The organism is Micromonospora sp. MH33, assembly GCF_003013775.1.
In the GTDB taxonomy this organism is placed as follows: domain Bacteria; phylum Actinomycetota; class Actinomycetes; order Mycobacteriales; family Micromonosporaceae; genus Micromonospora; species Micromonospora fulviviridis.
Genome location: NZ_MUYZ01000029.1, coordinates 1 through 40,903 on the forward strand (window position 1 = coordinate 1; position 40,903 = coordinate 40,903).

The 40,903-nt window shown below is 72.5% G+C and carries 38 protein-coding genes, 3 tRNA genes and 1 pseudogene; 21 read left to right on the forward strand and 21 right to left on the reverse strand.

Annotated features, from left to right (window positions below; all coding sequences use genetic code 11):
• Together B0E53_RS07565 and B0E53_RS07570 are read right to left on the reverse strand one after the other, a co-directional pair.
• A pseudogene (locus B0E53_RS07565) lies at positions 1–390 on the reverse strand (hypothetical protein); the annotation flags it as partial.
• Positions 387–1,745 carry a 3-oxoacyl-ACP reductase gene (locus tag B0E53_RS07570; RefSeq protein ID WP_107075351.1) on the reverse strand — a complete coding sequence of 453 codons (1,359 nt, stop codon included), beginning with the start codon at positions 1,743–1,745 and terminating at the stop codon, positions 387–389. The gene B0E53_RS07570 and the pseudogene B0E53_RS07565, both read right to left, overlap by 4 nt.
• A 54-nt stretch (positions 1,746–1,799) precedes the next feature.
• Between B0E53_RS07570 and B0E53_RS07575 the strand changes: the two genes are divergently transcribed.
• Positions 1,800–3,092: an acetyl-CoA C-acetyltransferase gene (locus B0E53_RS07575; RefSeq protein WP_107075352.1), complete on the forward strand. Its 1,293-nt coding sequence runs from the start codon at positions 1,800–1,802 to the stop codon at positions 3,090–3,092.
• Between the two features lie 51 nt (positions 3,093–3,143).
• Here the strand turns inward: B0E53_RS07575 and B0E53_RS07580 are convergent, their stop codons facing one another.
• Both B0E53_RS07580 and B0E53_RS07585 read right to left on the reverse strand, forming a co-directional pair.
• Positions 3,144–5,480 carry a right-handed parallel beta-helix repeat-containing protein gene (locus B0E53_RS07580; RefSeq protein ID WP_107075353.1) on the reverse strand — a complete coding sequence of 779 codons (2,337 nt, stop codon included), beginning with the start codon at positions 5,478–5,480 and terminating at the stop codon, positions 3,144–3,146.
• A 206-nt stretch (positions 5,481–5,686) separates the two neighbouring features.
• The gene (locus B0E53_RS07585) at positions 5,687–8,008 is read right to left on the reverse strand and encodes a right-handed parallel beta-helix repeat-containing protein (protein ID WP_107075354.1); all 2,322 of its coding nucleotides are present in this window, start codon (positions 8,006–8,008) and stop codon (positions 5,687–5,689) included.
• Positions 8,009–8,215: 207 nt separating this feature from the next.
• Between B0E53_RS07585 and B0E53_RS07590 the strand changes: the two genes are divergently transcribed.
• Entirely contained in the window at positions 8,216–8,467 is a 252-nt protein-coding gene (locus tag B0E53_RS07590) for a hypothetical protein (protein WP_107075355.1), read from the forward strand.
• A 58-nt stretch (positions 8,468–8,525) separates the two neighbouring features.
• The gene (purB, locus tag B0E53_RS07595; RefSeq protein WP_107075356.1) at positions 8,526–9,947 is read left to right on the forward strand and encodes an adenylosuccinate lyase; all 1,422 of its coding nucleotides are present in this window, start codon (positions 8,526–8,528) and stop codon (positions 9,945–9,947) included.
• A 5-nt stretch (positions 9,948–9,952) separates the two neighbouring features.
• On the opposite strand, the gene B0E53_RS07600 is transcribed toward purB, so the two are convergent.
• Both B0E53_RS07600 and B0E53_RS07605 read right to left on the reverse strand, forming a co-directional pair.
• Positions 9,953–10,414, reverse strand: coding sequence for a YbjQ family protein (locus B0E53_RS07600; RefSeq protein WP_210405981.1), 462 nt, complete (start codon positions 10,412–10,414; stop codon positions 9,953–9,955).
• Positions 10,415–10,543: 129 nt separating this feature from the next.
• A complete protein-coding gene (locus B0E53_RS07605; RefSeq protein WP_107075357.1) occupies positions 10,544–11,227 on the reverse strand; it encodes a DUF1986 domain-containing protein in 684 nt (227 codons plus the stop codon).
• A gap of 471 nt (positions 11,228–11,698) precedes the next feature.
• Here B0E53_RS07605 and purS point away from each other — a divergent pair, with 471 nt between their 5' ends.
• From purS to B0E53_RS07625, 4 genes are all read left to right on the forward strand, one after another.
• Positions 11,699–11,962 (forward strand): phosphoribosylformylglycinamidine synthase subunit PurS, encoded by a 264-nt coding sequence (gene purS / locus B0E53_RS07610; RefSeq protein ID WP_091315782.1) that lies wholly within the window; start codon positions 11,699–11,701, stop codon positions 11,960–11,962.
• Positions 11,959–12,642 carry a phosphoribosylformylglycinamidine synthase subunit PurQ gene (gene purQ, locus B0E53_RS07615; RefSeq protein WP_107075358.1) on the forward strand — a complete coding sequence of 228 codons (684 nt, stop codon included), beginning with the start codon at positions 11,959–11,961 and terminating at the stop codon, positions 12,640–12,642. The genes purS and purQ overlap by 4 nt, the downstream gene beginning before the upstream one ends.
• A 127-nt stretch (positions 12,643–12,769) precedes the next feature.
• Positions 12,770–15,505, forward strand: a complete 2,736-nt coding sequence (gene purL, locus B0E53_RS07620; RefSeq protein WP_107075359.1) for a phosphoribosylformylglycinamidine synthase subunit PurL — start codon at positions 12,770–12,772, stop codon at positions 15,503–15,505.
• A 10-nt stretch (positions 15,506–15,515) separates the two neighbouring features.
• Positions 15,516–16,265 carry a 2-phosphosulfolactate phosphatase gene (locus tag B0E53_RS07625; protein ID WP_107075382.1) on the forward strand — a complete coding sequence of 250 codons (750 nt, stop codon included), beginning with the start codon at positions 15,516–15,518 and terminating at the stop codon, positions 16,263–16,265.
• A 190-nt stretch (positions 16,266–16,455) separates the two neighbouring features.
• On the opposite strand, the gene B0E53_RS07630 is transcribed toward B0E53_RS07625, so the two are convergent.
• Positions 16,456–18,495, reverse strand: coding sequence for a carboxypeptidase regulatory-like domain-containing protein (locus tag B0E53_RS07630; protein ID WP_107075383.1), 2,040 nt, complete (start codon positions 18,493–18,495; stop codon positions 16,456–16,458).
• A 159-nt stretch (positions 18,496–18,654) separates the two neighbouring features.
• On the opposite strand from B0E53_RS07630, the gene B0E53_RS07635 reads away from it, so the two are divergent.
• The 5 genes from B0E53_RS07635 to amcA all read left to right on the forward strand — a co-directional run bounded on the left by B0E53_RS07635 (position 18,655) and on the right by amcA (position 23,358).
• Complete coding sequence (locus tag B0E53_RS07635) at positions 18,655–19,008, forward strand: sterol carrier family protein (RefSeq protein ID WP_107075360.1); 354 nt, start codon at positions 18,655–18,657, stop codon at positions 19,006–19,008.
• A 171-nt stretch (positions 19,009–19,179) separates the two neighbouring features.
• Positions 19,180–20,709 carry an amidophosphoribosyltransferase gene (gene purF / locus B0E53_RS07640; RefSeq protein WP_107075361.1) on the forward strand — a complete coding sequence of 510 codons (1,530 nt, stop codon included), beginning with the start codon at positions 19,180–19,182 and terminating at the stop codon, positions 20,707–20,709.
• Between the two features lie 61 nt (positions 20,710–20,770).
• Positions 20,771–21,925 carry a phosphoribosylformylglycinamidine cyclo-ligase gene (purM, locus tag B0E53_RS07645; protein ID WP_107075362.1) on the forward strand — a complete coding sequence of 385 codons (1,155 nt, stop codon included), beginning with the start codon at positions 20,771–20,773 and terminating at the stop codon, positions 21,923–21,925.
• A gap of 124 nt (positions 21,926–22,049) precedes the next feature.
• Entirely contained in the window at positions 22,050–23,153 is a 1,104-nt protein-coding gene (amcB, locus tag B0E53_RS07650; protein WP_210405983.1) for a cyclophane-forming radical SAM peptide maturase AmcB, read from the forward strand.
• The gene (gene amcA / locus B0E53_RS37420) at positions 23,122–23,358 is read left to right on the forward strand and encodes a multiple cyclophane-containing RiPP AmcA (RefSeq protein WP_168215263.1); all 237 of its coding nucleotides are present in this window, start codon (positions 23,122–23,124) and stop codon (positions 23,356–23,358) included. Before amcB ends, amcA begins: the two co-directional genes overlap by 32 nt.
• Before the next feature lie 144 nt (positions 23,359–23,502).
• Here amcA and B0E53_RS07655 read toward each other — a convergent pair whose 3' ends face one another.
• Together B0E53_RS07655 and B0E53_RS07660 are read right to left on the reverse strand one after the other, a co-directional pair.
• Positions 23,503–23,721 carry a DUF3073 domain-containing protein gene (locus tag B0E53_RS07655; protein WP_091668151.1) on the reverse strand — a complete coding sequence of 73 codons (219 nt, stop codon included), beginning with the start codon at positions 23,719–23,721 and terminating at the stop codon, positions 23,503–23,505.
• A gap of 300 nt (positions 23,722–24,021) precedes the next feature.
• Entirely contained in the window at positions 24,022–25,104 is a 1,083-nt protein-coding gene (locus tag B0E53_RS07660; protein WP_107075364.1) for a Glu/Leu/Phe/Val dehydrogenase, read from the reverse strand.
• A 175-nt stretch (positions 25,105–25,279) separates the two neighbouring features.
• Here B0E53_RS07660 and B0E53_RS07665 point away from each other — a divergent pair, with 175 nt between their 5' ends.
• Entirely contained in the window at positions 25,280–26,119 is an 840-nt protein-coding gene (locus B0E53_RS07665; protein WP_107075365.1) for a hypothetical protein, read from the forward strand.
• 258 nt (positions 26,120–26,377) lie between these two features.
• Entirely contained in the window at positions 26,378–26,587 is a 210-nt protein-coding gene (locus B0E53_RS07670; RefSeq protein WP_007073996.1) for a BldC family transcriptional regulator, read from the forward strand.
• Between the two features lie 93 nt (positions 26,588–26,680).
• Here the strand turns inward: B0E53_RS07670 and B0E53_RS07675 are convergent, their stop codons facing one another.
• Positions 26,681–27,058, reverse strand: a complete 378-nt coding sequence (locus B0E53_RS07675) for a PPOX class F420-dependent oxidoreductase (RefSeq protein WP_107075366.1) — start codon at positions 27,056–27,058, stop codon at positions 26,681–26,683.
• Positions 27,059–27,348: 290 nt separating this feature from the next.
• Here B0E53_RS07675 and B0E53_RS07680 point away from each other — a divergent pair, with 290 nt between their 5' ends.
• Positions 27,349–28,125 (forward strand): class I SAM-dependent methyltransferase, encoded by a 777-nt coding sequence (locus B0E53_RS07680; protein WP_107075367.1) that lies wholly within the window; start codon positions 27,349–27,351, stop codon positions 28,123–28,125.
• Positions 28,126–28,170: 45 nt separating this feature from the next.
• Here the strand turns inward: B0E53_RS07680 and B0E53_RS07685 are convergent, their stop codons facing one another.
• On the reverse strand, positions 28,171–28,458 hold the full coding sequence (locus B0E53_RS07685) for a hypothetical protein (protein WP_107075368.1): 288 nt from the start codon (positions 28,456–28,458) through the stop codon (positions 28,171–28,173).
• A 166-nt stretch (positions 28,459–28,624) separates the two neighbouring features.
• On the opposite strand from B0E53_RS07685, the gene B0E53_RS07690 reads away from it, so the two are divergent.
• Both B0E53_RS07690 and B0E53_RS07695 read left to right on the forward strand, forming a co-directional pair.
• A complete protein-coding gene (locus tag B0E53_RS07690; RefSeq protein ID WP_107075369.1) occupies positions 28,625–29,482 on the forward strand; it encodes a 3-hydroxyacyl-CoA dehydrogenase family protein in 858 nt (285 codons plus the stop codon).
• Positions 29,483–29,534: 52 nt separating this feature from the next.
• Positions 29,535–30,278: an enoyl-CoA hydratase/isomerase family protein gene (locus tag B0E53_RS07695; RefSeq protein ID WP_107075370.1), complete on the forward strand. Its 744-nt coding sequence runs from the start codon at positions 29,535–29,537 to the stop codon at positions 30,276–30,278.
• A 56-nt stretch (positions 30,279–30,334) separates the two neighbouring features.
• Here B0E53_RS07695 and B0E53_RS07700 read toward each other — a convergent pair whose 3' ends face one another.
• Positions 30,335–31,684 (reverse strand): ABC transporter substrate-binding protein, encoded by a 1,350-nt coding sequence (locus B0E53_RS07700; RefSeq protein WP_107075371.1) that lies wholly within the window; start codon positions 31,682–31,684, stop codon positions 30,335–30,337.
• Between the two features lie 166 nt (positions 31,685–31,850).
• Between B0E53_RS07700 and B0E53_RS07705 the strand changes: the two genes are divergently transcribed.
• Positions 31,851–32,240: a hypothetical protein gene (locus B0E53_RS07705; protein WP_107075372.1), complete on the forward strand. Its 390-nt coding sequence runs from the start codon at positions 31,851–31,853 to the stop codon at positions 32,238–32,240.
• Between the two features lie 55 nt (positions 32,241–32,295).
• Positions 32,296–33,003 carry a DUF2786 domain-containing protein gene (locus B0E53_RS07710; protein ID WP_107075373.1) on the forward strand — a complete coding sequence of 236 codons (708 nt, stop codon included), beginning with the start codon at positions 32,296–32,298 and terminating at the stop codon, positions 33,001–33,003.
• A gap of 34 nt (positions 33,004–33,037) precedes the next feature.
• On the opposite strand, the gene B0E53_RS07715 is transcribed toward B0E53_RS07710, so the two are convergent.
• Positions 33,038–33,553: an SRPBCC family protein gene (locus B0E53_RS07715; RefSeq protein ID WP_168215264.1), complete on the reverse strand. Its 516-nt coding sequence runs from the start codon at positions 33,551–33,553 to the stop codon at positions 33,038–33,040.
• A 217-nt stretch (positions 33,554–33,770) separates the two neighbouring features.
• Between B0E53_RS07715 and B0E53_RS40060 the strand changes: the two genes are divergently transcribed.
• Positions 33,771–34,679: a hypothetical protein gene (locus B0E53_RS40060; RefSeq protein ID WP_107075375.1), complete on the forward strand. Its 909-nt coding sequence runs from the start codon at positions 33,771–33,773 to the stop codon at positions 34,677–34,679.
• A gap of 124 nt (positions 34,680–34,803) precedes the next feature.
• Here the strand turns inward: B0E53_RS40060 and B0E53_RS07725 are convergent, their stop codons facing one another.
• On the reverse strand, positions 34,804–36,021 hold the full coding sequence (locus B0E53_RS07725) for a low temperature requirement protein A (RefSeq protein WP_210405982.1): 1,218 nt from the start codon (positions 36,019–36,021) through the stop codon (positions 34,804–34,806).
• Between the two features lie 191 nt (positions 36,022–36,212).
• Between B0E53_RS07725 and B0E53_RS07730 the strand changes: the two genes are divergently transcribed.
• Entirely contained in the window at positions 36,213–36,626 is a 414-nt protein-coding gene (locus B0E53_RS07730; protein WP_107075377.1) for a VOC family protein, read from the forward strand.
• 979 nt (positions 36,627–37,605) lie between these two features.
• Here B0E53_RS07730 and B0E53_RS07735 read toward each other — a convergent pair.
• The 7 genes from B0E53_RS07735 to B0E53_RS07760 all read right to left on the reverse strand — a co-directional run.
• Positions 37,606–38,154, reverse strand: a complete 549-nt coding sequence (locus B0E53_RS07735) for a tyrosine-type recombinase/integrase (protein WP_348639651.1) — start codon at positions 38,152–38,154, stop codon at positions 37,606–37,608.
• Positions 38,155–38,207: 53 nt separating this feature from the next.
• Complete coding sequence (locus B0E53_RS36945; protein WP_146167614.1) at positions 38,208–38,624, reverse strand: hypothetical protein; 417 nt, start codon at positions 38,622–38,624, stop codon at positions 38,208–38,210.
• 243 nt (positions 38,625–38,867) lie between these two features.
• Positions 38,868–38,941: transfer RNA gene (locus tag B0E53_RS07740), tRNA-Phe, on the reverse strand.
• Positions 38,942–39,016: 75 nt separating this feature from the next.
• Positions 39,017–39,090, reverse strand: a tRNA-Asp gene (locus B0E53_RS07745).
• A gap of 33 nt (positions 39,091–39,123) precedes the next feature.
• Positions 39,124–39,196 (reverse strand) — tRNA-Glu (locus B0E53_RS07750).
• Positions 39,197–39,351: 155 nt separating this feature from the next.
• Positions 39,352–40,146 (reverse strand): polysaccharide deacetylase family protein, encoded by a 795-nt coding sequence (locus B0E53_RS07755; protein WP_107075379.1) that lies wholly within the window; start codon positions 40,144–40,146, stop codon positions 39,352–39,354.
• 76 nt (positions 40,147–40,222) lie between these two features.
• Positions 40,223–40,903, reverse strand: a 681-nt coding sequence (locus B0E53_RS07760; protein ID WP_107075380.1) for a B12-binding domain-containing protein, incomplete at its 5' end; no start/stop codon positions are given.

The following is a 40,903-nucleotide window of genomic DNA, read 5'->3' on the forward strand; positions in this document are numbered from 1 at the left end:
CGCGGGCAGCCGGGGCAGGTCGATGCGCAGGCGACCGCCCGGCCCGGCGCGCTCCGGTGCGGTCAGGGTGGCCCCACCGCCCGCCGTGACCGCCGCGGCGGCGCCGGACAGGTCCCGGGTGCGGTCGTCGGCCGGCGCGTCCTGGGTGTGCTTCTCGGCCAGCGCGGACAGGTCCTGGGTGCGGTCGTGGGCCAGCGCGGACAGGTCCTGCGTGCGGTCCTCGGCCAGCGCGGACAGGTCCTGGGTAGCCTCGACCGACGGCTGCGGGGCGCCGCGCGCCGCGAGCGCCGCGCGGGCCGAGGTGAGGTCCTGGGTGGGGCCCTCGATCAGTTCGTGCACCGACAGCTCCTCGGCCGGCTCCTCCGGCCGCTGCTTCCGCCGCGCCATCACGCCCCCAGCAGGCTCTGGCCGCAGACCCGGACCACGTTGCCGCTGACCGCGCCGCTCGCCGGCCAGGACAGCCAGCCGATCGTCTCGGCCACGTCCACCGGCAGGCCGCCCTGGGCCAGGCTGTTCATCCGCCGGCCCGCCTCGCGGATCATCAGCGGGATCCGGGCGGTCAGCCGGGTCTCGATGAAGCCGGGCGCGACCGCGTTGAGGCTGATGCCCCGCTCGCGCAGCACCGGGGAGAGGGAGTCGACCAGGCCGATCACGCCGGCCTTGCTGGTCGCGTAGTTGGTCTGGCCCCGGTTGCCGGCGATGCCGGCGATCGAGGAGACCGAGACGATCCGGCCGCCGGCCGGGATGAGGTCGCGCTCCAGCAGCACGTCGTTGATCCGTTCCTGGCTGGAGAGGTTCACGTCGATCACCGAGTCCCAGCGGTCGGCGTCCATCCGGCCCAGCGTCTTGTCCCGGGTGATGCCGGCGTTGTGCACCACCACGTCGACCCGGCCGCGCCGGCTCGCCAGGTGCTCGGCCAGGCGGGCGGGGGCGTCCGGCGCGGTCAGGTCGAGCTGCACCGCGCTGCCGCCTACCTCGTTGGCGACCGCGGCCAGCTCGTCGCCGGCGGCCGGGATGTCCAGCGCGACGACGGTAGCGCCGTCCCGGGCGAGCACCCGGGCCAGCGCCGCGCCGATGCCCCGGGCCGCCCCGGTGACCAGGACGACCTGACCGTCCAGCGGCCGGTCCCAGTCGGCCGGCGCGGTGGCGGTTCCGGCGCCGACCCGGACGACCTGACCCGAGACGTACGCGGACCGGCCGCTGAGCAGGAAGCGCAGGGTGGACTCCAGGCTGACCAGGGTGCCGGCGTCGCCGTCCGTCGTGACGTACACGAGCTGGGCGGTCACGCCCCGGCCGAACTCCTTGCCGATGCTGCGGGTCAGCCCCTCCAGCGCACGCTGGGCGGTCGCCTCGCGGGGCGAGCCGCACTCGGCCGGCGGGCTGCCCAGCACGATCACCCGGCCGCTGGGCAGCAGCGCCCGGGCCTGCGGGTGGAAGAAGTCGTAGAGCTGGCGCAGCCCGGTGGAGTCGGTGATGCCGCTGGCGTCGTACACCAGGGCCGCGAAGCGGGAGGTCGGGTCGGTGGCGGCGGCCGGGTCGACCAGCTCGACCCCGGCGGCGGTCAGGACCTTGCCCACCGGCTCGGCGAGCCGACCGCCGGCCGACGAGCCGAGCAGGACCGGCCCGGGAACCAGCGGGTCGCCCGGCGTGTGCCGGCGCAGGCGGGGCGGGTCGGGCAGCCCGAGGCGCTTGACCAGCGTGCGGCCGGCCCCCGTTTGGACGAAGCTCGCGTACCTGTCGGTCATAGGCGTAGCCTACTGGCGAGTAGGGTTCGGGCAACAGCTTCGAGGAGGCCGATCGTGCAGAGTGTCCGGCGGGTCGCGGTGATCGGCGGCAACCGCATCCCCTTCGCCCGGTCCAACTCGCGCTACGCGCACGCGTCCAACGCGGACATGCTCGGTGCGGCGCTGGACGGGCTGGTCGCCCGGTTCGGGCTGGCCGGCCAGCGGGTCGGCGAGGTGGTGGCCGGCGCCGTGCTGAAGCACTCCCGGGACTTCAACCTCACCCGCGAGGTCGTGCTCGGCTCGCGCCTCGACCCGCACACCCCGGCGTACGACATCCAGCAGGCCTGCGGCACCGGGCTGGAGGCCGCCATCCTGGTGGCCAACAAGATCGCGCTCGGGCAGATCGAGGTCGGCATCGCCGGCGGCGTCGACACCACCTCCGACGCGCCGCTGGCCGTCAACGAGGACCTGCGCCGCACCCTGATCCAGCTCAACTCCGCCCGTACGCTCGGCGAGCGGCTGAAGATCGCCGCCAAGCTCCGCCCGCTCCAGCCGTTCAAGCCGGAGATCCCGCGCAACGCCGAACCGCGTACCGGGCTGTCGATGGGCGACCACGCCGCGAAGACCGCGCTGCGCTGGAACGTCGACCGGCAGGCCCAGGACGAGTTGGCGCTCCGCTCGCACCAGCGGCTCGCCGCCGCGTACGAGAAGGGGTTCTTCGACGACCTGATGACCCCCTACCTGGGGCTCACCCGCGACCAGAACCTCCGCCCGGACACCACCCTGGAGAAGCTCGGCTCGCTCAAGCCGGTCTTCGGCGCCAAGGGGCCGGACGCCGAACGGGCCACCATGACGGCCGGCAACTCCTCCCCGCTCACCGACGGCGCGTCGACCGTGCTGCTGGCGTCGGAGGAGTGGGCGCGCGAGCACCACCTGCCCGTGCTGGCGTGGTTCTCCTGGTCGGAGACGGCGGCGGTCGACTTCGTGCACGGCGACGAGGGGCTGCTCATGGCCCCCGCGTACGCGGTGCCCCGGATGCTGACCCGGGCCGGGCTGACCCTCCAGGACTTCGACTACTACGAGATCCACGAGGCGTTCGCCTCGCAGGTGCTGGCCACGCTGGCCGCCTGGGAGTCGCCGGAGTTCTGCAAGGAGCGGCTCGGCCTCGACGCGCCGCTCGGGTCGATCGACCGGGACAGGCTCAACGTGAACGGCTCGTCGCTGGCCGCCGGGCACCCGTTCGCGGCCACCGGCGGCCGGATCGTGGCCACCCTCGCCAAGCTGCTCGACCAGAAGGGGAGCGGGCGTGGGCTCATCTCCATCTGCGCGGCCGGCGGGCAGGGCGTGACCGCGATCCTGGAGCGCTGACGCCGACGCCCGCCCGGGTCGATGGATCCGGGCGGGCGTCCTGCATTGCGGTCAGCTGCCGAGGGTGAACTTCTCCCAGGGGCCGATGGCGGTGCGGTTGGCGATCAGGGGCTTGGCGCCGCCGCTGTCCGCGGTGACGTAGCGGCTGTTGACCGCCGCCTTGAGGCTGACCGTGCCGTCGGTGTTGCGGACCAGGGTGAACTTCTCCCAGGCGCCGGCGCTGAGCCGGTTGGCGATCAGCGGGTTGACGCCGCTGTTGTCCGCGCAGACGAAGCGGTTGTTCGCATGGGCGAACACGCCGATCTGCCCGTTGCCGAGGTCGACCAGGTCGAACCGCTCCCAGGGGCCGACCGCGGTCCGGGTCGCGATCAGCGGCTTGGCGCCGGCGTTCTCGGCGGTGACGTACTTGCCGTTCGCGCCGGCCTTGAACGAGCGGCCGGCATCGGTGACGTTGACCCGGTAGAACTTCTGCTCGATGCCGATGCTCTGACCGTTGGCGATCAGCGGGGTGCTCGCGTTCGGCGTTGCGGTCACGAATCTGCCGCTGGACTGCGATCTCAGGCTGATGGTGCCGTCGGCGTTGCGAGTCAGGGTGAACCGATGGTTGGTGAGGACAGCCTGGCCCTGGTAGCTCACCGCCGCCTCACCGGCAGCGTCCGCCGCGACGTACTGCCCGCTCGCGCGTGCGAACAACGCCACCTGCCCCCCACCGGCGTCGACGAGGTCGAACTGGCCGCCCGCGTCGAGCGTGGAGCGGTCCGCCCCGAGCGATGGCCAGGGCACGGCGGCCATGGGAGCCACGTACCGGAGCGCGGAAAGGGTGAGCAGGCCGATGGTGCCGGTCCGGGGGAGGACGCTCACCATCTGCCCGGTCGAGTTCATCCGTCCGTCGGTGCCGGCGACATCGACACTCACGGTGTAGTCGCCCCGGGTCGTGTAGCGATGCGTGATCACCGGGGTGTCCTGGGTGGCGGCCGTGCCGTCACCGAAGCTGAACCGGTAGGAGGCGATGGGCGCGACGCCCGGTTCCGACGTGGAGGCGTCGACCGTGACCGTGCCCGTGTCGAGATCCAGTTTGACGGTCATTCGAGCCTGCGGACTGCGGATGGTCTCCAGGGCGCCGCGATCCGCGTACGGCAGCGGACCGACGCCGGTGTTCGCCACCGCCGGGTCGTCGATCCGGGCGGTGCCGACCCGGTCGGTCATCGAGAACCCGGGAGCGGCGGAATTGGCCGAGTCATAACCTGCTCTCGGCCCGGGAGTGTCCAGGTCGTGGGTGGCCTGGCGGGAGGCGGCCTGGAAGGCGGCCAGGCTCATCCGGCTGCCGTTCCACGCGTAGATCGTCGAGGACCCGGGGTTGTAGTGGTTGGCGTTGTTGTAGTCGACAAGCGTGTCGGTGACGGCGCCGTCCTGCACGGCGATCTCCACGCCGGGGCCGCCAGGCGACGTGCAGTCGGTCTGCCCGAAGGGCCCATTCATGACGAGGAGGTTGTTCTGCACGGAGACCGCGGTGGAGTCGCCGTCGACCCTGATGCCGTCGAGGCAGCGGTCCCGCACCGTGTTGTTGGTGATCGCCGTGCCGCTGGCACCGTGGTTGTGAATGCCGTGACCGGCGCCTCCGTTGATCTCGTTGTTCACCACCGTCGTTCCGCTGGCACCGGGCTGAACGGCGATGGCAGCTCCGGTGAAGCCCCTGACGACGTTGTTGACGACCGTGTTGTCGGGGCCTTCGATCCGGATGCCGGCGCTCTGGTCGACCGGGGTCGCCGCGGGGGCGTCCGTGATCGACATTGACTCCAGCCGCACGCCTGACGTGGTGCCGTCCAGCAGCACTCCGGCGGCGAGCGGCCGGGCAGAGACGAAGGAGCGGGTGATGGAGGACCGGTGGACTCCGGAGAACCGCACGGCGGTGATCGCGGTGTTGTCCGCCATGCTGAAGCCGCCGCCTTCGACGGTGATGTCCGAGGCGTTGCGGACATCGAGGGCGGGGAGGTCCGTCGCTCCGATGACCTTGAGGTTCCGGATCGTGATGTCGTGCTGCCCGTCGATGGTGAATCCGGCGGTCGGACCGGTCAGGACGGCGATGGTGTTGGCGGAACTCCGGAACACGATCGGCGCCTCGGGCGTGCCAGAGGCGCCGATGGTGACGCGTTCACGGTACGTGCCACTCACGTCGACTGTTTGACCGGCGGAGGCGAGAGCCGCGGCGGCGCTGATTGAGCAGAACGGCTGTGCCGCGGTGCCAGGACCGGTGTCGGAGCAGGCGGTCGACGTCTGGCGGACGTAAAGGACCGTCGCGTCGGCGGCCCGGGCCGGGGTGGCGAAGGTCAGCAGGGAACCGCCGGTCAGCGCGAGTGCGGTGAGCCCGGCGACGGAGGAATTGCGCATGTGCGTCCTCGGTCGAGGAGGAAAGGGAACCCGGAGGGGCCGGGGGCTTGATCTTCACTCATCGGGATGTGTCCCCGCTGCCCCGGTCGGCGTTTCGGGCAGCGATTCTCAGTTGGGCGTGCCGGCGATCCCGGAGCGCTGATCTCGGCAGGAACGGCGACGCCCGCCCGGTTGTCGCAGCCGGGCGGGCGTCGGTCGTCGTGCGCTCAGCTGCCGAGGGTGAACTTCTCCCAGGGGCCGATGGCGGTGCGGTTGGCGATCAGGGGCTTGGCGCCGCCGCTGTCCGCGGTGACGTAGCGGCTGTTGACCGCCGCCTTGAGGCTGACCGTGCCGTCGGTGTTGCGGACCAGGGTGAACTTCTCCCAGGCTCCGGCGCTGGTGCGGTTGGCGATCAGCGGCTTGGCGCCGGCGCCGTCCGCGGAGACGATCAGCCGGTTGGCCCAGGCCAGGAGCGCCACCTTGCTGCCGCCGAGGTCGAGCACGTCGAAGCGCTGTGCGGTGCCGGCGCCGGTGCCGCTGGCGATCAGCGGCTTGACACTGCCGCTGTCGGCGGTGACGAAGCGGCCGTTGGCGCCCGCCTTCAGGGTGCGTCCCGCGTTGGCGACGTCAACCCGGTAGAACTTCTGGTCGGTGCCGACGGTCGTGCCGTTGGCGATCAGCGGCGTGGTCGCGTTCGCGGTCGCGGTCACGTACCTGCCGCTGGCGACCGACTTCAGGCTGACTGTGCCATCCGCGTTGCGGACCAGGGTGAACCGCTCGGTGTCACCGACCACCACGCTTTGGTAGGTCAGCGCCGCCCCGGCCGTGTCGGCGGTGACGTACCGGCCGGCCGAACGCAGGAACAGGGCCACCTTGCCGTCGCCGGCATCGACCAGGTCGAGCCGGGCGGTCGGGCCGAGATCCGGCCGGTCCGCGCCGAGCGCGGACCACGGCACGTTGGCCATCGGGGCGACGTACCGGAGGGCGGACGTGGTGAGCAGGCCCACGGTGCCGGTGCGGGGCAGCACGCTCACCGGGTGGGTGGTGTCGTCCTTGCGGCCGTCCGTGCCGGTGGCAAGGACGGAGACGCTGTACGTGTTCCGGGTGGCGTACCGGTGGGTGGCGACCGGCGTGGCCTGGGTGACGACCGTGCCGTCGCCGAAGTCGAACCGGTAGGTGGCGATGGGCGCGACCCCCGGCACGGTGGCGGAGGCGTCGACGGTGACCGAGCCGGTGTCGAGGTCCGGCGTGAGGGCGAACCGGCTGTCCGGGCCGCGGACGGTCTCGACCGCCCCCCGGTCGGCGTAGGGCAGCGGCCCGGCGCCGGTGTCGGGGACCGCCGGGTCGTCCACCCGGGCGGTGCCGTTGCGGTCGGTCGCCGGGAAGCCCGGAGCGGCCGAGTTCGCCGAGTCGTATCCGCCCGTCGGGCCCGGGGTGTCGAGGTCGTGGGCGGCCTGCCCGGAGGCGGTCCGGAAGGCCGCCAGGCCCATCCGGGTGCCGTTCCAGGAATAGATCGCCGAGGAGCCGGACAGGTAGAGGTCGGCGAGGTTGTAGTCGACCACCGTGTCGGCGGTGGCGCTGCCCTCGACGGCGATCTGCACGCCGTGCCCGGGCGGTGACGGGCAGCTGTGATCGCGACTCTTGACGAGCCGGTTGTTCTGCACCGAGACGCCGGTGGAGCCGCCGTCGACGCGGACGCCGCCGCGGCAGCGATCCGTGATGGTGTTGTTGGTGATCGCCGTGCCGGCGGCGCCCGCGTTGTGGACGCCGTAGCCGAGCCCTTCGCCGATCTCGTTGTTCACCACCGTCGTCCCGCGCGCACTCGGCGCGACACTGACGGCGGCTCCGGTGAAGCGCTGGAAGGAACCGCCGACGATCGTGTTGTCGGAGCCCTCGATCCGGATCCCGACGCTCTGCTCGACGGGGTCGTTCGGGTTGCCGATGACACCTACCGCCGACAGGCGTACGCCGGACGTGGTGTCGTCCAGCAACATGCCGGTGGTCAGCGAACTGCCGGAGACGAAGAAGTTGCTCAGGACCGAGTCGGTGACACCGGAGAGGCGCACGACCGTCCCGGTCACACCGCTCGTCAGGGAGTAGCCGCCGCCCTCGACCGTGACGCGGGTGGCGTTGCGGATGTCGAGTGCGGGACCGTCGGCCGCACCGGGGACCTGGATCCGTTCGATCCTGATGTCGTGCTGGCCGTCGATGGTGATTCCGCCCGCCGGGCCGATCAGCTGCGAGCTGGAGGAACTGCCCCGGAAGACGATGGGCGCATCCGGCGTGCCGGACCGGGTGACGGTGACGTGCTCCCGGTAGACGCCGCCGCTGAGCTCGACGGTCTGCCCGGCCGAGACGACGGACGCGGCGGCGCCGATCGAGCAGAACGGCTGCTCGTAGGTGCCGGGCCCGGTGTCGGAGCAGTAGGTGGCCGCCGGTCGGACGAAGAGGGTCGCCCTGTCCGCGGCCTGTGCCGCGCCGGCGAAGGCCAGGAGTGAGCCGCCGGTCAACGCGGCCGCGGTGAGCCCGGCGAAGAGAGGTTTGCGCATGTGGATCCTCGGTTCGAGGAGGGAGGGGGCCCAGGGAGAGCCGAGGATGATCTTTGCCCATCGGCAGGTGTCCCGCTGTCCCGGCCGGCATAACGGACGCCGGATTTCGAGGTCGCCGAGATGCCCCGATCAGGTGGCCGAAGGGACAAAGCCCGCATTCATGGTGAGAGCCCGTCCATCATCGGCTCCAACGGGCGGAAGGTGGGCATGGACCGGCATCAGGTACGCGGGGCCCTGCTGGCTGCGGGACTGTCGCCCGACACCTTCGAGCTGGAAGGCGTGCACGAGCACGTGCCGGTCCCTGCCGATTTCTGGTTCCTCCGCCACGCCCCGGGCGGTGGCTGGGAGATCGGCCTCTACGAGCGCGGGGTGCACGACGTCCGCCAGCGCTTCGACACCGAGGAGGACGCCTGCGCCGGGCTCTACCATGCCCTCACCGGCCGTCCCGCCCCGCCCTGATCACGGCCGGGCTCGGGGCGACCGGAGCGCTGGTCTGCGGGTACGAAAGAATGGCCCCGTGACGATCCCGAACGTGCTCGCCAACCGGTACGCCTCGCCCGAGCTGGTCGCCCTCTGGTCGCCGGAGGAGAAGGTACGCATGGAGCGGCGGCTCTGGCTCGCCGTGCTGAGGGCCCAGCGGGACCTCGGCGTGCCGGTGCCGGACGGGGTGGTCGAGGCGTACGAGCGGGTGGTCGACGACGTGGACCTGGCCTCGATCGCCGAGCGCGAGCGGGTCACCCGGCACGACGTGAAGGCCCGGATCGAGGAGTTCAGCGCGCTCGCCGGGCACGAGCACGTGCACAAGGGGATGACCTCCCGGGACCTCACCGAGAACGTCGAGCAGCTCCAGATCCGGGCCTCGTTGGAGCTGATCCGGGACCGGATGGTCGCCACCCTGGCCCGGCTGGCCTGGCACGCCCACGAATACTCGGGCCTGGTGATGACCGGCCGGTCGCACAACGTCGCCGCGCAGGCCACCACGCTGGGAAAGCGCTTCGCCTCCGCCGCCGAGGAACTGCTGATCGCGTACGAGCGGCTGACGGACCTGATCGACCGCTACCCGCTGCGCGGCGTCAAGGGGCCGGTGGGCACCGCCGCCGACCAGCTCGACCTCTTCGACGGCGACGCCGACAAGGTGGCCGAGTTGGAGCGCCGGGTCGCCGGGCACCTGGGCTTCGCGCGGGTGCTGGACAGCGTCGGCCAGGTCTACCCGCGTTCGCTGGACTTCGACGTGCTCTCCGCGCTGGCCCAGGTCGCCGCCGCGCCGTCGTCGCTGGCCACCACGATCCGGCTGATGGTCGGCCAGGAGTTGGTCACCGAGGGCTTCAAGCCGGGCCAGGTGGGCTCCAGCGCGATGCCGCACAAGATGAACACCCGCTCGTCGGAGCGGGTGAACGGCTTCGCGGTGATCATCCGGGGCTACCTGTCGATGGTCGGCGAGCTGGCCGGCGACCAGTGGAACGAGGGTGACGTCTCCTGCTCGGTGGTCCGCCGGGTGGCCCTGCCGGACGCCTTCTTCGCCGCCGACGGGCTGTTCCAGACGTTCCTCACCGTGCTCGACGAGTTCGGCCCGTACCCGGCGGTGATCAACCGGGAGCTGGAGCGCTTCCTGCCCTTCCTGGCCACCACCAAGATCCTGGTCGCGGCGGTCCGCCGGGGCGTCGGCCGGGAGGTCGCGCACGAGGTGATCAAGGAGCACGCGGTCGCCGTGGCGCTGGCCATGCGGGAGAAGGGCGCCGCCGAGAACGACCTCTTCGACCGCCTCGCCGCCGACGGCCGACTCGGCCTGACCCGGGCCGAGATCGACGCCCTGGTCGCCGACCGCAACGCCTTCGTGGGCGCCGCCGGAGCCCAGGTCGACCGGGTCACCGCCCGCATCACCAGGATCGTGGAAGCTCACCCCGAAGCCGCCGCCTACTCCCCGCCCCCCATCCTCTGACCGGCTCACGAGCCGGGGGTGGGTGTTTCGCCGGCGGTTCGGAGGTTGGGGGCGCTGGCCGGTTCGGCGATGCCGCCGGGGGCGGAGGCGATCTCCGCGTCGTGGGCGGTCTCGGCCGCGATCATCGGCTGGTCCGCCGGCATGACGTCGGGCGTCTTGGGTACGGCGATCACCGCCGTCCCGTACGCGCAGATCTCCATCCACATCTCGCCGCAGTCGCGGCTGTCGAAGCGCATGCCGATCACCGCGTTCGCGCCGAGCCGCAGGGCCTCCTCGCCGAGCCGGGCCACCGAGTCGGTACGCCAGCGGGTGAGGTTGTCCGGCGCCATCGGGTCGTAGGCGCCACCGCGCAGGTTCTTGACCCCCTCGCGGTACGGGTTGCGGGTCCGCGCCATCGAGGAGACCACTTCGCCGAGGATCTGGCGGATCTCGTAGCCAGGCAGTTGATCCGTCGTCACGACCAGCACGGTTCCGATGCTGTCAGCCGCCGGGCGGCCGGTTCGTGAGCCGTGTTCAACTGACCGGATGCTGCAAAACGGCGCGGCGCGGACGGTCGGGGTGCCACCGGCCCATCCGCGCCGCACCGGCGCTAACCGTCAGACACCGGCCACCGAGGTGATCCAGGACCGGTTGTACGCGACACTGCCGTAGTTCTGGATGCTGGAGCCGTCGGCGGTGGAGGCGACGCCGACCTGCCGGCCGTTGTAGAACTGCGGGCCGCCCGAGTCGCCCCGCCAGGCGTTGCCGTTGATCCGGGTGCTGCGGATCGCCTGGCCGCCGTAGGCGTCGGTGGCGCTGGTGCTGGTCACCTGCACGTTGGCGGTCTTGAGCTGGGGAGACGCGCCGCAGCCGCTGTAGCAGGTCATGCCCCAGCCGTAGATCGAGTTGGTGGAGCCGACCGGCGGGTTGCTGCTGGCCAGCGTCACGGCGGAGGTGCTGACCGCGCTGGAGAGGCGGAGCAGGGCCAGGTCGTAGCGGGTGTAGGAGGCGCTCACGGTGCGGGTGACCCCGCCGGAGGCGTAGTAGACGCTGCCGACCCGGACCGACATCGAGCCGCTGACGCAGTGCCGGGCGGTGAGCACCCACTGGGACGCGATGACGCTGCCGGAGCAGGTGAACGAGCCGTTGCTGAACACGGCGGCGGCCCACGGGGCGGACGAGACGGTGCTGCCACCGATGATCGGCTGCGGGCCGGCCGGTGCGGCGGCGGCGCCGGAGGCGGTGGCGAGCACGCCGGCGAGGGCGGTGGTCAGCACGGCGAGCAGGGGACGGAGGCGCATGTCGGGGACTCCTTCTGCGGGCGGACGCCCGGGGGTCGCCGGGCAGGGGGTGACCCGGCCGGGGCGGGGTGGACCCGGCGGGCCGGTCGATGAACTCATCGACGCTTGGCGATGAATGCTAAGGGTCGGCTGATGTTCGTCACAAGGGCTCGATTGAAATCGGCGGATCGGTCGGACGGCTGGGGCGGGACGGGCCGGCCGTCTGTCGGAAACCGGTCCCGCCGCCGGGGGCGTGCGGCGAAATGCCTGGTGAGGGGCCTGTCGCCGCGAGCCGGCAGCCGCGCCCGGCAACAAATTCGTATCGACGCCGCAACGAACGTGCATCGGCCTTCCGTCCGGGCGGCCGGTCACGCCGATCACTGCCTGACCCGGCCCCGGCCGGTTCGGGCGGGACGGTATCTGCCAGGTAGGCTGGCTGCGCTCGCCCGTTGTGGGCCGGCACCCAACTGCGTACACAGTCAGGAGTGCCCCGTGCCTCGCGTCGTCGTCGACGTCATGCTCAAGCCCGAGATCCTCGATCCTCAGGGCCAGGCCGTCGCAAACGCGCTGCCCCGGCTCGGCGTCAGCGACGTCGCCTCGGTCCGGATCGGCAGGCGGATCGAGATCGAGTTCACCGGTGAACCGGACCTGGACCGGGCCCGGGAGATCGCCGACAAGCTGCTCGCCAACCCGGTCATCGAGGACTTCACCGTCCACCTGGTCGAGGCCGACGAGACCGCGGACGCGCGCTCGTGACCGCCCGGGTCGGTGTGGTGACGTTCCCCGGCTCGCTCGACGACGGGGACGCGGCCCGGGCCGTCCGGATCGCCGGCGCCGAACCGGTCCGGCTCTGGCACGGCGACCCGGACCTGCACGGCGTGGACGCCGTCGTCCTGCCCGGCGGCTTCTCCTACGGCGACTACCTGCGCTGTGGCGCGATCGCCCGGTTCGCCCCGGTGATGGGGACGATCGTCGACGCCGCCCGCGGCGGACTGCCGGTGCTCGGCGTCTGCAACGGCTTCCAGATCCTCTGCGAAGCCCACCTGCTGCCCGGCGCGCTCACCCGCAACCAGCACCTGCACTTCCGCAACCGCGACCAGGTCCTCCGGATCGAGGCCGTCGACACCGCCTGGACCAACGCGTTCCAGCCCGGCCAGGAGGTGCTCATCCCGGTCAAGAACGGCGAGGGTTGCTACGTCGCCGACCCGTCGACGCTGGACCGGCTGGAGGCCGAGGGCCGCGTCGTCGCCCGGTACGTCGGCGGCAACCCCAACGGATCGCAGCGCGACATCGCCGCGATCACCAACGAGGCCGGCAACGTGGTCGGCATCATGCCGCACCCCGAGCACGCGGTGGAGGCGCTCACCGGCCCCTCCCTGGACGGCCTCGGCTTCTTCACCTCGGTGCTCAAGCACCTGGTGGGGGCCCCGGCGTGAGCGTGAGGAGCGAGCCGGGTCTGCGAGCCCCGCAGTCGCGAACGAAGATCGGCTCGGTGGCCGTACGCGGCGGGATCATCGGTCGGCTCACCCGCCGCCACGGCGGCGAGCGCAGCGAGGAGAGGTCATGACCACCCATCCGGACCCGGCCCTGCGGGAGACGCCGGGCGTGGTGCCCCAGGCCGGCCCGGCCGAGGACTGGGCCCTCGGCGTGGACACCGTGCCCCGGGCCGCCGGCACCCCCGAAGAGCTCCAGCCGTACGCCGAGCTGGGCCTCCGCGACGACGAGTACGACCGGATCCGGCACATCCTCGGCCGCCGGCCCACCCAGGCCGAGCTGGCCATGTACTCGATCATGTGGAGCGAGCACTGCTCCTACAAGTCGAGCAAGGTGCACCTGCGCCAGTTCGGTGAGAAGGCGCCGCCGAGCGACCGGCTGCTGGCCGGCATCGGCGAGAACGCCGGCGTGGTCCAGGTCTCCGACGAGCTGGCGGTGACCTTCAAGGTCGAGTCGCACAACCACCCGAGCTTCGTCGAGCCCTACCAGGGCGCGGCTACCGGCGTCGGCGGCATCGTCCGGGACATCCTGGCCATGGGTGCCCGCCCGGTCGCCGTGATGGACCCGCTGCGCTTCGGCGCGGCCGACCACCCGGACACCGCCCGCGTGCTGCCCGGCGTGGTGGCCGGGGTCGGCGGCTACGGCAACTGCCTCGGCCTGCCCAACATCGGCGGCGAGGTGGTCTTCGACCCCTGCTACCAGGGCAACCCGCTGGTCAACGCGCTCTGCCTCGGCGTGCTGCCGGTCGACCGGCTGCAGAAGAAGGAGGCCGCCGGCCCCGGCAACGTCGTGGTGCTGATGGGCGCCAAGACCGGCCGGGACGGCATCGGCGGCGTGTCGGTGCTGGCCAGCGCCACCTTCGACGAGGGCAGCGAGCAGCGCCGCCCGGCCGTGCAGGTGGGTGACCCGTTCACCGAGAAGCTGCTCATCGAGGCGTGCCTCGAGCTGTACGACGCCGAGCTGGTCGTCGGCATCCAGGACCTCGGCGGCGCCGGCCTGACCTGCGCGCTCACCGAGACGGCCGCCGCGGCCGGCACCGGGATGCGGGTCTGGCTGGAGCGGGTGCCGCTGCGGGAGCCCTCGATGGAGCCGCACGAGATCCTGGCCAGCGAGTCCCAGGAGCGGATGCTGCTGGTGGTCGCGCCGGACAAGCTGGAGGCGGTGCTCAAGACCGCCGAGAAGTGGGGCGTGCTCGCCACCGCGATCGGCGAGGTCACCCCGCCGTCGCCGGACGGCCAGCCGGGCCGGCTGCTGATCACCTGGCGCGACCAGATGGTCGTGGACGTGCCGCCGGGCTCGCTGGTCGACGACGGGCCGGTCTACGCCCGCCCGATGCGTGAGCCGGCCGACCTGATCCTGCTCCAGGCCGACCGGGCCGAGACGCTGCCCCGGCCGAGCGACCCGGAGGCGCTCCGGGAGACCCTGCTCCGCATGATCGCGTCGCCGAACCTGGCCGACAAGACCTGGGTCACCGAGCAGTACGACCGGTACGTGCTGGGCAACACCGTGCTCGCCCAGCCGGAGGACTCCGGCGTGATCCGGATCGACGAGCGGACCGGCCTCGGCGTGGCCCTCTCCGTCGACGGCAACGGCCGGTACGCGCGCCTCGACCCGTACCACGGGACGAAGCTCGCGCTGGCCGAGGCGTACCGGAACGTGGCGGTGACCGGCGCGAAGCCGATCGCCGTGACCAACTGCCTGAACTTCGGCTCGCCGGAGGACCCCGGCGTGATGTGGCAGTTCGCCGAGGCCGTCCGCGGCCTGGCGGACGGCTGCCTGGAGCTGGGCATCCCGGTGACCGGCGGCAACGTCAGCTTCTACAACCAGACCGGCGCGGCGGCCATCCACCCGACCCCGGTGGTCGGCGTGCTGGGCGTGCTGGACAACGTGGCGGACCGGGTGCCGATGGGCTTCGTGCCGCGGCCGGCCGGCGACCACGACCAGCTCTTCCTGCTCGGCGAGACGCACGTCGAGCTCTCCGGCTCGGAGTGGGCCTGGGTGACCCACGAGCACCTGGGCGGCATCCCGCCGCAGGTCGACCTGGCCCGCGAGCGGCAGCTCGCCGAACTGCTCGCCGACGCGGCCCGGGTCGGGCACCTCAGCTCCGCGCACGACCTCTCCGACGGTGGTCTCGCCCAGAGCCTGGTCGAGTCCAGCCTGCGGCGCGGGGTCGGCGCCCGGGTGGTGCTGCCGGAGCACTTCGCGGGCGGCTCGATGCCGTTCGTCTTCCTGTTCAGCGAGTCCGCCGGCCGCGTGCTGGTGTCGGTGCCGCGCGGGCACGAGAAGGCGTTCACCGCCCTCTGTGCCGAGCGCGGGGTGCCGTGGGAGTTCATCGGGGTCACCGACCCGGCCGGCGGCGCCCTGGAGGTGCACGGCCAGTTCCGGATCGGCCTCGACGAGCTGCGCGAGGCGCACACCGCCACCCTGCCGCGCCTCTTCGGCGGCGCGGAGGCGGCCCGGGTCGAGGTGGAGGCCACCCGTACCGGGACCACCACCGTCCTGCCGGCCACCGCCGAGCAGCCGGTCGGTGTCGACCCGGCCGAGGTCGACGCCGAGCCGATCGCGCGGGCGGGCTCCGCTCCGGCGGAGACCGAGGTCGAGGCGGCCGTCCCCGGGGAGGTCGCGGACGCTCCGGCGGCCGACGGCACCGCGACGGACCAGGCTCCGGGCGACGAGGCTCCGGCGGAGGTCGCCGACGCCACGTCCGACGCTGCCGGCGACGCTCCCGAGGCGGCGCCCGGCCCGGACGGCTCCGCGACGGCTACCGGTGACGCCGACGAGCACCCCGCGCCGGATCAGCGCTGAGGCTCTGGCCTTGGCCGTCTTCGCCCAACCTGGCGCCGGCGCCCGGTTCGACTGGGGGCTGAGCGGGGCGGCGGAGCTCGGTCGGGTCTGCGCCGCCCTGGTGGTGGTGGACGTGCTCTCGTTCACCACCGCCGTGGAGGTGGCGGTCAGCCGCGGCATGCGGGTGCACCCGTTCCCGTGGGGCGAGCAGGCCGCCGACTACGCCCGCCGGGTCGGCGCCGTCGCCGCGGTCGGCCGCCGGCAGACGACCCCGGAACACCCGTGGTCGCTCTCCCCGGCGGCGCTGCGGACCGCGCCGGTCGTCGCCGACCTGGTGCTGCCGTCGCCGAACGGTTCGGCGATCAGCGCCGCCGCGAGCGCCACCGGCGTGCCGGTGGTGGCGGCGTGCCTGCGCAACGCGCCCGCCGTCGGGCGCTGGCTCCGCGCTGAGGGGTACGGCTCGACGGACGCCCCGGTCGGTGTGGTGGCCGCCGGTGAGCGCTGGCCGGACGGCTCGCTGCGCCCCGGCGTGGAGGACCAGCTCGGGGCGGCCAGCGTGCTGGACGCCCTGTCCGGGGTTCCCGGCGGGCTCTCGGTGGAGGCGGCCATGGCCCTGGCCGCCCTGGCCAGTACGCCGGACGTGGCGGCGGCGGTCCGGGGCTGTGTCTCCGGCCGGGAACTCATCGAGGGTGGCTTCGCCCAGGACGTGGCCGTCGCCGTCGAGGTCGGCGTCTCCGACGTGGTGCCGGTGCTGCGCCAGGGCTACTTCGCCCCCGCCTGAGGCCGGCTCTCCTGGTCGACACCTGCGGCGGTGCCGTTCCGCGCCGGCTGCGAACCTGATGACCTGAGCGAGCCGGGGCACCCGGGGGAAAGCCAGCACCTCGCGAGCCCCGCTCTGCGCGAAGTGGCCGCCCGGCTCAGCCGGGCGGCCACTGTCGTCGTGCTGTGTCGGGGCGCTCGTGCCCCGGCGGTCAGTCGTCCAGCCAGTCCAGGCGGCGGCCGCCGCGGTCCTGCGGGGCGTCCGGTCGGCCCCGGCCGGCCTCGGCCGGGTCGGCGTAGCGGCCACCCTGGTCGTAGCCCGGGTTGTCGTAGCCACCGCCGCGCTGCTGCGGCGGCGGCTCCTGGCCGTAGCCGCCCGGCTGGCCGTAGCCACCCTGCTGGGGCTGGCCGTAACCCTCGCCGCCACCGTAGCCGCCGCGCTGGTCGTAACCGTCGTAGCCGCCCTGCTGGCCGCCGTCGTAGCCGGCCTGGCGACTGTCGTAGCCGCCGGTCTGGCCGCTGTCGTAGCCACCGGCCGGTGCGCTGTCGTAGCCACCGCCCGGGCCGCCGCCGTAGCCGCCCGCGGGACCGTTGTCGTAGCCGCCGGCCGGGGCGCCGTAGCCGGCACCGGAGGCGTAGCCGTTGCCGGCCTGCTCCGGGCCGCGGCCGTACTGGCCCTGGCCGGGCTGGTCGTAGCCCCGGCCCTGCTCCGGCTGGTAGGTGCTGGTCGGGTACGGATCGGCCGGCGGGGCGTACTGGGTGCTGTCGCCGGTGTAGCGGCCGGTGGGCTCGTCGTAGCGCTCGCTGCCGTAGCCGCCGCCCTGGGCGGGCGGGTAGCCGGCGGCGCCGGCGCCGTAGTCCCGGCTGCCGTAGCCGCCGCCGGAGGACGGGGCGGTGCCGTAACCGCCGCCCGAGGACGGGGCGGCGCCGTAGCCGTTGTCGCCGCCGTATCCGCCCTGGCCGGGAGCCTCGTCGCCGTAGCCGTTGCCGGCCCAGCCGGCCTGACCGGCACCGGTGCCGTAGGCCGGGCCGGGCGGCGCACCGTACGGGTCCGGCGGCACGTCGTCGACGACCGGGCGGTGCATCATGGTCGGCGCGTCGCTCAGCGAGGTGCCACCGACCATGGTCGGTGCCGCCCCGGCGCCCATGCCGTTGACAACCCGGGTCTGGTCGTCCGCGCCACGGTAGGCGCCCCGGGCACCCGGCACCGCGCCGGCCGCTCCGGCCGCTCCGGCCGGGCCACCGGGGCCGGTCGGCCCGTGCGGGCCGTCCCCGTCGCCGTCGCCGTCCTCGTTCTTGCGCCGAATGTAGAGCAGCACGATGGTGCCAACCCCGACGGCGACGAAGAGGCCGCCGAGCAGGATGAGCAGCCAGGAGCCGAAGCCGCCGGAGTCCTCGTTGGCGGCCGGCTGTTGGGCGGCCGGTGCCTCGGTGGCCGGCTCGTCGGTCGCCTCGTCGGTCGCCTCCTCGCTCGGCAGGGCTTCCTCGCTGGCGGACGGGGTGGCGCTCGGGCTGGCCTCGACCTTGACCGGCACGCTGATCCGCTGCCCGGTCACCGACTGGCCGGCCGCGGCGTTGAACGACTTGGTGCCGATCTTGCCGTCCTTGTTGGCGCCCAGGTCGATCCGGCCCGGTGCGATCGGGTCGGAGGTCGAGCCGCTGAACCGGAAGTTGCCGCTACTGTCCGTGCTGGTCTGGCGCTGCTTGCCCTGGCTGTCGCGAAGCATGACCACGGCACCCGCCACCGGGTCGCCGTTGGCCTCGGCGACCACCTTGCCGGAGATCGACTTCACAGTCTGCGTCTGCTGCTGAGTGGGCGGCGCGGCCTGACCTTGAACGGTCATGTCGCGAGCATCGCTGGCCTGGTCGCCGCCAGCCTTGGCGCTGACCCGAACCTGCCCGGACTTGGTGTCGCCCTGGGCGATGTTGTCCGCCACGAGCGTGACGGTGATCGACTCCGTCTGGCCGGGCTGGATCGGTCGAGCGGGCACGCTGCATTCGCCCTGGCAGCTGAGGCCGTTGAAGGTGCCGACGTTGACGCTGAAAACCGTCGGAACGTCGTTGTTGTTCTTGACGCTGAAGGTCATCCTGGTCTGCTGGCCGCTCTGCAACGTGCCGGTCGGCAGGTTGGTGATCTGAACGTCCGGGTTGGCAGCCAGGGCGGGTGTGGCGGGGACGGCGAGCAGCGCGCCGAAGACCAGCGCTACGACCACACCGGCCCGCTGCTTCCAGGCACGTCGGTGTGTTGACACGTCCACCGCCTTCCGGGTCTGATCTCCCCGCCAGCCGGTCCGGCCGGGGTGATCACTCACGGTACGAATACGCCGTCGGCAACTATGCCTTGTCTGACCGGATCATCTCTACCCAGGGCCAGCGTCGAACGGGATGCTGCCGGGTCGTATCGTCCCGTCGTGTCCTCTCCGCACACTTATTCGGCCGCGGTCGCGGCAACGTTGACGGCGCTGGATGAGGGGCGTACGCCCGATCGGCCGGTGTTCCGGGAGGCGGTCCGTACCCTCTTGGCCGTCCTGGCGGAGCGCGCCCCCGGCCGATCGGTGGAGGTGCGGGTTCCACCATACGGTGCCGTGCAGTGCGTGGCGGGGCCGCGACACACCCGCGGAACGCCCCCGAACGTGGTGGAAATGGACCCGGCGACCTGGCTGGCGCTGGCCACCGGCCGCCTCGGCTGGGCGGAGGCCGTCACCGAGGGTCGCGTACGGGTGTCCGGCATCCGGGCGGACCTGTCCGAGTACCTTCCGCTCTAGCTGCGGCGAGAGCGGCGGAGGGCGATCACGCTCTGCGGGCGGATCGTGACTGTCGGTATCGTCAGCTGTTCGCGTACACTGTGAGGCGACGACGGTCCCCGGCCCACCGTGCGGAGCTTGCCCCCCGACCTCCGCCAGGCCAGTCCAGACCCCAGCATGAGGGAGCGGCAGGTGCCCCGAGGCGATGGCCGGCTGAGCCACGACCTTGACCCCCAGCGACCCGGCCCCCAGGACGCGTGCGGCGTCTTCGGCGTCTGGGCGCCCGGGGAGGAGGTCGCCAACCTGACCTACTTCGGGCTCTACGCCCTGCAGCACCGCGGCCAGGAGGCCGCGGGCATCGCGGTGAGCGACGGTTCCGGCGTGGTGGTCTACAAGGACCTCGGCCTGGTCGCCCAGGTCTTCGACGAGCCGACCCTGGCCAGCCTGCGCGGGCACGTCGCGATCGGGCACGCGCGTTACTCGACCACGGGCGGTTCGACCTGGGAGAACGCCCAGCCGACCATCCGGGCCACGAGCGCCGGCACCACGATCGCGCTGGCCCACAACGGCAACCTGGTCAACACCGCCGAGCTTCAGCGCGAGGTGGCCGAGCGGGGCCTGGACTCCGACGGCTCGACCAACGACACGTCGCTGGTCACCATGCTGCTGGCCGGCCGCCCCGATCTCTCCGTCGAGGCGGCCGCCCTGGAGGTGCTGCCCCAGCTGCGCGGCGCGTTCAGCTTCGTCTTCATGGACGAGTCGACCCTCTACGCGGCCCGCGACCCGCACGGCGTCCGCCCGTTGGTGCTCGGCCGGCTGGAGCGCGGCTGGGTGGTGGCGAGCGAGACCGCCGCGCTGGACATCGTCGGCGCGAGCGTGGTCCGCGAGGTGGAGCCGGGCGAGCTGATCGCCATCGACGAGGATGGGCTGCGGTCCAGCCGGTTCGCCGCCCCGGAGCCCAAGGGCTGCCTTTTCGAGTACGTGTACATCGCCCGCCCGGACGCCACCATCGCCGGCCGGAACGTGCACTCCGCAAGGGTGCAGATCGGCCGCCAGCTCGCCAAGGAGCACCCGGTCGAGGCCGACCTGGTCATCCCGGTGCCGGAGTCCGGCACCCCGGCAGCGATCGGCTACGCCGAGGAGTCCGGCATCACCTACGGCCAGGGCCTGATGAAGAACCCGTACGTCGGGCGCACCTTCATCCAGCCCTCGCAGACCCTGCGCCAGCTCGGCATCCGGCTCAAGCTCAACCCGCTGCGGGAGAACGTCCGCGGCAAGCGCCTGGTGGTGGTGGACGACTCGATCGTCCGCGGCAACACCCAGCGGGCCATCGTGCGGATGCTGCGCGAGGCGGGGGCGCTGGAGGTCCACGTCCGGATCTCCTCGCCGCCGGTCAACTGGCCCTGCTTCTACGGGATCGACTTCGCCACCCGTGCCGAGCTGCTGGCCAACGGGCTGGACAACGAGGGCATCCGCCGGTCGATCGGGGCCGACACGCTGGGCTACGTATCGCTCCCCGGCCTGATCGCCGCGACGGAGCAGCCGAAGACCCGGCTCTGCCGGGCGTGCTTCGACGGGGAATACCCGATCGAGCTGCCGGCCGGGAACCTGATCGGCAAGCACGTCCTCGAAGGAGTGGGCCGCCGGGTCGCCGCCGAGGCGTCCGAGCCCACCGCCGCAACCACCGCCGCGCTCGTCGCCACGCCGAGCAACCGCCCGTAGCACCACCGACGCGGGGTCCGGCCGCACCGACCGGCCCGCGGGAACCACAAAGGGGAGAACCGTGACGCACGTGTCCGAGCGCAGCGGCGCAGGATCCAGCCCGACGGGCGCCGGCGGCGACCGCCAGCCCTGGTCGGCGGGTACCGGCCGTACGCAGCGCAAACGCTCGGTCTCGTACGCCGACGCCGGGGTGTCGATCGAGGCGGGCGACCGCGCGGTCGAGCTGCTGAAGTCCAAGGTCCGGCAGACCCGGCGCCCGGAGGTCATGGGTGACCTGGGCGGCTTCGCCGGGCTGTTCCGGCTGGACACCAAGAAGTACAAGAACCCGATCCTGGCCTCCTCCACCGACGGCGTGGGCACCAAGCTGGTGATCGCCCAGCAGCTCGACATCCACGACACGGTCGGCATCGACCTGGTCGCCATGGTGGTCGACGACCTGGTGGCGTGCGGCGCCGAGCCGCTCTTCCTGCTCGACTACATCGCCACCGGCGAGGTCGTCCCGGACAAGGTCGCCGAGATCGGCGCCGGCATCGCCGACGGCTGCCGCTACGCCGGCTGCGCCCTGCTCGGCGGCGAGACCGCCGAGCACCCGGGCGTGCTGCGCCCCGACGAGTACGACATCTCCGCGACCGGTGTGGGCGTGGTGGAGGAGAGCGACATCCTCAGCCCGGAGCGGGTCGAGGTGGGCGACGTGGTGATCGCCATGCGCTCCTCCGGCCTGCACTCCAACGGCTACTCGCTGGTCCGGCACGTCCTGCTGGGCGCCGGCCGGATGCGGCTGGACGTGGTGATCGAGGACTTCGGCCGGCAGCGCACCCTCGGCGAGGAGCTGCTGACCCCCACCAAGATCTACGCCCAGGACTGCCTCAAGCTGATCGCCGAGGCCGAGGTGCGGACGCTGGCCCACGTCACCGGCGGCGGCATCCCGGGCAACCTGGTCCGGGTCCTGCCCGAGCACGTCGACGCGGTGGTCAACCGTTCCACCTGGAAGCCGCAGCCGATCTTCGACCTGATCCAGTCCAAGGGCCGGATCGAGGACCCGGAGATGGAGGCGACGTTCAACATGGGCGTCGGCATGTTCGCCATCGTCTCCGCCGAGGACGCGGACCGCGCGCTGGCCACCCTGACCGGCCGCGGCGTCGACGCCTGGCAGGCCGGCGAGATCATCGAGGGCACCGGCAACGTGCAGATGATCGGTCAGCACACCCGCGGGTGATGACTCTCCGGTGATCATCCGGGCACCTGATCGGGGGTTCACCCGAGTGGCCACCGCCGCTTAGCCTAAAGGGCGGTTCAGGCTAAGCGGGGGAGGGTTGATGGCTGCGCGTACGCACACCGGAATGCGGGGCATCGCCGCCGTCCCCTCCTACGTGGTGATGCAGCCGACCACGCTCTGCAACCTCGACTGCGTCTACTGCTACCTGCCGCTGCGGGCGGTGGACCAGCGGATGCCGGTGGCGGTCGCCGAGGCGGTGGCGACCGCGGTGCGGCCCTGGGCGGCCTCCGGGCGCTTCTCGGTGGTCTGGCACGGCGGGGAGCCGCTCGCGGCCGGCCGGGAGCACCTGGCGGCCCTGCTGGCCCCGTTCGGTCCGGCGGTGGAGCACCACGTCCAGACCAACGCCACGCTGATCGACGACGCCTGGTGCGCGTTCTTCGTCGAGCACGGGATCCGGGTCAGCGTGAGCGTGGACGGCCCCCGGGCCCGCAACGGCGAGCGGGTCACCCGGGGCGGCCGGCCGGCGTACGACCGGATCCTGACCGGGGTGGCGGCGCTGCGCCGGCACGGGCTGCCCTTCTCGGCGCTTGCTGTGGTCTCCCGGCCGGAGCCGGGGCTGGCCACCGAGCTCTACGACTACTTCCTCGACCTCGGCTGCGACGTGCTGGGGATCAACATCGAGGAGACCGAGGGCGTGAACATCCGCACGAACGCCCGGGACGCGGCCTCGGTGACCGGGTTCTGGGCCGAACTGGTGGGCGCCTGGCGCCGGGATCCCCGGATCCACCTGCGCGAGGTCGAGTGGTCGCTGCGGTACGCCGGAGCCGTCCTGGCCGGCACGGCGGACGACCTGCTGCCCCGCCGGCTCGACCCGATCCCCACGGTCGGCCACGACGGTTCGGTGGTGGTGCTCTCCCCGGAGCTGGCCGGCTTCTCCGACCCGCGCTACGGCGACTTCAGCAGCGGTAACGTGCTGACCACCCCGCTGGCCGAGATCCTGTCCGGCGCCGGGCGGACGCCCTGGGTGGGCGAGTTCCTCACCGGCGTGGAGGCTTGCCGGTCCTCCTGCCCCTACTTCGGCTTCTGCGGCGGCGGCCACGCGGCCAACCGCTACTTCGAGCTGGGGCGTTTTGACGGTACGGAGACCGAGCACTGCCGCAACAGCAAGATCCGCTTACTGGAGGGAGTGTTGGAGCATGCCCGAGACCACGAGTCACCGGCAGCCTGAGCGCGTCGGGGGAGCCGCCCCTGATCCCGTCGTGGACCGGGTGCGCGAGGCCGCCGTCGGATTGACCGCACTTCTCCAGGAGGCCGAGGCCGCGCGCCTGCTGCGGGCGGAGGTGTCGGGCGGCGACGGGGCGAGCGCGGTGTGCGCCTGGAACCACTTCGAGAACATCCCGACGTTCTACAACTGGAACAACCGGCCCCGCTGAGGGTGCGCATCCACGATCAGGGACCTGCCGGTCGGCCGGAGTGGCTCCGGGGGACGGCAAGGTCCCTGATCGTCGGTGCGCCGCGTTGGATGGCACATGCGTGAGCACGCGGGGAGTCACCGCGTGCTCAGATGCGACCGGAGGTCAGCGGGTCGGGCGGGCCCAGGTGTCCGGGTCGTCGTCCGCGTGATCCTCATCATCGTCGTCGACATACTCTTTGTAGTCGTCGTCGAAGTGCTGCTCAGACTTCCCACCAGCACCCGCCAACTCGCGCTGCAAGGCGGTGAGGTCGGTGTTCGGGGAGTGGTACTTCAACTCCCGCGCCACCTTCGTCTGCTTGGCCTTAGCACGGCCGCGCCCCATGGCTCGACCCCCTCGCACAGAATGCGGGGCAGCCCGAAGGCGGGCCCCGATGACGTCAGGCATCTCTCGTGGCTCTTACGGTACATGGGGATGCCACCGTTCGGCACCTCGGGTTACCGTCAACCGGCCCTGCGCGTCGCAGTGATCCGGCCGTCACAAAGTGTACCCGGTAAGGAGCGGACACCGCGGCTGCCATGACAGCGGTCAAACCGGCACGAAACACCCGAATATCCAGCTTAACGCCGGTGCCCGAGTCGGTGCGGCCCGGGGGCGGAGCGAGTGCCCGCCCCCGGATGCCGTTCAGCGCAGGTGGATGGTGCGCAGCCGGCCGACCTCGGCCATCCGCCGCTCGGCGAGCCGGTCCGCGGCCACCGCCGGCGGGACGCCCTCGTCGTCGGCGAGCCGCAGGATCTCCCGGGTGGTGTCGAAGATCCGGGTGGCCCGCAGCTTGGCGCGCTCGAAGTTGAAGCCCTCGATCTCGTCGGCGACCTGGATCACGCCGCCGGCGTTCACCACGTAGTCGGGGGCGTAGAGGATGCCCCGGTCGGCGAGGATCTTCTCGATGCCCGCGTGGGCGAGCTGGTTGTTGGCCGCCCCGGCGACCACCTTCGCGCGCAGCACCGGCACCGTGTCGTCGTTCAGGGCGCCGCCCAGCGCGCACGGGGCGTACACGTCGATGTCGGAGGCGACCAGCGCCGCGGTGTCGTCGACCAGCGTGACCTGCGGGTGGGCGGCGCGCACCCACTCCAGGGCCTTCGGGTTGACGTCGGTCGCCACCACCTCCGCCCCGTCCTCCAGCAGGTGGCCGGTGAGGTACTTGCCGACCTTGCCCAGACCGGCCACGCCGACCCGCCTGCCGGCCAGCGTCGGGGTGCCCCAGAGGTGCTCGGCGGCGGCCCGCATGCCCTGGAAGACGCCCCAGGCGGTGAGGACCGAGGAGTCGCCGGCGCCGCCGTGCTCCACGCTGCGGCCGGTGACGTAGCTCGTCTCCCGGGCGATCACGTCCATGTCGGCGACGTAGGTGCCGACGTCGCAGGCGGTGTAGTAGCGCCCGGCCAGGGACTCCACGAAGCGGCCGTAGGCGCGCAGCAGGGCCTCGCTCTTGATCTGCTCCGGGTCACCCCAGATGACCGCCTTGCCGCCGCCGAGGTCGAGGCCGGCCAGGGCGTTCTTGTACGCCATGCCCCGGGAGAGGTCGAGCACGTCGGCGAGGGCCTCTTCCTCACTGGCGTACGGGTAGAACCGGGTGCCGCCGAGGGCGGGGCCCAGCGCGGTGGAGTAGATCCCGATGATCGCCTTCAGGCCGGACTGCTTGTCCTGGCAGAAGACGACCTGTTCGTGACCGGTGGATCCCGGGTCGTCGGTGCTGGCGAATACGCCCATGGCTGACTCCTGTGTCGGTGTGCGCCCTTGTGGGGCGCGGAACCTGTCGGCACGCCGGCGGGATGATGCCGGTGCTGTTGAGCCTAATATCGGCCGCAGCCGTACTGTCGCGCACGTCACGACGCCTCGTGACGGCGGCGGCGGACAAGTCCCGTCTCGTGGGAGGATCGTCGCCGTGCCGTCGCTCTTCGCCTCATACCTGCGTGTGTACGAGCCGCTGACCGCCTTCGATCGCGACCGCCAGTCGTACTGGCGCCGCTACGTGAACGAGGGCCGGGCGGTCGCCCCGCTGGAGGGGCCGGTCCGGCAGCGGACGGCGGTGATCGAGGCGCTGGGCGCGGGCTGGACCCGGTTGCCGGACCTGCCTGAGGAGGCGTACGTCCTGGAGGCCGACGACGCCCTGCTGGTCTGCCCGTGGAACCTGCGGATCCGGGTCGCCGAGGCGGCGCTGAGCGCCCGCGACGGGGTGCCCCCGGTGCTGGCCGACGCGTTCGTCCCGCCGGTCCTGGCCGGTCAGGCCAAGGCGGTGGTGGAGGACTGGCGCAGCGGGGCGCGGGTGCTGGAGCACGGGGTGCCCCGGGTGCACGAGCAGATCGCCACCTGGGGCGTGCCGCTGCGCTGGTTCGTGCTCTTCGACCCGCAGGAGCGGCACCTGGTCACCGAGCCGGAGCGGCGGGCGCTGCGCTACCGGACGGAGATCTCCAAGGCACGCCGCCGGTCGTCCCGGGCGCTGTCCGTGCTGCGCAAGTCGGTCGGCGAGGCGCCGATCACCGAGGCGGTCGAGGAGGCCGCCCGCTGGCTGGAGGAGTTCCACCCCCGCTCGATGGTGGAGCTCGACTACGGCGGCCTGGTGCAGCTACTGCCCGACGAGACGCTCGCCGCCGACGACTCGACCGAGCTGGTCGCGGCCGGGCTGGCGGGGCTCTCCCGGGGCGAGGCCGAGGAGGCTTCGGCGGCGTACGACAAGCTGGTCGCCCGGTGGCGTGCCGTGCAGCTGCTGGAGCGCTGCAACTAGGGTCGCCGGGTTTGCCCGGGTTGGCGCCCCCGATGCGAGACTGTCTCGTAGTTGACGCATCACGAACCGTGATCATGAGTCCGAATAAGGTAGTTTCTGCGGCATAAAAGTCGTAAAAATCGGGCATGGTTCATCCGTCCGTCTAGGGACCTTCAGCCGTTCGGCCCATGTCGGACATCGGGGACTAGCCGGACCATGGGAGACGCGTCGGCCGGCGGGACCCCGGCCGATGTCTATACATGTGGAGGAGTGACCCCGATGGCATCGCGAACGCACGAACCAGAGCCGCTACTCACACCGGCCGAGGTCGCGTCGATGTTCCGAGTCGACCCGAAGACGGTGACCCGGTGGGCCAAAGCTGGCAAGCTCAGCGCCATCCGGACCTTGGGCGGCCACCGCCGTTACCGCGAGTCGGAGGTTCGCGCCCTGCTGCAGGGGCAGATTCCCCAGCAGCGTCAGGGGGACTGACGGCCGGACGTTTCTCAGGCGTTCGATTAGGGGCGGTGGGACGTCGCGACAGCGACGATCCGCCGCCCCTAATCGTGTCCGGGGCCGGTTCGCTCAGTCGAGCACGATGCGCAGGCCCACCGTGCCGCCCTCGCCCCGGCGCAGCCGGCTGCCCAGCAGGCTCAGCCGGCCGATCAGCCGGTACTTCTGCTTGAGCAGGCCCCGGATCCGCCGGGTTCCCGCCGGGTCGCTGACCGTCGCGTGCCCCGGCACCGCCTCGCCGTGCGGCCGGCCGCGCACGTCGCACGGGGCCACCGTGACCCGGCCGTCGCGCCGGATCCGCTTCACCTTGCCGGAGTCCGACACCGTCCACACCGCCAGCGTCTCGCCGTCGCGCACCGCCCAGACCGGAGTCGGCACCGCCCGGCCGTCCTTGCGGAACGTGGTGAGCAGTACGTACTTCTCCGCCGCCAGGCGGTCCAGGTCTGTCACGCCGCTCAGGATACGGCCGCGACAGGCGGGCCGAGCCCGGATAGCGTGATCGCCGTGAGCGCGAGGAGTGAGCCGGGTCTGCGAGCCCCGCAGTCGCGAACAGGGACAGCGCCGTGAGCGCGAGGAGTGAGCCGGGTCTGCGAGCCCCGCAGTCGCGAACAGGGACAGCGCCGTGAGCGCGAGGAGTGAGCCGGGTCTGCGAGCCCCGCAGTCGCGAACAGAGACAGCGCCGTGAGCGCGAGGAGTGAGCCGGGTCTGCGAGCCCCGCAGTCGCGAACAGAGACACGCCCGTGACCGGGGAACCCACGATCGGCGACGTGTTCGGCGAGATGATCCGCGACGCGTACGCGGTCACCACCGGGATCGGGCCCCGGCCGCTGGTCGGTGGGCGGCTGCCCCGGCCGGTCATCGAGATCATCGAGCGCGACGACGGGCTGGTCAACGGCGCCCCCGCCGAGCACTACCTGGACCCGCCGCAGCGGTGGCAGCCGTACGACCACCGGGCCGTGGACCGGGTGCACGGGCAGGTGCTGGACATCGGCGTCGGGGCCGGCCGGATCGCGCTGCACCTCCAGGCGCGCGGCGTGCCGGTCACCGGCCTCGACACCTCGGTCGGTGCGCTGCGGGTCAGCCGGCACCGCGGCGTACGCGACCTGGTGCTCGGCACCGTCGACGAGCACGTCGCCGACGGCCGGCGCTACGACACCTTCCTGCTGCTCGGCAACAACCTGGGGCTGTTCGAGGGCCGGGAGCGGGCCCCCGCCCTGCTGGCCGCGCTCGCCGCGCTGGCCCGCCCCGGCGCGCAGGTCATCGCGCACGGCACCGACCCGTACGGGACCACCGATCCGGTGCACACCGGCTACCACGAGCTGAACCGGCGGCGGGGACGGCTGGGCGGGCAGCTGCGGCTGCGGCTGCGCTACCGGCTGCTCGGCACCGAGTGGTTCGACTATCTGGTGTGCTCGGTCGAGGAGTTCGCCGAACTGGTACACGGCTCGCCGTGGCGACTGGTCGACGTGGACGACGTGGACCATCCGTACTACCTGGCCACGCTGAGGCTGGCCTGAGCCGGCGGGCGCCCGGACACGTCCGAGCGCCCGCCCACGTACGCGTCAGACCCGCACGGTGGGGGTGGTCTGCTCGGGCGGGAGGCCGCCGTCGCCGTCGACCACCTCGTCCGGGGTGCCGTCCTCGTCGATGTCGACCATGGTGATGTCCACCTTGCCGTCGCCGTCGGTGTCGAACTGGAACAGGTCGGCCTTCCCGTCGCCGTCGGTGTCCACCACCCAGACGTCGGTCTTCCCGTCGTTGTTGGTGTCCGCGCGGAGCAGGTCCACCCGCTCGTCGCCGCGGGTCTCCACGGTCTCGGTGCCCTCCGCGCTCTCCGGTGCCTGGCTCATCTCGATCCTTCCGTCGGCGTTGACGGCCGTCTGTACCCGATCCGGCGCGCCCCCACGCATGCCCGCGGGCCGGCCCTGCATAGGGTCGCACCCAGGAGCGAGCGAGCGGACTCGTCCGGCGCGGCGGAGACCCCGCCCGTCACCGGTCCGCGCCGAAGGGACATCGATGAGTGGTCGTTTTGTGGTCGTCGGGGCCGGCACCATGGGCCTCGGCATCGCGTACGTGGCGGCCGGCGCCGGGTACGCGGTCGAGCTGGTCGAGGTGGACCCGGCGCGCGGCGCCGACGCCCTGCGGCGGCTCGGCGAGCTGTGGGAGCGCGGCGTGCAGCGCGGCAAGCTGACCGCCGAGGCGGCGACGGCGAAGCGCGAGCGGGTCACCCTGCGGGCCGGGCTCGCCGAGGTGGCCGAGGGCCCGGACGTGATCGTGGAGGCCGTCCCCGAGCGGCTCGACCTCAAGCGCGCCGTGCTCCGGGACGCCGAGGGTCGCCGGCCCGCCCTGCTCGGCAGCAACACGTCCAGCATTCCCATCGCCGACCTGGCCGAGGGGCTGGAGCGGCCGGCCGGCTTCCTTGGGCTGCACTTCTTCAACCCGGTCTGGGTCATGGCCCTGCTCGAGGTCGTGGTCGGCCCGGGCACCGCGCCGGAGACCACCGAGGCGGCCGTCGCGCTCGCCGGCCGGCTGGGCAAGGACCCCGTCGTGGTACGCGACATGCCCGGCTTCGCCACCTCGCGGCTCGGCGTGACCCTCGGCCTGGAGGCGATCCGGATGGTGGCCGACGGGGTGGCCAGCCCCGCCGACATCGACAAGGCGATGGTGCTCGGCTACCGGCACCCGGTGGGCCCGCTGGAGCTGACCGACCTGGTCGGGCTGGACGTCCGGCTCGACATCGCCCGCACCCTCCAGGCCGCGTACGGGGACCGCTTCGCGCCGCCGCCGCTGCTGGTGGAGATGGTGGCCGCCGGCCGGCTGGGCAAGAAGTCGGGCCAGGGCTTCTACATCTGGGAAGGCGGGGTGAAGCAGTGAGCGCGAGGAGTGAGCTTGTGAGCCCCGCAGTCGCGAACGAAAGGCGGGCACGATGAGCGGGCTGCGGATCGAGGAGCTGCCGGACCGGCTGGTGGTCACCCTGGACCGGCCGGAGAAGCGCAACGCGATCGACGCGGACCTGATCGCCGAGCTGCACGCCGTCTGCGCCGAGCTGGAGGCGCGGCCCCGACTGCTGCTGCTCACCGGCGGGACGGAGGGCATCTTCGCCGGTGGCGCGGACATCGCCCAGCTCCGCGAACGCGGCCGGCTGGACGCGCTGGCCGCCATCAACCAGGCCGCCTTCGCCCGGATCCGGGCGCTGCCGATGCCCACCGTGGCGGCCGTGGACGGCCCGGCGCTGGGCGGCGGCGCCGAGCTGGCGTACGCCTGCGATCTGCGGGTGTGCACGGCGCGGGCGGTGTTCGGCCAGCCCGAGGTGCGGCTGGGCATCCTGGCCGGCGCCGGCGCGACCTACCGGCTGCCCGCGCTGATCGGGGAGGCCCGGGCCAAGGAGCTGCTCTTCACGGGCCGGCGGGTGGACGCCGACGAGGCGCTGCGGATCGGGCTGGTCAACCGGGTCGTGGCCGAGCCGGCGGAGCTGCTGCCCACCGCGCACGGACTGCTCGACGAGATGGCCAAGGGCTCCGCGCTGGCGCTGCGGCTCACCAAGCTCGCCGTGGACGCCCCGGAGGCCGCTCACCCGCAGCTCGACCTGCTCAGCCAGGCGGTGCTCTTCGAGGACGAGGAGAAGCACCGGCGGATGACCGAGTTCCTGGAGCGGCGCCGCTCCCGCTGACCGGCGGACACGACGAGGGCCGCACCGGTTCGCCCGGTGCGGCCCTCGTCGTCGTCTCAGTTCCGGATCTGCACCCCGGCGTCGGCCAGGTCGGTGATCACCTTCGCCGACTCACCGAAGCCGATCACCAGCACGGCGTCCGCCCCGTAGCCCTTGATCTCCCTGGCCCCGGCGGAGAAGTCCACCGGCGGCGCCGACGCGCCCTCCGGGGGCACGTACGAGAGCAGCTTGACCTTGTCGGCGCCCATGCCGGCCCGCTCCAGCTCGGCGCGGACGTTCTCCTGGAGGCCCTCGCCGTAGGAGTCCTTACGGGCGACGATCGCGATCTTGTGCGGTCCGTCGCGCATTATCACGTCGGCCAGCGCCCGGCCCTGGAGGATGTCCGACGGCGCCGTGCGGAAGTAGAGGCCCTTGTCGTCCAAGGTGCTCAGCCCGGCGTCGGTGTTCGACGGGGAGAAGAGGACCCGGCCGGCGGCCACCACGTCGGGCAGCACGGCCCGGGAGATGCCCGAGGCCCCGGCACCGATGATGACGTGCACGCCCCGCTGGACGTGCGAGGCCACCGTCGTCTTCGCCACCTTCGGGTCGGTGCCGTCGTCGCCGTCGACCCAGACCACCGGATCGCCGAGCACGCCGCCCGCCGCGTTGATCTCGCGGATCGCCAGCGCCGCGCCGGCCGCCATCGGCGGGTACGCCAAAGCCAGGTCGCCGGTCTTCGGCAGCAGGCCGCCGAGCACCAGCGGGGAGCCGTCCTCCTTGTAGGACTTGGCCGGACGCGACTTCCTGCCCCGTGGCGGCGTCTTGGTGCTCGCCGCCGACTCGTCCCCGGCGCCGACGAACTCGGTCTTGCCGTCGTCGAGCTGGCGGTCGTCGAAGTGCAGGGTGGCGTAGCTGGCGGTGGCCGGCTCGCCGACGTCGGTGAACCCGGCCCGGTTCAGCGAGACGCCGCGGTACTCGATGTCCTGGCCGGCGCGGGCCAGCTGGACGCAGGTGGCCACCTCCTCGCAGCGCTGGCCGGTGGTGGTCACCCCGACGATCTGCTTGGCGATCTCGGTCGGCTGGGTGGTGCCGGCGAGCTGGGCGGCCAGCGCGCTTATCACGACCGCGTCGTAGGTCTCCGCCGAGTAGAGGTAATCCTTGAGCTTCGGGTCTACGGTGCGTAGCCGATCCTTGAAGCTCTCCGTCAGCGGCGTGAGCGGGGTGGTGCCCTTCATGCCGTTGAGAAGGTCCGCGCGGTCCTTCAGCGCATCGACGTACGAGTTCTGCATGTTGCCGTCGGTGCCGTAGAGGCGTACCTGGGTGTTGGCCGTCTCTTCGGGCTTGTCGCTCCCGCAGGCGCTGGTGGCGAGCAGGAGCGTCGCGCAGGCCGTGGACAGGGCCGCACGCGACGCGCGAGATCTGAGCATTGTCGTCCTTCCTCCGGCGAGGGTCCGCTGCGCACACTAGCGTGCCGGCGCGGCGCGCGGGACCGTGGAGGTCCGTCCGTCGGCACCCCGACTGCTGTTATCACTCCGCGTGACGGCGGGGCTGTTCCGGGGTCACCGCTTGACCCCCGGAACTACTGTTCGGCAGGTGAGCGACGAGGCACAGCAGACGCTGGACGATGCGACCGCCGTGCTCCGCTCGGCGCTGGCCGGTGACGGTGCCGGCGTGGTGGACACCTTCGACGCCGTGGTGGACCGCGCCGGGCTCGCCGGGGCGTACGGGGTGGCCTGGTGCCTGGCCGCCACGATGGTCGGCGAAGACGCCCCCGGGGGCGGCGCCGTGCTCGACTTTCCCGGCATCGACCAGGCCGACTACGACACCCGCTGGGTGGCCCGCTTCGTCAGCGCGTACGCCAACGACGACGCCGACACCGGCGAGGCGCTGTTCGGGGCCGCGGCGGCCGACGGGCTGCTGCCCGACTGCCTGCTCACCCTCGCCGGCTCGACGGTCGCCACGCTGCGCAGCCGGGCGGGCTGACCGTCCGGCGCCGCCTCGTCCCGTCCGGGTCCCGCCGCTGTGGTAGCTCTGGTGCATGTCCGAGGCCATGCTGAGCAAGGTCCGCAAGCTGCTCGCCCAGGCCGAGGACCCGGCCTGCACGCCCGCCGAGTCGGCCGCCTTCATGGCCAAGGCCACCGAGTTGATCGCCCGCTACGGCGTCGACCGGGCGCTGCTCGCCGCGCGGGAGCCGGCCACCGATCCGGTCGGTGACCGGGTGGTCGAGGTGGTCGCCCCGTACGCCCGGGACAAGTCCGGCCTGCTCGCGGCGGTCGCCGAACCGCTGCGCTGCCGCTGCGTACGCCGCCGGCAGGGCAGCGGCTTCGACCTGCACCTGTTCGGCTTCGCCAGCGACCTGGAACGGGTCGAGCTGCTCTTCACCTCGCTGCTGGTGCAGGCCGCGCACGGGCTGGCCGGCGCCGCCGTACCCGCCGGGGAGCATCCGGCCGCGTTCCGGCGTACCTGGCTGGCCGGTTTCGCGCAGGTGGTCGCCGAGCGGCTGCGTACGGCCGAGGCCGGCGCGGTGGCCGAATCGGCGGCGCCCTCGGTGGCGCTGGTGCTCGCCGACCGCTCCGACCGGGTCCAGCGCCGGCTCGCCGAGGTGTACCCGCGGCTGCGTACCGCCCCGCGCCGCCGGCTCGCGGGCAGCGGCTTCGGTCCGGGCGCGGCCGCGGGTCGCCGGGCCGACCTCGGCGGCACCGGGGTGACCGGCGCCGGGACCCCGGTGAGAGGCATCGGCGGCTGACCCGCCGCGGTCAGTCGGTGGCGGGGGCGCGCGGTCAGTCGGTGCCGCGGGCGACGGTCGCCAGGTAGCGGCAGAGCAGTTCGTGCCAACCGGCGGTGAGCGCCTTGCGGTAGCCCTCGGCGGCCTCGCCGTGCCGGTCGAAGTAGCGGTGCTCGACGTCGACCCGGGTCAGCTCCGGCCCCTCGGGCTGGAAGAGGACCTCGACCTCGCTGGCCCGCGCCGGGTCCGGCACCGGCACCCGGTCCGGCCCGAGCTGCCAGGTGAACACGAGCCGCCGGGGTGGATCCCAGGTCAGCACCCGGCCCCAGTCACCGCGGAAGCCGTACGGGCCGATCTCGTAGAGCATGCCGCCGGCCCGGGGTTCCATGCCCAGCTCGGCCAGCGCCTCCGGCCCGGACCAGGTGTATTCGCGCACCCACCAGTCGGCCAGCGACCCGGTGAACACGGCGTACGCCCGGTCGGCGGAGGCGGGGGCGAAGAGGGTGCTGCGGAGGGAGAAACGGTCGAATTCCTGGCGGACCTCATCCGGATCGGCCATCCCCTGTCCCATAGGCCCGGACCATACCGGCTCATGCCCCGCTGTGCAGCTTTCGTGTTCGCCCGCTTCCGGACAGCGGGAGACCGGTTTCCGGACCGCGCCCGGCCGCGCGTCGCCGGCCGTGGCCGCTTGCCGGACGGGCGTCCGGGGCCACCAGGGATGGCGGGCCGGAAACCGGGTAACCGCGGCTGATCCGGCCCAGGCGACGGGGCCAGCGGGGAGCGGGAGTATGAGCGAGAGCGGAGCGACCGAGCGGGAGCCGAACCCGACGAGCGGGCGGCTCGTCCACCGGGGCGGCGGCGAGTCGGAGCCGGACGTCCTGCTCGACATCCCGGAGGTGACGGTCGACCAGATCCGGCTGTCCGTCGAGGGGCTCGACGCCGACCTGTCGCTGCGCGCCCGCCTGGCCAACCTGCTTCAGCTCGACGCCGGGGTCCGGGTGCACCTGGAGGGCGTGGAACTGGACGTCACCGGCGTCAGTGCCGAGGCGCTGCTCAAGGTACGCCTGGAAAAGCTGGTGCAGATCCTGGACCGTGCCCTGAGCACCATCGACCGGAACCCGCATCTCATCGACGCGCTGGCCCGGTCGGTCGGCGGCAGCATCGACGACGTGAACCGGGCCACGCAGCAGCTCGCCAGCGCGCCCGTCGTGGACGGGAGCGGGCAGCGGATCGGGACGGTGGGCGCGGTGGCCGACCGGGCCCTGCGGGAGGGCGTCGGCCGACCCGCACCGCCCTCCCCGGCGCCGCCGGCCGGCGCGCGTTCTCCGGAGCCGCCGACCGGCGCCCAGGGGCCGCCGAAGAGCCCCGAAGGGCACCGGCCGTCGACCGGAAAGGGTGCCGGCCAGGCGCCCAGCGGCCCGGGCAAGCCACCCGGCTCCGGTAAGCCCCCGGAGCCGGAGGCGCCGGCCGGCTCTGGAAAGACGCCGGAGCCCGGGAAGCCGGCCGGCGCTGGGAAGACCGCGGAGCCGGGCAAGCCGGCCGGCGCCGGGAAGCCGGAGGAAGCGGAGAAGGCGCCGGGTGGCCAGCCCGGGCCGGCGCAGCTCGCCGGGCAGGCCGGGGAGACGCTGTTGCAGGCCGGTCGGAGCGTCTGGGAGGCGATCCAGAGCGGCATGGGCCAGCACCGCCCGAAGCGGTAGCCCCGGGGGTCAGCTCACCCGGTGTGGGGCTCGGTCCCGTGCCATCGCGGCCAACCCCGGCCCGACTCGAAGCCCGGGACGTGGACCGGCACCGGCTGCTGGCCCGGCCGCTCGTGCGAGCGAGCTAGTGCGCCGGGGAGGGAGGCTCCTGGGGACGGCCGGCGGCGTGGTGGGCGTCGGCGAGGGCGACGGCGAGCAGTATGAGCGCCGCCACGACGGCTGCGGCCAGCGGCGGGGCGAGGTACAGGGGGACGGCGGCGACCGCCAGGGCGGCGATGGCGACGACCCGGCGGAGGGAGAGCCGGTCGAACACGACGCGTTCCAGACGGATGCGCCCGTAGAGGAACAGCGCCGGACCGCCGAGGATCGCGGCGAGCCACGCCGGCTCCGGTGCGCCGTCCGGGTGTTTCAGCACGATCTCGAAACCGACGGCGGTGGCCACGATGCCCAGCACCATGACGATGTGGGCAGCGCCGATCGCGAGGCCAGCGGCGTCCCGGTCTCTCGCCGCCGCGACGGTTTCGGCGAGGACCTGGCCGGAGCGGTAGAAGTAGATCCGCCACATCAGCACCGTCGACAGGAACGCCACCACCAGCCCGGCGGCGGTCGCCGTGGTGACCTTCTGGTTGGTCACCGTGGTGCCGACGGCGAGCACGGTTTCCCCGAGGGCGATCATCAGGAACTGCTGGTAGCGCTCGGGCAGGTGATGTCGGCTGTCCGTGGCCCACGCGCTCACCGGCAAACGGGCCATCCCCGGTACGGACCAGCGCAGCTGCGCGCCGACGAAGTCAACGATCACGGCGGCCCCCCAGAGAGAGGCCCGGGCGTTGCCGTTGACGGCCGCGCCGACAAACCAGAACACCGACGAGGCCGCGCACCACAGCAGCGACCGGAGGTAGAGCTGCCGCAGGGGGTGTCCGCGCAACGCGGGCATCAGGACGAGCGGCCGGCCGCACAGCAGGATCACGTACGGCAGTACGAACGCCCAGCCGCGGCCGACGAACGCGTACGGCAGCGACGTCGACATGACCAGCAGCCCGAAGGCGCTGGCCAGGACGATCCACTGGATCCTGCGACGGCGGGGGTCGAACCAGCTGGTGATGTGCGCGGTCGTGATCCACAGCCAGATCAGCGGCAGTGACAGCACCGGGAGGAAGGCGATCGATCGCCACCGGACGACCACGTCCTCGCTGACGATGTCCCGCGCGACCCGGCTGACCACCCCGGCCAGGGCGAACACCAGCACCAGGTCCACGAACAGTTCCAGGAAGTTGGCCTGCCGCACGTCCTCGCGACGTTGCAACAGGTCCTGACTCCGTCCACCGCCCTCCGGACGTCCCATACCGCTCATACTCGTCCGCCCCGACCGCGGCAGACCCGGGGTTGGGCGTCGTGCACACGGAGGGGCGGCAGGGACGCCACCTGGGCGGCGGCCGGTGACCAACCGGTCAGGAATCAAGAAGCGTCGGGGATGGGGCCGTTCGTAGCGTGATCCGTGTGTTCGTCATTCCGCAAGCACTAGGGAGACAAGGCATGAAAGCGAACGTCAGCTCGATCCTTCTAGGCGTCCGGGACCTGGCCCGGTCCAAGCAGTTCTACACGGAGGGGCTCGGCTGGAAGATCAAGGACGACTACGGCGTCTCGGTGTTCTTCGAATCCGACGGAGGCTCGCTCGTCGGCTTCTACGGCCGCGAAGGCCTGGCCGGTCAGGTGGGCGCCAACCCGGAAGGCAGCGGCTTCAGCGGGCTGGTCCTCACCTACGTCGTCCGTAGTGAGGTGCGGGTCGACGAGATCCTCGCGGAGGCCGAAAAGGCCGGCGCCACGATCCTCAAGCCCGCCGGCGCCCTGCCGTGGGGCGGGTACGGCGGCTCCTTTGCGGACCCGGACGGCTACATCTGGAGCCTCGGCTACAGCGACCAGGGAACGGACCAGCCCTACGCCGAGTAGCCACCGGGAAAGGGCGGCGGCGGGTCGGCGGGGAGCAGGTTGAGCGCGTGACGCTCGTTCGGCTGTTGGGCGTGTGATGGCCCGCTGCCTGGCCCTGCACGAAGTGACGCTCTGCCTCGTGCCGAGCCTGGTCGGCGCTGGCGTCGCGGGCCGCTGCCGGATCCTCAGGTGACGAGAACCTGTGCCGGTCCCGCCAGCTCACGAAGACAACCACCGTGACCAGCAACATCACGAACACCGCGAGAGATGCCACCGCCGCCCTCATGCCGTCGACGGTAGGACAGGCATGCACGGACAGCCGGCGCGACGACCACAGCCGAGGCGCCGGACGGTCCTCACCAGCGTTCCCGGGACCGGATCGAGGTGACCCGGGCGGAGCGCAACGTGGTCACCTTCAAGGTCGATACCCCGTCGATGCTTCGAGAAGGCCAACCTCGCCCCGTCGGGATCTTGGAGACTTTCCGTCAGCTCCGAACGGAAAGTCTCCAAGATTCGGAAGGCGGCACTGTCGAAGGTGGGATCTCTGTAGCCCGGCGAAAGGCTATGTGGCCAGGGGCGGGGTCGAACCGCCGACCCTTCCGATTTTCAGGCACCCGCATTTCCGCAGCTCAGAGAGTCGCCAGAGGCCGCCGTGCGACCGGTCATGCGATTCTCTCCGCATGGTCATGTGTCCGGGCAGCCGTGCGACATCACCGTGCGCGGCGAGGTCGGACAGGCTTACGACCTTGACACCGCCTGGACGATGGCCGCATGAGCCCGACCGACACGGACCCGCTCTTGGTGGCCGGCCGCCTGGTGATGGTCGTCCTCAGCCTCTCCTTGCTCGTATTCGGCGTCCGCGTCGCCGTGACGCGACGGTTTCCCCGGGCCTGGCTTCGCTTCGCGCGTCTGACGAAGAGCCAGCGGTCCCAACCCGTTCGCATCGGTGGGGGACAAGCGTTGAGTGGCGGGAGTCTGCTGATCCAGCAAGCACCGTTTCTCATCCCAATGCCTCACAGCCTCGGAACCGCCCTGTTCGCGGTAGCACTGCTCCTTGCCGCCACTGCGCTGGGATGGTGCATCCTGCGACGGGACTAGTCATCCACCAGCTGCGCATCGTGATGTGCCGGGGCAGGCGTGCAACATCACCATGCGCGGCGAGTTCCGACAGGGCCCTCGCGATCTCACGATCACGCCCGTCAACGGCGTGCAGGTACCGGCGAGCCGCCGCCATGGACGAGTGCCCGAGTCGCTTCATGAGGTCGGCCAGGGTTGCGCCTGTCTGCGCGGCGAGGGTCTGGCCGGTGTGCCGCAGGTCGTGGAAGGTCAGATCATCCAGACCGACCCTCTTCCGCGCGCGTACGAACGCCTGATACAAGCTGTCCCCCCGCAGGGGGGACCCGTCGCGGCTGATGAACAACCGGTCCTTGCCTGCGTACTCATCAAGGCGGCCCGCAAGCGGGCCGCGCCGGCCCGGCCCCGGCCCGCTGGCGACCTCCGGCCGGCATCGGCCGGGCCGGCCGGCCGGCCACGCTTCGGAGCACAGGATCGGAAGACCTCGGGGCTCCGCCCCGAACCCCGGCCCTCCTCAGAGATCCGCGTTCAACCAGCGGGCCGACTCCATCTACTTTGCTTCGCGGGCAGGTACCACAACCCGGCGTGCTGTGGGTCACGAAGCCACCGAACGCGAGATGCCTCATCGGGTCGAGGCTTCCAATCGCGGTAGGGCAAGAAGGCCAGACGCCAGGCGATGATCGCGAAGATGTAGAGGCCCGGCCCAACCAACCACAGAAGTGCATCTCGCCGGCGGTAGGAAGCACGTGGCGCAAGCCAAGCCGTAGCCGCTAACGGAACTGCTATGTAGCTGAGATCGGCCAGCGGACCGTCCCCCAGCCTGGCCTCGATCAGCTCGCGGATCATGAGAGCCGGCACCGCCACCCCGAGGACAAGCAGCGCGGCGATCAACATGCGCGGCAGGCGGCCCAGCGGCGAGCGGGAGCTGGGTGGATCAACGGCCATGACGCGGAGGATACGAGCCAGTAGCAATCACGATGCTGCGGGATGTCACCGATCTATACCGCCTGAACGTCGGCCAGGCCGTGCCCGCGCGGTCCGTGCGATCCCCGTGCGACAAGGGGCGGCCATCAGCGGGATTCCGGGGTGAACGAGGGTCAGACCGGACAGACGGCTCCGGGGCGAAAAGCAGAGCGCCGACCGGCGTCTCCGCTGGTCGGCGCTCCTGTAGCCCGGCGAAAGGCTATGTGGCCAGGGGCGGGGTCGAACCGCCGACCTTCCGATTTTCAGTCGGACGCTCGTACCAACTGAGCTACCTGGCCGTGCCGCTCGGCTCATGCTACCGCATGGGCCGATACGCAGAACGCCGCGCGTGAAGGGCGCGGCGTCAGCGCTTGCGGTCCTGACGGGACTTGAACCCGCGACCTCCGCCTTGACAGGGCGGCGAGCACTCCAACTGCTCCACAGGACCTGGCTGGTGTTGCATCCGGCCTGAGCCGGACCGTGCCCCCAACGGGATTCGAACCCGTGCTACCGCCTTGAAAGGGCGGCGTCCTGGGCCGCTAGACGATGAGGGCGGCCCCGCCATCATTGCACACTCGCAACTTCAAGCGGACTTGCTCCCATCCGGCCCCGCCGGAGGCATGAGAAGCATATGCCATGCCTCCGGGGTCGGCCAAACCGGTATGGCCACCCGCACACCGCCGCGCGAAACCACAGGTCAGCGGCGGTGTCATCGGAGTCGGGAGATCCCGTACCGCCGCTTGAGGTCGGGAATCAGGAGCCGGCAGGCGGCGATCGTCTGGGCCCGGTCGCCGCCCGCGTCGTGCATCAGCACGATCGAGCCGTGGTGGGTCGCCGCCGTCACCCGCTTGATGATCGTCTTGGCCGGCGGGTGGTTCCAGTCCTGCGGGTCGACGCTCCAGTGCAGGGGACGCATGCCGAGCTGGCGGGCCACGGTCAGCTCCTCCGCCGTCCACCGGCCGCCGGGCTGGCGGAACCAGGTGATCGGCGCGCGCGGCGCGGCCGCCCGGATGGCCTGGTTGGTGCGGACCAGGTCGGCCCGGATCTCGGCGACCGGCCGCCGGCCGAGGTTGATGTCGTGCCGCCAGCTGTGGTTGCAGAGCTGGTGACCCTCGCGGACGATCCGGGCCACCAGTTGCGGGTAACGCCGGGCCTGCTTCCCGACCAGGCAGAAGGTCGCCGTGACGTGGGCCGCCCGGAGCTGGTCGAGGATCTGCGGGGTGAACCGGGGGTCCGGCCCGTCGTCGAAGGTCAGCGCCACGCCCTGGTCGCCGCTGGTGCGGTGCAGCCCGGCGGGCAGGGTCTTCGGCAGCGGGCGCAGCTTCGGCTTCGGCGGGGTGGTGCGGCTCGGGCTGGGCCGCGGGGCCGGCGTCTTCGGCGGCGTCGGGCCGGCCGAGGCGGTCGGCGGGGCGCCGGCCTGGGTCGGGGTCTTGCCGGGCTCGCCGCAGCTGGCCAGGAGGAGCGCCAGGCCGAGGGCGAACGCCAGCACGGCGCGTGGACGCATCGTCGCTCCCGAGAGGGGGTCGGATCGGGCGGACTTTCCGACCGTAGTGGACGTCGCGCCGAATGGGGAGGGGCCCTCACCCCGTCGTCGGCTGGCCCAGGGAGTCCCGTACCGCCACCGCCAGCGTCAGCGCCTCGGCGAGGTCCGCCGGCTGGACCACGCCGGCCGGGAGGGTGTCGGACCGCCAGCCCGGCCCGGCGGCGAGCACCAGCAGCGGGCGGCGCGGGGCGGCGAGCACCGCGGTGAGCTGGTCCGGATCGGCTGTGATCCGGGTGTGCGACCAGAGCACCACGGCCGCCGGGCCGGTCCGGTTGACGGCCTCGAGCAGGGCGGGCGCCGGTACCCGGGCGCCCAGCATCCGGTAGCCCACACCGGCCTCGGCCAGGGCGGCGGCCAGCGCCTCCAGCGGCAGCGTGTGCTGCTCCTCGTCGGCGCAGGAGAGCAGGATCCGGGCGGGCCCGGCGGTGGGGTGTGCCCGAGCCACGGTGGCGAACGCCTCGGAGACGCACCTGGAGACCAGGTGCTCCACCTCGATCAGGCCGCCGGTGGCGGCGTGCCGTTCGCCGATGCCGGCGAGCACCGGCCGGAGCAGCCCGTCCCACGTCCGCACCACGCCGTGGGTGGCGAGGGCGTGCGCGACGGTCTCGCCGATCGCCACCGGGTCCAACCGCATGGCGGCGCGGGCCACGCCGCGGGCCACCGGCCCGGCCCGGCCGACCGGGATGGTCGTCCCGCCGCCGTCCCGGACCGCCGTGGC

Coding starts and splice junctions, on each gene's coding strand:
- B0E53_RS07685 (WP_107075368.1), bottom strand. CDS start 28,458: ATGAGCCAGGCACCGGAGAGCGCGGAGGGCACCGAGACCGTGGAGACC.
- B0E53_RS07725 (WP_210405982.1), bottom strand. CDS start 36,021: ATGGGACGTCCGGAGGGCGGTGGACGGAGTCAGGACCTGTTGCAACGT.
- B0E53_RS40060 (WP_107075375.1), top strand. CDS start 33,771: ATGAGCGAGAGCGGAGCGACCGAGCGGGAGCCGAACCCGACGAGCGGG.
- B0E53_RS07570 (WP_107075351.1), bottom strand. CDS start 1,745: ATGACCGACAGGTACGCGAGCTTCGTCCAAACGGGGGCCGGCCGCACG.
- B0E53_RS07690 (WP_107075369.1), top strand. CDS start 28,625: ATGAGTGGTCGTTTTGTGGTCGTCGGGGCCGGCACCATGGGCCTCGGC.
- B0E53_RS07715 (WP_168215264.1), bottom strand. CDS start 33,553: ATGGGACAGGGGATGGCCGATCCGGATGAGGTCCGCCAGGAATTCGAC.
- purL (WP_107075359.1), top strand. CDS start 12,770: ATGACCACCCATCCGGACCCGGCCCTGCGGGAGACGCCGGGCGTGGTG.
- B0E53_RS07710 (WP_107075373.1), top strand. CDS start 32,296: ATGTCCGAGGCCATGCTGAGCAAGGTCCGCAAGCTGCTCGCCCAGGCC.
- B0E53_RS07590 (WP_107075355.1), top strand. CDS start 8,216: ATGGACCGGCATCAGGTACGCGGGGCCCTGCTGGCTGCGGGACTGTCG.
- amcA (WP_168215263.1), top strand. CDS start 23,122: ATGCCCGAGACCACGAGTCACCGGCAGCCTGAGCGCGTCGGGGGAGCC.
- B0E53_RS07605 (WP_107075357.1), bottom strand. CDS start 11,227: ATGCGCCTCCGTCCCCTGCTCGCCGTGCTGACCACCGCCCTCGCCGGC.
- B0E53_RS07670 (WP_007073996.1), top strand. CDS start 26,378: ATGGCATCGCGAACGCACGAACCAGAGCCGCTACTCACACCGGCCGAG.
- B0E53_RS36945 (WP_146167614.1), bottom strand. CDS start 38,624: ATGGCCGTTGATCCACCCAGCTCCCGCTCGCCGCTGGGCCGCCTGCCG.
- B0E53_RS07580 (WP_107075353.1), bottom strand. CDS start 5,480: ATGCGCAATTCCTCCGTCGCCGGGCTCACCGCACTCGCGCTGACCGGC.
- B0E53_RS07585 (WP_107075354.1), bottom strand. CDS start 8,008: ATGCGCAAACCTCTCTTCGCCGGGCTCACCGCGGCCGCGTTGACCGGC.
- amcB (WP_210405983.1), top strand. CDS start 22,050: ATGCGGGGCATCGCCGCCGTCCCCTCCTACGTGGTGATGCAGCCGACC.
- B0E53_RS07700 (WP_107075371.1), bottom strand. CDS start 31,684: ATGCTCAGATCTCGCGCGTCGCGTGCGGCCCTGTCCACGGCCTGCGCG.
- B0E53_RS07730 (WP_107075377.1), top strand. CDS start 36,213: ATGAAAGCGAACGTCAGCTCGATCCTTCTAGGCGTCCGGGACCTGGCC.
- B0E53_RS07660 (WP_107075364.1), bottom strand. CDS start 25,104: ATGGGCGTATTCGCCAGCACCGACGACCCGGGATCCACCGGTCACGAA.
- B0E53_RS07755 (WP_107075379.1), bottom strand. CDS start 40,146: ATGCGTCCACGCGCCGTGCTGGCGTTCGCCCTCGGCCTGGCGCTCCTC.
- B0E53_RS07655 (WP_091668151.1), bottom strand. CDS start 23,721: ATGGGGCGCGGCCGTGCTAAGGCCAAGCAGACGAAGGTGGCGCGGGAG.
- B0E53_RS07695 (WP_107075370.1), top strand. CDS start 29,535: ATGAGCGGGCTGCGGATCGAGGAGCTGCCGGACCGGCTGGTGGTCACC.